66 protein-coding genes and 3 pseudogenes (2 of these 69 only partly in view) are annotated in these 55,895 nt (G+C 49.5%); 42 read left to right on the forward strand and 27 right to left on the reverse strand.

Features of this window, described 5'->3' with window-relative positions:
• From EVJ29_RS09560 to EVJ29_RS09570, 3 genes are all read left to right on the forward strand, one after another.
• Nucleotides 1–541: the 3' portion of an ABC transporter permease subunit gene (locus tag EVJ29_RS09560; protein ID WP_201739007.1), read on the forward strand. It extends 320 nt beyond the left edge of the window; 541 of the gene's 861 nt are visible here — the last part of the coding sequence; the start codon falls outside the window, past its left edge; its stop codon occupies nt 539–541.
• Nucleotides 541–1,599 (forward strand): ABC transporter permease, encoded by a 1,059-nt coding sequence (locus EVJ29_RS09565; RefSeq protein WP_131505023.1) that lies wholly within the window; start codon nt 541–543, stop codon nt 1,597–1,599. Before EVJ29_RS09560 ends, EVJ29_RS09565 begins: the two co-directional genes overlap by 1 nt.
• A gap of 62 nt (nt 1,600–1,661) precedes the next feature.
• Complete coding sequence (locus tag EVJ29_RS09570; RefSeq protein ID WP_131465074.1) at nt 1,662–1,895, forward strand: hypothetical protein; 234 nt, start codon at nt 1,662–1,664, stop codon at nt 1,893–1,895.
• Nucleotides 1,896–1,980: 85 nt separating this feature from the next.
• On the opposite strand, the gene EVJ29_RS09575 is transcribed toward EVJ29_RS09570, so the two are convergent.
• The 4 genes from EVJ29_RS09575 to EVJ29_RS09590 all read right to left on the reverse strand — a co-directional run bounded on the left by EVJ29_RS09575 (nt 1,981) and on the right by EVJ29_RS09590 (nt 3,847).
• Nucleotides 1,981–2,400: a DUF7674 family protein gene (locus tag EVJ29_RS09575; protein ID WP_131489779.1), complete on the reverse strand. Its 420-nt coding sequence runs from the start codon at nt 2,398–2,400 to the stop codon at nt 1,981–1,983.
• Nucleotides 2,401–2,485: 85 nt separating this feature from the next.
• Nucleotides 2,486–2,929, reverse strand: coding sequence for a hypothetical protein (locus EVJ29_RS09580; RefSeq protein ID WP_131489778.1), 444 nt, complete (start codon nt 2,927–2,929; stop codon nt 2,486–2,488).
• Nucleotides 2,930–2,931: 2 nt separating this feature from the next.
• Complete coding sequence (arr, locus tag EVJ29_RS09585) at nt 2,932–3,348, reverse strand: NAD(+)--rifampin ADP-ribosyltransferase (RefSeq protein WP_131505024.1); 417 nt, start codon at nt 3,346–3,348, stop codon at nt 2,932–2,934.
• A 130-nt stretch (nt 3,349–3,478) separates the two neighbouring features.
• Nucleotides 3,479–3,847 carry a GNAT family N-acetyltransferase gene (locus EVJ29_RS09590; protein WP_131489776.1) on the reverse strand — a complete coding sequence of 123 codons (369 nt, stop codon included), beginning with the start codon at nt 3,845–3,847 and terminating at the stop codon, nt 3,479–3,481.
• A gap of 180 nt (nt 3,848–4,027) precedes the next feature.
• On the opposite strand from EVJ29_RS09590, the gene EVJ29_RS09595 reads away from it, so the two are divergent.
• Complete coding sequence (locus EVJ29_RS09595; protein WP_131489775.1) at nt 4,028–4,543, forward strand: short-chain dehydrogenase; 516 nt, start codon at nt 4,028–4,030, stop codon at nt 4,541–4,543.
• Between the two features lie 188 nt (nt 4,544–4,731).
• Here the strand turns inward: EVJ29_RS09595 and EVJ29_RS09600 are convergent, their stop codons facing one another.
• Entirely contained in the window at nt 4,732–5,577 is an 846-nt protein-coding gene (locus EVJ29_RS09600; RefSeq protein ID WP_070327287.1) for a GGDEF domain-containing protein, read from the reverse strand.
• Nucleotides 5,578–5,797: 220 nt separating this feature from the next.
• Nucleotides 5,798–6,535 carry a UMP kinase gene (gene pyrH / locus EVJ29_RS09605; RefSeq protein WP_071397478.1) on the reverse strand — a complete coding sequence of 246 codons (738 nt, stop codon included), beginning with the start codon at nt 6,533–6,535 and terminating at the stop codon, nt 5,798–5,800.
• A 139-nt stretch (nt 6,536–6,674) separates the two neighbouring features.
• On the opposite strand from pyrH, the gene EVJ29_RS09610 reads away from it, so the two are divergent.
• Entirely contained in the window at nt 6,675–7,100 is a 426-nt protein-coding gene (locus tag EVJ29_RS09610; protein WP_131505025.1) for an NUDIX hydrolase, read from the forward strand.
• Between the two features lie 3 nt (nt 7,101–7,103).
• Nucleotides 7,104–8,015, forward strand: a complete 912-nt coding sequence (locus EVJ29_RS09615; protein WP_131505026.1) for an alpha/beta fold hydrolase — start codon at nt 7,104–7,106, stop codon at nt 8,013–8,015.
• A gap of 80 nt (nt 8,016–8,095) precedes the next feature.
• Here the strand turns inward: EVJ29_RS09615 and EVJ29_RS09620 are convergent, their stop codons facing one another.
• The 8 genes from EVJ29_RS09620 to EVJ29_RS09655 all read right to left on the reverse strand — a co-directional run bounded on the left by EVJ29_RS09620 (nt 8,096) and on the right by EVJ29_RS09655 (nt 12,568).
• Nucleotides 8,096–8,290: a hypothetical protein gene (locus tag EVJ29_RS09620; RefSeq protein WP_201739008.1), complete on the reverse strand. Its 195-nt coding sequence runs from the start codon at nt 8,288–8,290 to the stop codon at nt 8,096–8,098.
• A 71-nt stretch (nt 8,291–8,361) separates the two neighbouring features.
• Nucleotides 8,362–9,000, reverse strand: coding sequence for a hypothetical protein (locus tag EVJ29_RS09625; RefSeq protein WP_131505027.1), 639 nt, complete (start codon nt 8,998–9,000; stop codon nt 8,362–8,364).
• Nucleotides 9,001–9,084: 84 nt separating this feature from the next.
• Nucleotides 9,085–10,308 (reverse strand): MFS transporter, encoded by a 1,224-nt coding sequence (locus EVJ29_RS09630; protein ID WP_131505028.1) that lies wholly within the window; start codon nt 10,306–10,308, stop codon nt 9,085–9,087.
• Between the two features lie 115 nt (nt 10,309–10,423).
• On the reverse strand, nt 10,424–10,954 hold the full coding sequence (locus EVJ29_RS09635; protein ID WP_071397482.1) for a hypothetical protein: 531 nt from the start codon (nt 10,952–10,954) through the stop codon (nt 10,424–10,426).
• On the reverse strand, nt 10,951–11,367 hold the full coding sequence (locus tag EVJ29_RS09640; RefSeq protein ID WP_070327285.1) for a group-specific protein: 417 nt from the start codon (nt 11,365–11,367) through the stop codon (nt 10,951–10,953). The genes EVJ29_RS09635 and EVJ29_RS09640 overlap by 4 nt, the downstream gene beginning before the upstream one ends.
• 10 nt (nt 11,368–11,377) lie before the next feature.
• On the reverse strand, nt 11,378–11,656 hold the full coding sequence (locus EVJ29_RS09645; protein WP_071397483.1) for a hypothetical protein: 279 nt from the start codon (nt 11,654–11,656) through the stop codon (nt 11,378–11,380).
• Nucleotides 11,653–12,099 carry a hypothetical protein gene (locus tag EVJ29_RS09650; RefSeq protein ID WP_131489768.1) on the reverse strand — a complete coding sequence of 149 codons (447 nt, stop codon included), beginning with the start codon at nt 12,097–12,099 and terminating at the stop codon, nt 11,653–11,655. The genes EVJ29_RS09645 and EVJ29_RS09650 overlap by 4 nt, the downstream gene beginning before the upstream one ends.
• Before the next feature lie 13 nt (nt 12,100–12,112).
• Nucleotides 12,113–12,568, reverse strand: a complete 456-nt coding sequence (locus tag EVJ29_RS09655) for a helix-turn-helix transcriptional regulator (RefSeq protein ID WP_131505029.1) — start codon at nt 12,566–12,568, stop codon at nt 12,113–12,115.
• Between the two features lie 271 nt (nt 12,569–12,839).
• Here EVJ29_RS09655 and EVJ29_RS09660 point away from each other — a divergent pair, with 271 nt between their 5' ends.
• The 10 genes from EVJ29_RS09660 (at nt 12,840) to EVJ29_RS09705 (ending at nt 19,502) form a co-directional block, all read left to right on the forward strand.
• Nucleotides 12,840–13,127, forward strand: a complete 288-nt coding sequence (locus tag EVJ29_RS09660; RefSeq protein ID WP_131505030.1) for a hypothetical protein — start codon at nt 12,840–12,842, stop codon at nt 13,125–13,127.
• Nucleotides 13,105–13,845, forward strand: coding sequence for a hypothetical protein (locus tag EVJ29_RS09665; RefSeq protein ID WP_146256766.1), 741 nt, complete (start codon nt 13,105–13,107; stop codon nt 13,843–13,845). The genes EVJ29_RS09660 and EVJ29_RS09665 overlap by 23 nt, the downstream gene beginning before the upstream one ends.
• 97 nt (nt 13,846–13,942) lie before the next feature.
• Nucleotides 13,943–14,659: a DUF2750 domain-containing protein gene (locus EVJ29_RS09670; protein WP_131505032.1), complete on the forward strand. Its 717-nt coding sequence runs from the start codon at nt 13,943–13,945 to the stop codon at nt 14,657–14,659.
• Nucleotides 14,660–14,713: 54 nt separating this feature from the next.
• Complete coding sequence (locus EVJ29_RS09675) at nt 14,714–15,247, forward strand: DUF2199 domain-containing protein (RefSeq protein ID WP_131505033.1); 534 nt, start codon at nt 14,714–14,716, stop codon at nt 15,245–15,247.
• Between the two features lie 179 nt (nt 15,248–15,426).
• Complete coding sequence (locus EVJ29_RS09680; protein ID WP_131505034.1) at nt 15,427–16,020, forward strand: hypothetical protein; 594 nt, start codon at nt 15,427–15,429, stop codon at nt 16,018–16,020.
• Nucleotides 16,021–16,045: 25 nt separating this feature from the next.
• A complete protein-coding gene (locus EVJ29_RS09685; protein WP_131489758.1) occupies nt 16,046–16,555 on the forward strand; it encodes a GNAT family N-acetyltransferase in 510 nt (169 codons plus the stop codon).
• Nucleotides 16,556–16,733: 178 nt separating this feature from the next.
• The gene (locus EVJ29_RS09690; protein WP_131505035.1) at nt 16,734–17,528 is read left to right on the forward strand and encodes a hypothetical protein; all 795 of its coding nucleotides are present in this window, start codon (nt 16,734–16,736) and stop codon (nt 17,526–17,528) included.
• A gap of 12 nt (nt 17,529–17,540) precedes the next feature.
• Nucleotides 17,541–18,023: an SRPBCC family protein gene (locus EVJ29_RS09695; RefSeq protein WP_131505036.1), complete on the forward strand. Its 483-nt coding sequence runs from the start codon at nt 17,541–17,543 to the stop codon at nt 18,021–18,023.
• A gap of 2 nt (nt 18,024–18,025) precedes the next feature.
• The gene (locus EVJ29_RS09700) at nt 18,026–18,502 is read left to right on the forward strand and encodes a GNAT family N-acetyltransferase (protein WP_131505037.1); all 477 of its coding nucleotides are present in this window, start codon (nt 18,026–18,028) and stop codon (nt 18,500–18,502) included.
• A gap of 19 nt (nt 18,503–18,521) precedes the next feature.
• Nucleotides 18,522–19,502 carry a Gfo/Idh/MocA family protein gene (locus tag EVJ29_RS09705; RefSeq protein WP_131505038.1) on the forward strand — a complete coding sequence of 327 codons (981 nt, stop codon included), beginning with the start codon at nt 18,522–18,524 and terminating at the stop codon, nt 19,500–19,502.
• A 135-nt stretch (nt 19,503–19,637) separates the two neighbouring features.
• Here EVJ29_RS09705 and EVJ29_RS09710 read toward each other — a convergent pair whose 3' ends face one another.
• Nucleotides 19,638–23,018, reverse strand: coding sequence for a dynamin family protein (locus EVJ29_RS09710; RefSeq protein WP_236633499.1), 3,381 nt, complete (start codon nt 23,016–23,018; stop codon nt 19,638–19,640).
• 16 nt (nt 23,019–23,034) lie between these two features.
• Complete coding sequence (locus EVJ29_RS09715; RefSeq protein ID WP_131443810.1) at nt 23,035–23,655, reverse strand: NAD(P)-dependent oxidoreductase; 621 nt, start codon at nt 23,653–23,655, stop codon at nt 23,035–23,037.
• A gap of 187 nt (nt 23,656–23,842) precedes the next feature.
• Here EVJ29_RS09715 and EVJ29_RS09720 point away from each other — a divergent pair, with 187 nt between their 5' ends.
• On the forward strand, nt 23,843–24,934 hold the full coding sequence (locus tag EVJ29_RS09720; protein WP_131505040.1) for an FUSC family protein: 1,092 nt from the start codon (nt 23,843–23,845) through the stop codon (nt 24,932–24,934).
• Between the two features lie 274 nt (nt 24,935–25,208).
• On the opposite strand, the gene EVJ29_RS09725 is transcribed toward EVJ29_RS09720, so the two are convergent.
• The 3 genes and pseudogenes from EVJ29_RS09725 to EVJ29_RS09735 form a co-directional block, all read right to left on the reverse strand.
• Nucleotides 25,209–26,264 carry a DUF58 domain-containing protein gene (locus EVJ29_RS09725; RefSeq protein WP_131505041.1) on the reverse strand — a complete coding sequence of 352 codons (1,056 nt, stop codon included), beginning with the start codon at nt 26,262–26,264 and terminating at the stop codon, nt 25,209–25,211.
• Nucleotides 26,261–27,186: pseudogene (locus EVJ29_RS09730) on the reverse strand (AAA family ATPase). The gene EVJ29_RS09725 and the pseudogene EVJ29_RS09730 overlap by 4 nt, the downstream one beginning before the upstream one ends.
• On the reverse strand, nt 27,186–27,887 hold the full coding sequence (locus tag EVJ29_RS09735; protein ID WP_161567347.1) for a hypothetical protein: 702 nt from the start codon (nt 27,885–27,887) through the stop codon (nt 27,186–27,188). Before EVJ29_RS09735 ends, EVJ29_RS09730 begins: the two are co-directional and overlap by 1 nt.
• A 392-nt stretch (nt 27,888–28,279) precedes the next feature.
• Between EVJ29_RS09735 and EVJ29_RS09740 the strand changes: the two genes are divergently transcribed.
• The gene (locus EVJ29_RS09740; RefSeq protein WP_071397497.1) at nt 28,280–28,789 is read left to right on the forward strand and encodes a PH domain-containing protein; all 510 of its coding nucleotides are present in this window, start codon (nt 28,280–28,282) and stop codon (nt 28,787–28,789) included.
• Nucleotides 28,786–30,279, forward strand: a complete 1,494-nt coding sequence (locus EVJ29_RS09745) for a PH domain-containing protein (protein ID WP_131505043.1) — start codon at nt 28,786–28,788, stop codon at nt 30,277–30,279. Before EVJ29_RS09740 ends, EVJ29_RS09745 begins: the two co-directional genes overlap by 4 nt.
• Before the next feature lie 118 nt (nt 30,280–30,397).
• On the opposite strand, the gene EVJ29_RS09750 is transcribed toward EVJ29_RS09745, so the two are convergent.
• The 4 genes from EVJ29_RS09750 to EVJ29_RS15615 all read right to left on the reverse strand — a co-directional run bounded on the left by EVJ29_RS09750 (nt 30,398) and on the right by EVJ29_RS15615 (nt 33,267).
• Nucleotides 30,398–31,483, reverse strand: coding sequence for a sensor histidine kinase (locus EVJ29_RS09750; RefSeq protein ID WP_236633500.1), 1,086 nt, complete (start codon nt 31,481–31,483; stop codon nt 30,398–30,400).
• 28 nt (nt 31,484–31,511) lie between these two features.
• Nucleotides 31,512–32,192, reverse strand: a complete 681-nt coding sequence (locus EVJ29_RS09755; RefSeq protein WP_131505045.1) for a response regulator transcription factor — start codon at nt 32,190–32,192, stop codon at nt 31,512–31,514.
• 20 nt (nt 32,193–32,212) lie between these two features.
• On the reverse strand, nt 32,213–32,773 hold the full coding sequence (locus EVJ29_RS09760) for a VanZ family protein (RefSeq protein ID WP_131505046.1): 561 nt from the start codon (nt 32,771–32,773) through the stop codon (nt 32,213–32,215).
• Nucleotides 32,774–33,144: 371 nt separating this feature from the next.
• Nucleotides 33,145–33,267, reverse strand: coding sequence for a hypothetical protein (locus EVJ29_RS15615; RefSeq protein WP_255569860.1), 123 nt, complete (start codon nt 33,265–33,267; stop codon nt 33,145–33,147).
• Nucleotides 33,268–33,550: 283 nt separating this feature from the next.
• On the opposite strand from EVJ29_RS15615, the gene EVJ29_RS09765 reads away from it, so the two are divergent.
• The 16 genes and pseudogenes from EVJ29_RS09765 to EVJ29_RS09835 all read left to right on the forward strand — a co-directional run bounded on the left by EVJ29_RS09765 (nt 33,551) and on the right by EVJ29_RS09835 (nt 44,623).
• Complete coding sequence (locus tag EVJ29_RS09765) at nt 33,551–34,813, forward strand: NCS2 family permease (protein ID WP_016508713.1); 1,263 nt, start codon at nt 33,551–33,553, stop codon at nt 34,811–34,813.
• 229 nt (nt 34,814–35,042) lie between these two features.
• Nucleotides 35,043–35,618 (forward strand): TetR/AcrR family transcriptional regulator, encoded by a 576-nt coding sequence (locus EVJ29_RS09770; RefSeq protein WP_131505047.1) that lies wholly within the window; start codon nt 35,043–35,045, stop codon nt 35,616–35,618.
• 100 nt (nt 35,619–35,718) lie between these two features.
• Nucleotides 35,719–35,952: pseudogene (locus tag EVJ29_RS09775) on the forward strand (alpha/beta fold hydrolase); the annotation flags it as partial.
• Nucleotides 35,953–35,985: 33 nt separating this feature from the next.
• Nucleotides 35,986–36,999, forward strand: coding sequence for an NADP-dependent oxidoreductase (locus EVJ29_RS09780; RefSeq protein WP_131505048.1), 1,014 nt, complete (start codon nt 35,986–35,988; stop codon nt 36,997–36,999).
• A gap of 47 nt (nt 37,000–37,046) precedes the next feature.
• Nucleotides 37,047–37,832 carry an SDR family NAD(P)-dependent oxidoreductase gene (locus EVJ29_RS09785; RefSeq protein WP_131505049.1) on the forward strand — a complete coding sequence of 262 codons (786 nt, stop codon included), beginning with the start codon at nt 37,047–37,049 and terminating at the stop codon, nt 37,830–37,832.
• Nucleotides 37,833–37,934: 102 nt separating this feature from the next.
• Nucleotides 37,935–38,528: an Imm64 family immunity protein gene (locus EVJ29_RS09790; RefSeq protein WP_161567348.1), complete on the forward strand. Its 594-nt coding sequence runs from the start codon at nt 37,935–37,937 to the stop codon at nt 38,526–38,528.
• Between the two features lie 133 nt (nt 38,529–38,661).
• Nucleotides 38,662–39,150, forward strand: coding sequence for a DinB family protein (locus EVJ29_RS09795; protein WP_131465016.1), 489 nt, complete (start codon nt 38,662–38,664; stop codon nt 39,148–39,150).
• Nucleotides 39,147–39,443 (forward strand): DUF3916 domain-containing protein, encoded by a 297-nt coding sequence (locus EVJ29_RS15620; protein WP_161567349.1) that lies wholly within the window; start codon nt 39,147–39,149, stop codon nt 39,441–39,443. The genes EVJ29_RS09795 and EVJ29_RS15620 overlap by 4 nt, the downstream gene beginning before the upstream one ends.
• Nucleotides 39,362–39,637: a DUF3916 domain-containing protein gene (locus EVJ29_RS15625; protein WP_161567350.1), complete on the forward strand. Its 276-nt coding sequence runs from the start codon at nt 39,362–39,364 to the stop codon at nt 39,635–39,637. Before EVJ29_RS15620 ends, EVJ29_RS15625 begins: the two co-directional genes overlap by 82 nt.
• A 257-nt stretch (nt 39,638–39,894) precedes the next feature.
• Nucleotides 39,895–40,866, forward strand: a complete 972-nt coding sequence (locus EVJ29_RS09810; protein WP_131440684.1) for a DUF2268 domain-containing protein — start codon at nt 39,895–39,897, stop codon at nt 40,864–40,866.
• Nucleotides 40,867–41,071: 205 nt separating this feature from the next.
• Complete coding sequence (locus tag EVJ29_RS15565) at nt 41,072–41,254, forward strand: DUF58 domain-containing protein (RefSeq protein ID WP_236633501.1); 183 nt, start codon at nt 41,072–41,074, stop codon at nt 41,252–41,254.
• Nucleotides 41,242–41,580, forward strand: coding sequence for a hypothetical protein (locus EVJ29_RS15570; protein WP_236633502.1), 339 nt, complete (start codon nt 41,242–41,244; stop codon nt 41,578–41,580). Before EVJ29_RS15565 ends, EVJ29_RS15570 begins: the two co-directional genes overlap by 13 nt.
• A gap of 14 nt (nt 41,581–41,594) precedes the next feature.
• The gene (locus tag EVJ29_RS09820) at nt 41,595–42,299 is read left to right on the forward strand and encodes a hypothetical protein (protein WP_131440686.1); all 705 of its coding nucleotides are present in this window, start codon (nt 41,595–41,597) and stop codon (nt 42,297–42,299) included.
• Nucleotides 42,287–43,489 carry a hypothetical protein gene (locus EVJ29_RS09825; RefSeq protein WP_131505053.1) on the forward strand — a complete coding sequence of 401 codons (1,203 nt, stop codon included), beginning with the start codon at nt 42,287–42,289 and terminating at the stop codon, nt 43,487–43,489. Before EVJ29_RS09820 ends, EVJ29_RS09825 begins: the two co-directional genes overlap by 13 nt.
• Nucleotides 43,490–43,550: 61 nt before the next feature.
• Nucleotides 43,551–43,799 (forward strand): annotated as a pseudogene (locus tag EVJ29_RS15575) (CPCC family cysteine-rich protein); the annotation flags it as partial.
• Nucleotides 43,800–44,071: 272 nt separating this feature from the next.
• Nucleotides 44,072–44,623 (forward strand): hypothetical protein, encoded by a 552-nt coding sequence (locus EVJ29_RS09835; protein WP_131505054.1) that lies wholly within the window; start codon nt 44,072–44,074, stop codon nt 44,621–44,623.
• 465 nt (nt 44,624–45,088) lie between these two features.
• Here the strand turns inward: EVJ29_RS09835 and EVJ29_RS09840 are convergent, their stop codons facing one another.
• A complete protein-coding gene (locus EVJ29_RS09840; RefSeq protein ID WP_201739009.1) occupies nt 45,089–45,799 on the reverse strand; it encodes a GntR family transcriptional regulator in 711 nt (236 codons plus the stop codon).
• A 164-nt stretch (nt 45,800–45,963) separates the two neighbouring features.
• On the opposite strand from EVJ29_RS09840, the gene EVJ29_RS09845 reads away from it, so the two are divergent.
• From EVJ29_RS09845 to EVJ29_RS09855, 3 genes are all read left to right on the forward strand, one after another.
• Nucleotides 45,964–47,853 (forward strand): beta-glucoside-specific PTS transporter subunit IIABC, encoded by a 1,890-nt coding sequence (locus EVJ29_RS09845; protein WP_131505056.1) that lies wholly within the window; start codon nt 45,964–45,966, stop codon nt 47,851–47,853.
• 12 nt (nt 47,854–47,865) lie between these two features.
• Nucleotides 47,866–49,320 carry a 6-phospho-beta-glucosidase BglA gene (gene bglA / locus EVJ29_RS09850; protein ID WP_131489741.1) on the forward strand — a complete coding sequence of 485 codons (1,455 nt, stop codon included), beginning with the start codon at nt 47,866–47,868 and terminating at the stop codon, nt 49,318–49,320.
• Nucleotides 49,321–49,742: 422 nt separating this feature from the next.
• A complete protein-coding gene (locus tag EVJ29_RS09855) occupies nt 49,743–50,006 on the forward strand; it encodes an excalibur calcium-binding domain-containing protein (protein ID WP_016508727.1) in 264 nt (87 codons plus the stop codon).
• A gap of 33 nt (nt 50,007–50,039) precedes the next feature.
• Here EVJ29_RS09855 and EVJ29_RS09860 read toward each other — a convergent pair whose 3' ends face one another.
• Nucleotides 50,040–50,912, reverse strand: a complete 873-nt coding sequence (locus tag EVJ29_RS09860) for an alpha/beta fold hydrolase (protein WP_161567351.1) — start codon at nt 50,910–50,912, stop codon at nt 50,040–50,042.
• A 193-nt stretch (nt 50,913–51,105) separates the two neighbouring features.
• Between EVJ29_RS09860 and EVJ29_RS09865 the strand changes: the two genes are divergently transcribed.
• Nucleotides 51,106–51,864, forward strand: a complete 759-nt coding sequence (locus EVJ29_RS09865; RefSeq protein ID WP_131505058.1) for a glucose 1-dehydrogenase — start codon at nt 51,106–51,108, stop codon at nt 51,862–51,864.
• 29 nt (nt 51,865–51,893) lie between these two features.
• Nucleotides 51,894–52,814 carry an NAD(P)-dependent alcohol dehydrogenase gene (locus tag EVJ29_RS09870; protein WP_131505059.1) on the forward strand — a complete coding sequence of 307 codons (921 nt, stop codon included), beginning with the start codon at nt 51,894–51,896 and terminating at the stop codon, nt 52,812–52,814.
• A gap of 85 nt (nt 52,815–52,899) precedes the next feature.
• Here EVJ29_RS09870 and EVJ29_RS09875 read toward each other — a convergent pair whose 3' ends face one another.
• Nucleotides 52,900–53,712, reverse strand: a complete 813-nt coding sequence (locus tag EVJ29_RS09875; RefSeq protein ID WP_161567352.1) for a helix-turn-helix domain-containing protein — start codon at nt 53,710–53,712, stop codon at nt 52,900–52,902.
• A 165-nt stretch (nt 53,713–53,877) separates the two neighbouring features.
• Entirely contained in the window at nt 53,878–54,138 is a 261-nt protein-coding gene (locus EVJ29_RS09880; RefSeq protein ID WP_071397523.1) for a DUF1294 domain-containing protein, read from the reverse strand.
• A 208-nt stretch (nt 54,139–54,346) separates the two neighbouring features.
• Here EVJ29_RS09880 and EVJ29_RS09885 point away from each other — a divergent pair, with 208 nt between their 5' ends.
• Both EVJ29_RS09885 and cls read left to right on the forward strand, forming a co-directional pair.
• Complete coding sequence (locus EVJ29_RS09885; RefSeq protein ID WP_035386025.1) at nt 54,347–55,129, forward strand: LysM peptidoglycan-binding and 3D domain-containing protein; 783 nt, start codon at nt 54,347–54,349, stop codon at nt 55,127–55,129.
• 170 nt (nt 55,130–55,299) lie between these two features.
• A protein-coding gene (cls, locus tag EVJ29_RS09890) for a cardiolipin synthase (protein WP_131505061.1) crosses the window boundary here: on the forward strand, nt 55,300–55,895 show its 5' portion. 871 nt of this gene lie beyond the right edge of the window; 596 of the gene's 1,467 nt are visible here — the first part of the coding sequence; it begins with the start codon at nt 55,300–55,302; the stop codon falls past the right edge of the window.

The raw sequence follows: 55,895 nt of genomic DNA on the forward strand, positions 1-55,895 counted from the left end.
CGTGCGCACGGTGCTCCAACAATCGAGCCAGACGCTCGAGATGATCCCGGATTTATTTTGGCTCATCTTCTCGCAATTCCTCGCCATCACGATTTACAAGAAGACGGGGTTTGATCAGATTGAAGTCGCAGGCGGGTTTGCCGAATACATACGCTTTTTGCCGATTGTGACGTTGACGCTCACCATCCTGTTCTTCTTCCTCAAATGGTTGACGAAACACATCCTTGAGGAGGAAGCGACGCTGTTTCTCGAGCTGGCGCGGGCCAAAGGCGTCCGACCGGCCGCCCTGTTCTGGAGACACTTGCTCCCGAATTTGGTGTATCGCTTCTATCTCTTTTTCCGCTCGAACTTGATCACGGTATTATCAAGTCTTTTAATCATCGAATATTTATTTAACGTACAAGGGATTTTCCGTTTCGTCGTCTATAATCCTGTCATGCCGATCCTACTTGTCATCTTGTTGGTCGTCTATATCCCAATCTTTATATTGGATTTACTGGCGGAATGGCTCATCCCGAACGCTTGGAAAGGAGGTATTTGATGCGTCGTACGCTACTGCGTGACCCGATTTTCATCATAGGGTTCGTGATTTTTGCCAGCTTGCTGTTACTCAGTATCGGCAATACCGTATTCCGCGATGGCCAAGTCGATCAATTCCTGAACCGTTACTCCGACGAAGGTCGATTGATTGGCATCCCGCCACTCGAACCGTCGAAAGATCAATGGCTCGGAACCGACCGGGCCGGGAACGACTTGTTCCAGATGATGATTGAAGGCTTTAAATGGACGGTCGGCATTTGTGCGACCGTCGCACTCGTACGGATGGCGCTCGGCCTATTGGTCGGGATCCCACTCGCATTTCGCGGGGCACGCTTGAACCGAATCTTCAAAATGGTGTTAGATGGATTCTTGATTCTGCCTATCTCGTTGTTGGCCATGATGATGTTATTCCCGTCCTTTTTCTTCGCGGACTCGACGATGGTGCCGCCGTTATTAGACCGCGTAACCCTACAGTTGACGGTGTTCGTGTTGCTCGGTTTGCCTGCCGTCACGCTTTATCTGATAACAGAAGTCCGGCAGTTGCTCAAACAAGAGTTTATGATCGTCACTGAGACGTTAGGAGGCAGCGTCTGGCATCGGACGAGGCGGCACCTGTGGCCGCACCTCGTCCCGACGTTGGTCATTGTCTTCATGCAGCAATTCGTGCAAACACTGATGTTGCTCATTCATCTATCCTTATTCGGTGTCTTTTTCGGGGGAACCGTCTTCCTGTTTGAAGGGGTCAGACCGACACTGTTTGAATGGTCGTCGATGTTCGGTTTCTATTTCACGCAGTTCACGGCAATGACTTGGATGACGAACCATATGTTCCTCGTTCCAGCCCTCGGGCTGTCCATGCTCGTCTTTCTCAGTAACTTGTTGACGAGTCGACTCGAGCGGGCATTCCGATTACGACGTCAAAAATCAGTCGTCACCGATGACACGACGTCTCAAGCCGAGGCGGCAGCAGCAACGCTTGCGGATCCGTTCACGCTCGTTCATGCGAATGCCTCGTTTCAACAGATGAATCAAAAGAAAGCGGATGACATCAAGTACTGATGCCATCCGCTTTCTTAATTAATGTCTGATTATCGTAAGAAAACATAGGGAGGTTGAAGATGATGAGCACGAAATCGCTTACGCTCATTTTTATCTCAGTGTACATACTAATGAGCCTTCCTGCCATGTTAGGGATTGGCTATGTGATTGATTGGATTCCAGAAACAACGCTATTAGAAAAAATAAAGGGACACGTGATTGAAGGTCTTGTGAATAACTATCTTTTCAAAATGGTTGTTTCAGGAGTTGTCAGTGTATACAGCCACTCCCACTTCTATATAGGTTGTGAACGGTGAGGATATACGATTCACAATGAAGTATTGTATTTGATTAAAGAGTAGAAACGATCGAATTCAAAAACGGTCTTCCGCTAGAAAAGATTTATCTTTCGGGACCACCAACAGATTTTGTTTTGCCATCCCAAAAATCATTTAAATGATTCCACCATTTGAGTGATTCTCGGTGCAAATAGGGATGAAAAACACTCGTATCTCTTCCACTGTATAATAATTTATTTTGTAAATCTTCTAATAACCCAATTGTCACAGCTTCCTTAACGTAAGCATCGCCAGTTGTATGCAGCAATTCAATTACATCAAACACAGCTGATAACTCATTCAACTCATTTCGTTTGTACAAGTCAACGACGTGCGTAGCGAAATCAGCAAAATCGATATATAGTAATTGTTCATCTCCAGTCTCGTAATTGTCCTGAATATACGAATCCCATCGTTTTTTATAAGAAGGACATGCTTGGAGAAACAGTTCCATGACTTCGCCTTTAGACACTTCTTCTTTCATTTTCACACCCTCCTTTTTAAGACACAATTAAAACAGACATTGTCGATGCGTCATCACCCTCACAGGTGATTGTCACAATGATTGTTTACTCATCATAATGCGTTTTAAATTGTGCCATCCATTTATCGAGTGTGTCATAGTCTATGTTTCCTGACTTTGCCGTGTGAAAGAAACCGTGGTACCTGAGCGTCGTCTCGCTATTGATGATGAATTCATCGAGCTCGTCCCCGTCCTCATCGTATAATGTGACACGGTACGAGTACCCCATATAGCCGAAGCTAGGTTTTCCTTTTTGAAACGTGATGTCATTCAGATTACGCATGATGGAGTCGATGTCACGCCGCTCGCTTAGTGAGACCTCATAGCCGCTCTGACCGTCAAACACATGGATACGGGACACATCCGACGGGGACGTCGTGATGACCCGCTGCGGGATATACGTCGTCGCGTACAGCAGCCCGAGTACGAGACAAGCGATTGCAAGGCGTTGGCGTTTCGTGTGTGGTTTCTTTAAAGGATTTTCCCACATGTTCAATCGTCAATCACATCTTCTCCAGCTTGCCGCAGTTTCTCAAGCGAGACGAGCATATGCGCGATCACTTCGTCAGGATGTCGCTCCCAAGCACCGAGTTCGGCGACGACTTTGAGCGGGGCGCTCGAGCGGTACGACCGTGTCGGGTTTCCTGAAAAGCGCTTGTCGGTCAGGTTCGGGTCGTTCTCGAAGTCACCGGTCGGTTCGACGAGATAAATGCGCTCACGGGCATCTCCGCTCGCCAGCTCGGCTCCCCATTTGGCGGCATCGAGCGTCGCCGTGAAATAGATATAGTTCGACTGTTTCTCTTGATAGTTCGAATCGCGTCGGGGCTCAAGTACCTCCCCAAGCTTCAGTTCGGCTTTTGTCCCGTGGAAGAACGGGCCCGGATCGGGCGGTTTTGATTCATTCGTCATGAGGCATCTCTCCTTTTGTCATGTATCCAAAGTATAGTGGTTGAAATTAGGAGAAGGTAGTCTGTTTTTGGTTACGGAATCACGATACAATGAGGCTAGGAAGAGCGGATCGCTCTTCCCTTTTCCATATCTACAATTGTTTCCGGAACGAATAGCTGGTGATGGCGTAGCCCATCTTGTCCGTATAAAAGCGGTGCGCATCGGTCCGGGCGAGCCCAGACTCGAGCGCGACACATGTCGCGCCACAATCATGAGCGTACTCGTGAACGAAATGAAGCAACATCTCGCCGTATCCGTTTGAACGATGCGCGGCACTCGTGACGAGGTCATATATGTAGACGTGCTTCCCGAGATACAGGTTGACGCGTACCTCGATGCCGGCTAATGACACGATGTCGTCGTCAGCATATAATGCATGCAACTCATACCCTTGTGGCCGCATTTTGGCGACGAGGTCTCGATACGACGCGAGGGTCAGGTCGGGCCGGAGCTGGTTCATGACAGCGAACGATTGGTCGAGTGCGAACGGCGTCTCGATCGGTTTGATCGAATAGATGGTAGATTGAATTGGAATCAGTCCTCCTTGACTTGAGGTGAGTGCTATCGTTCAGTTCGCTTTTATAATCCACTATTCCTGTTCGAACGTGGAAAACGAAATGAATCGAGAGGAAGGGAAACAATGAAGCATGCGTTGGTTATTGGCGGCAGTGGGATGCTAAGAGAGACGGTCCTTTGGTTAGCTGACGTTGGGTACCACGTGTCGGTGATCGGCAGGGATGAGGCGAAGATGGGGCAATTGATTCCTCGCCGCCCTGACCGCTTGTCGGCCATATATGTGGATTACCATGACAGCGTCCAAATGGCAGATTCGGTGCGACAAGCGATTGCCGAACGAGGGGCGATCGACCTCGTCGTCGCCTGGATTCATTCGGACGCGCCTGACGCCTTGCCATGTGTCTTGAGAGAAGTTAGACATGATGCACAGCTGTTCCACGTCCTCGGAAGTCGAGCCCATCTTGAGGACGTGAAGAGCCGTTTGGTGCTACCGGACAAACTCCGCTACCACCAAGTGCAGCTCGGTCACATTACCGAGCATGGCGCAAGACGTTGGTTGACGCACGAGGAGATTGCCGGTGGCGTGATCATGGCGATTCAGGAGAACAAGTTGTGTCACATTGTAGGAGTTGTAGACTAACAAAACGAGTTATTCGTCATTTGATACAGCTAGGGATGTGGCAATATGGAAATTCTTATTGGTCAACCGAAGCTTGAACAACATCTACAGCAATTCATTCACCTCAAATGAATAGAACGTGCGATTACATATAAAAAACCTTGAATGACCACTTGTACCCAGTGATGATCATTCAAGGTCTTATAGTCTTATACGTCTAGGCTAGTTGCTGATGCTTTAGAGAGGATTTGCTCGACGACCGCATTGCAATTTTCTCGACTCACTTCATAAAACGTGTCCTCATACGTCAATCCAACGTGTTCGCCGCTCTGCAATTCATATTGTTCGAGCAGTGGGCGGATGCGATCATGGACGACTTGTGCAGATTCAGGTGATGTATACGGGAAAATGATAGCGAATGTATCGTGTGCGATCCGATATTTTTGATCGGTTCGTCTTGTCGCCATGTGGAGTTCGTCACTGAAGTAATTCAAAAACCATTCATATTCGGTCCGTCCATAACGTTCCTCGAAATGCGTGAACTCGTGCAGCTGGATAAACGAGACCGCGAAGGAACCACCGTGGCGGATGAGACGGTCTCGTTCTGAGTTGACGTCCATCCGAAACCGTTCGGCGTTGTCGAGCCACGTCTCGGGATCGACGGCAATCAGTTGGCGGGCCCGTTCTTCTAGCTCATGTCGTGACAACTGGACCTTCTTCACGAGTTGATGAATGAGGCCAGACACGATAGACATGGTGAGGAGGAGAGCTGTATAGCTAAGCCCTTTCCAGTTGAAAAACTGAACTTCTCCTTCTTGATAGATAGGAGCGAACCACAAGAAGTAGACAAACAAGAATGCCAGCAAGGCGACAGAAAACGTCAATCCTGCCCGCATCCCAAAGGCGAGAGAGGCAATGACGATGATTGGTAAGATGACTAATCCGATGACTCCGACGTCACTCATCAAGAGTAGCGACACGTATAGGATGGTGCCGATGATGAGGCAAGAGATGAGCCCGAATAGTTTAATTGATTCTTGAGTCCATTGATTCATGATCATTCCTCTTTCTGTGTTCGTGTTGTCCCCAATTTTACATGAAGTATCAAGTATAGACTATACAGTTCGTTTTTGAGTGAACAACAGAAGCAGACAGACGATATTTCGAAATGGAGCGAGTGTGTTATTCGGCAGTTTTTAGACTTGATTGAGACGTTTAGGGCAAACCTGCTTAAACACCCGGTGACGCAAAGCTTGTCCTCGGATGTTTTGTCGTTTATTCCACGAAGACGGTGAGTCCGTCGTGGATTAGCGTACCAATCTTCTCACCCAAGCAGATTCGCTTCATCGCGTCCGTCTCTTTAAAATCGAAGACGTGCACCGGGAGTTGATTGTCTCGAGCAAGTAAGAGCGCCGATTGATCCATCACTTTCAAGTCATGGCGCCACACATCGTTGTAGTGCAGCGACGCATATTGTTTTGCCTCGCTCGTTTGATTCGGGTCTTGGTTGTAGACTCCGGAGATCCCATTCTTGGCGACGAAGATGGCGTCACAATTCATCTCGATTGCGCGTTGCACGGCCGGGTAATCGGTCGACACGAACGGCTGTCCGTTCCCACCTGCAAAAATGAGAACGTAACCTTTCTGCAGATGGTTGAGTGCCTTCAGACGAATATACGGTTCGGCCATACTCGGAATCGGCATGGCCGTCATCACGCGAACTTCACGATTTGTCTTACTTTTTAAGACGCCTCGCAACATCAAACTGTTGATGACGGTCCCGAGTGTACCGATGTTGTCTGCCTCGACACGGTCGATGCCCCATACGTCCGCCTGGTTACCACGAAAGATGTTGCCGCCACCAATCATGAGCGAGACGTTGATGCCGAGATCGACCAACGACAGGACTTCGACCGCAATCTGGTCTAGCTTATGTTGATCGAAATTCGAGTTATCCTCGCCCGCTATTGCGGCTCCGCTTAACTTGATCAAAACATTTTGATAGTTGTTCATCTAGACACTCCCTTTCTGAATCCAAATCTTCAAAATTGTATAGTGTTTTCAATTATTTAGCAATACTTTTCGCTAATGAATGCTGTAAAGTTGATGGAAGGGTACTGAGTGGTGAATACGGTTTTGGGGGAGGGGACAGATGAGAACATGGATCGGGGCTGCGGCGATTTGTTTTGATCATCAAAAAGTGTTGCTCGTGAGAAATAAGGATGTGTTGGGATGGAGCGTTCCTTCCGGCGGCTTGGAGACAGGGGAAACACTCGACGAATGCTGTATCCGAGAGGTAAAAGAAGAAACGGGCTATTCGGTAGACACGGTAAAGAAATTATTGGTGAAAGAAAAAGAAAGTGACGGCTATCAAATTCAAACTCACTATTATCTTGTCGGACTTACAGATACGTTGGCGTCGAGCCAGATTGATCAAGATATTTCAGCTGTGCAGTGGGTGTCGATTGATTCAATGCATACAATCAGTCACCTCTACCAAGAAGATGTTCAAATTATTTTGGATACGTATGAGCGATTTCAAAATAAACTTGAAATCTATAAGTTAAAAGCGAGGTGACTGATGAAGCGATTCGTAAACGTGTTCGGGAAGAAACTTGAAATGATGAAAAAAGGTGAGCACGGGTTTCCGATTGTCATCTTAACTGGGATGGGGTGCGCATTTGACGAATGGCACGAGGTCTCGGAAAAATTGAGTAAGGCGAACCGAGTGATTCTATATCATCGACCAGGAATCGGAAGAAGTGAGCCGAGCGAAGGCAAACGTAACACGGAAGCAACCGTACGAGAACTAAGGGAACTTTTGGACGTCTTACAAATTACTGAGCCCCTCGTTTTATTGGGACATTCATATGGCGGATTGTGTGCGCAGCATTTCGCAAAACGTTATCCAAATGATGTGGCTGCACTTATTCTCATCGATTCCACATCACATGACCTGGACAGACTCGACACGTTAGATTTACCTGTCATGAACGATTTATCTTCAGACGAAGATTGGCTGAAACAATGCCAGGATTATGCGGAACGAACCGAAACCGAATTGACCGAATTGATACAGCCAACGCTAGCACCGAACCAATCAAAGTTGCCAGTGGACGTCCAAGCCGAATTAAAGGGATTTGTCTGTCGACCAAACTTGTACAAAGCGATGCTGGCCGAAGTCGAGAGTTGGTATGACGATGCCCGTCTGATCAAACGATTAGGTAACCTGTCAACTACACCTCTTTACGTGATTGGGCGCGACGCTGACTTCGAGGTAGACAGAGGGAAGGCGGACGGTCTGCCTGAATCAGAGTTAACGCTCTTGGAAGCAACGTGGCATCAACTCATCTGCGAACAAACCATGCTCTCGACAACTAGCAAGTTAGTGATTGCGGAACGGTCATCGCATGCCGTTCATTTAGATTGTCCTGACGTCATTATTGATGTGGTAGAAGAACACATGTATCAAATGACTCAAGCGTTAAAATAAGCCATTGTTGCCGCGACAGCTTAAAGAGAGCCGATTGAGAGTGAAGTCTCAATCGGCTTTTCTATTATTTCGATAAAAGATTAAGATGGTTTCTCCTCATATAAAACAGGCTCATACAGACCTTGTTTCGAACGTTCCAGCACAACGCGAACCGTGACCAAGCCGACAAGCAAGAAAGCGTGCGAGAAGGCGACATACGTCGAACGAATCCCGACATATTCAGCGAGGGGGCCGATGCCGAACGTCAACCCGATGATAAGGATGGATTCGACCACACTGATTACATATGATTTTTTAAAGTGCAAACGGCACATAGTACGTTGATATGATCAAATAAGGCATCAATTTATTTTGTCGTTTTTTGATTATCCCAAAAATCTCCATAGTTCACATCTAAAATAAGTGGCTCGAGCGCATGTAATGATTCTTTAGGATCAAGCCATTCCTCTATAAAATAGTCATAGTAGCGACCTGAGGCTATGGCTGCGCGTGAATTTTTATTTTCATACTCTAAAATAAGGTCCAGATTTTCTTCTAATTCTTCAAATTCATTTAATCCGTCCTCGTTTTTACCAATTCGTTCTTCAAACTCTTCAACAGAAAAACGCTTAACGATCTCCCAGTCTTCTGGCGTTGATCTTGCTTCTTCTGCCTCATAACGCGTAGCATATTGTTGGAACGGACGTTTCGTTTTAAATTCTTTCTTGTATAACCATTCATAAATTGTATACCAATGTTGAGACCATTTAAACAGCTTAAAGACTTGCCATTCTTCGTTTCGTGTTTCTTTTGGATGGCATATGATTTTCTTAACACCATCGCAAAACTCGACTACATAAATTAAATCACCCTGTATTGACTCATCTTCCATGAAATCTGACAAGCAAGTGTTTTTTTGTAATGCGAAAGTGAACAGATTTGCTTGCCCCCCAGTATCGGATTCTCGATAAAAAATTTCTACGCTTTTTATAATACGTATAGTCATTCAAGTTCCTCCAATTAGCATCTAATATATACTTTCTAATCCTTTAATACCTAGAGAATTTAGCAATTAGTATTTCACTAATTTTTATGAGACGTTCTCTTCAATCACCACCGGCTCGTACATTGCTCGTCTCGAGCGCGCTAGCACAACCCGAACCGTGACCAAGCCGACGAGCAAGAAAGCGAGCGAGAAGGCGACGTACGTCGAACGAATCCCGACATATTCAGCGAGTAGACCGATGCCGAACGTCAACCCGATAATCAAGATCGATTCCGCTACATTGATCACTCCGGAGAAACGGCCCATCAGGTCGGTCGGGACGTTGTTCTGATAAAACGATAAGAAGCCAGTGTTCGCGAACGACAGGGCGAACGTGAGGAGGAAGAACCCAATGGCCGCGAGTACGAACGATTCCGAGAAGGCGAAAATGAGATACCCGACGGGAGTCATCGTCGCTCCAAAACCCATTAAGAACGGTAGAGTCATTCGGGCGCTGAACGTCGCATTGATGATAGAGCCGGCGATAATCCCGGCTCCGGCGACACTGACGAGAAAGCCATAACGACTCTCCGAGAAGTCGAGCATTTGCGTCGCGAACGACGCCTCGAGCGAGTCGAGCCCAGACATGAAGATCGTCATGACGCAGAACAGACTGTAGACGAGCGTGACGTAACGCCGCGTCGACGCAAAACGGACGACTGTTTTCCAATCCTCGATAATCATGCGAAGACTGAACACTCCGACTTCATCTTTCGGGGTGAACAACGTCGGCAGGAGGGACAAGATACCGACAGAAATGAGGAGCGCTGCTGCATTCAACTGAATGGCGAGCGTCGGTGTGCCGATCATGAACAGGATTCCGGCGATGGCCGGCCCTAAAATGAAACCTGCCGACTGGACGAAGTTTTTCAAAGCGTTGAACCGTTGGCGGTCGCCGCTCGACACGAGCTTCGTCATATAGACGAGTGAAGCCGATTCAAAGATTGAGTTCGCAACGTTCAACGCGAAGACGAGCACGTAGATGATTGCGAGCGAGTCGATGAAGGCGAGGCTGAACACGACTGCTGCGCGGAGTGTGTCAAGCATTATCATCAAGCGTCGCGTGTCTGCACGGTCAATGACCGTACCTGACCAAAAGTTCGCGCAAAGGGCCGCGAGCGGGACGAGGATGTATAAAACAGACACGGCGAACGGTGACTGCGTCATGTCGAGGACGATCAAATTGAGGGCGATGAAATACACCCAAGCGCCCAAATTCGAGATACCGACGCCGGTCAGTAAGAGTAGCGGATGTTTCCAAGTGTGCATACAAATCGTCCCCGTTCAAATAAGATTTTGAACAGTATGTCACAAAAATGATTGTCATGCTAGAAAAATCAAATATTTTCTTTTTAATGGTTTGTATACTTTTGAATGCGTTGCATTAATTTTGGTTGTTGAGTAATTCGATTTTAAATACGCTCGTCATCCCCGATCGATCTTTCATCAGGATGACTGAGATTAAATCCTCTTCAGACAAGTCAGAGAGTTGGATGATTTTATCCTGTCGATAGATGCTTACGTGCTCTTTCACAATTTCATATCGAATCGTGCCTTGATCAGTTGCGTCATCGAACGACATCTTTTGCACTTCAATGGCATCGTCTTCAACTTCTCGTACCTCAGCATAAAATGTTTCAATGTCAGACGGTGAAAGGACCCAGACATCTTGTTCATACGCTTTGTAGGCGTCGGTGTATCCTGCAACATAACTAATCAAGACACTCACGACTATAGTGACGATGAATAAGACAATCGCAAGTTTATCAGGCGGTGCGATGGCGGCACCTTGGCCTGAATTTGATTGTACAGCGTCAGTTCGACGTCGTTTGTACACTTTGATATAAATGGTGGTAGCAGTTGCGACCAGAACCAAAATGACAAACCCTGTGACTAAATAAATCGGGAACATCATAAACTATCCTGCTTTACATATGACGTTACGTAATGGGCGGCGATACATGAAGGAATGTCCTCGAGCGGTCCCGTCAACTTGATGACGTGGGGGAGATGATAAAACGTGCTCGTCGTCTCGAAGTCATCGAAACGATTTGCTGCGTCATGGATGAACAGTGGTACGTCCGCGCCGAGGGCGATCCCGAGTTCGACGTGGCTGCTCTTGCCCGCCGGTAGCAAGATGACGACAAAATCAGATGTACGAATCGCTTCGTATTCTTTGGCGCCGATGTCTCGCAAGTCCTCGATTGTCGCTGCTCGTTCATTCATGGTCCAATCGTATGTATGGGTGTGGCCTTGTTCGATGAAATGGTCCCGCAATTGCCGGACGTGATTGATGTTATAAAAACCGGACCCGATGTAAAACTTCATAAATAGCCTCCTAAATCGTGTTCATGTTGTATGCGACGACTCGCCATAATAGAAATAGAAACGCGAGAGCATAGGCTGTAAGCAAGCCGATCCCGAAAGTAATGCCTTGTCGTCGCGTCCACTTTCGACTGTGGTATATGTGAAAGCTTAAACCGATGGCCGAAATGATGAGCAAGATGACTGTACCGCCTATCCAGACGAATTCAGCATGCGTCCAGTTCGGAGCGAGTAGAAAGTAGGGAATGGCAATCAGCAGGCTTGAAGATCCGATGAGTTGCGCTCTTGTCATAGCCGTTCGCGTGAAGCCGTGATTGCGACCTCGTGGATGATGAGTAACAGAATCGCGATGAAGAAAGTGATCAATGAGACGTATTCCGCTCCGACGTTCAAAAAGAAGTTGAGGCCGAACAACGGAGACACGAATAGAATGTAGAGCGGATATTGGATTGAAAACAAAGCGTCCAAAAGAAGGATGTCACGCATATATGTCTCGAAGCTGTTCAATGTAAAAACGGTGACACTCGCGAACAGGAGTGCCGTGATATATAGCTTGGCAACCTGGTTTCGTAATAAACAAGTTCCTAGTAGACAGAACAGGAGCGCGACCGAGGCTGCGGCATGCAGGGGACGAATCGTTGCGTCGGGGAAGGTGGCCGACGGGATAATGTTCACTATCAACGCGATGACATAAACGACTGACAACGTCACGATGCATCTTTTATTAGTTTTCACGATCTGACTCCTTTCATACGTCTTGCGCTAGTTTGGCCAACACGAGTGTGGCTTCTTCTACGTCGAACGAGCTGTGCCAGCGGACGTTTTGACGATCTAAAATCCGGTAATGCCCGCTGATCAGGTTTTGTTGCAACACATAATCTCCTTCTGTTGCGGTTTGCTTCCACCATACACGACCACCGAGTGTCTTTGACTTCGGTTCGTACGAGACGTCTTTGGCGATCAGTCTGACGAACTCGACTGGGTCGTCCCCGATTTCGCTCAAAAGAATCTCGCTGTCATTAAACAGGGCGCACAATGTGACGACCGTGCTCCAGTTGGCGATGGTCCGCTCTTTTTCGATTTGAATGAGCGTCTTTTTGGATAAGCCTAAGATGTCAGCCATCTCTTCTTGAGAATATTGTCGTTCCAGACGAACCGTTTTTACTTGTTTCGATACGAGTTGGATGAAATCCGATTTGTTCATCGAGCACCTCTTTGCTTGAAAGCATTAACCCTTTTCTAGGTGTTTTATTTACAATTAGTTACAAGTGTAATTTTACACTAAGCATGAACAGTGTCAATGTGATTTCTCATTTTATGTATATAATTCGGAATCATCCTTGCTATAAAATAGATGAAGTTGGAAAGGGGAATGAGTATGACGAAAGAACAGTTGATTGCGTTGTTACCCGTTTCAGAGACGGAAGTTCAGCTCGTGGATGTAGTGGGAATCACTTTAATTTGGAGGGAATCACGTGGAGCTACGTTTGCCTAAGCGAATAAATCCGTTTTTCTGGTCGATGTTTCCGTTTGTTTTTGGGCTGGTCGGTTATTATCAAATTTTTATCAGTTGGGAGATTCCACAGTTTGGTTTTCGTGAGCTTGAAGACGTCTGGCGATTGGCTTTCATCCTATTCACGAGTTCCTGTGAGGCTGCCTGGATCATTGTCATTTTATGGATTGGGATTCAGTTGCTGAAAAAATGGTTTAAGTCATCCAAACAAAAAGGAGTGAAACGCGATGACGATGAGCGGATCACATAACCGGTTACTTGATGCCGACTTGTGGAGCGGGACACTCATCACGCTGCATCAAGCAGACGACGCTACCATCGTGACGTGGCGAGGCGAAGAAATCAAACTCGCACTCGCATTGACAGATCCGTTCATTCGCGTGATGGATGAAACCACATTTGTGCTTGTCGACTTCACACGCGATGACTTGCGACCAAACGCCTGGGTCGTTCGAGCGGACGGTTCCATCGAGACAAGTTTTCACGCCGGTACGTTTATCGCGTCCATCGTCGTCGATGAGTCTGGTATTTGGGTCGGCTATGGAGATGAGGGAATCTTTGGCGAGGGGATATCGACCGAGGCGCTCGTCTGTTTCTCAAGAAGCGGGTACGTCTTGTTTCGCTATAACCACGACACACGTAAAGCCCCGATTATCGTCGACTGTGAGCACCTCGTCACGACCGAATCAGGTGTCTGGTTCTTCCCGTCGCTCGAACGCGAATTGACACAGATTGACCGTAACGGACGCATCGTCGCCTATCGGACACCAAAGATAATCTGTGATAGCGAGGCGATGACGATTGTCGACGAGATAGCTTATTTCGTGAGGGGCGGCGAACTGTATCGTTGGACGTTCGGTCGTCGGGAGAAGCCGATTCGATGCGGACGAGTGACAGGTGACCTGCGCGGATGTACTGGCGGATTTCTTCAAATCAACGGAACGGATGTAACGTTTCTTCGTGTTTGAAGCGTTAAAAAATCAAAGCAAACCACGAAAAACACATTCCCTCTTTTCACCAAAAAAAGTATACTCATGTTATTGAATGACGAAATGAGGGATTGCAATGCGAATCGAAACCAATTTGCCAGGACTTCCGTTAGAAACAATCGAAGCGGTCGAACGAGAGCTTGGCAGTCGTTTACCGAACGGTCTGCGGGAGGCATGGCTTCATGATAATAAATTTGAGGTCGGGGAATGGTTCTTTTATCCGATCAAAGACGAACGCTTCTTCAATAAAACGTGGGACGACATCATCCGTGCGAACAGACACGAGCGCGGGTTACCGGAACACTTTATCACGGTCGCTGCAAACGGGAGCGGGGACGAGCTCGGCTTTTTGACTTCAGACGTCGAGACGATTTGTATCTGTTGGCATGAGACGGATGAGCTCGAGCGGGTGGCCGATTCAATCGATGCGTTCGTCGAAGTGGTCCGATTGGAGTCGGACGTGATTGAGACGTTCTGTGAACGCGTCCTTGAAAGCGAGACGGTATTCGGGTTGTCGGCAGAAGCGAATGACGGTTGGGCATATGCGCCCTCGGTCACTGAGGCGACAGATGTGTTGTTGTTCTTCTCGACTCGTGAACGCGCACTTGCTTGTAAAGCAGAGGAATGGGACGACTATCAGCTTATCGAGTTGCCACTTGATTTGTTCGTCGCTGCCTGGTTGCCGAATATGGCGGATGACGGGTTGTTATGTGGATTGGATTGGTCTAGTGACTTGAAAGGGATGGAATATGATCCTGAGACGGTTTTAGAAGCCATCGAAGATAAAGAATAATTTTATTTCACATACCGTATCTAAAATTATTTTTAAAAAAGGAGAACGTATAAAATGATGAACCGTTTCAAACAGAAGCGCAAGCATAACACGAAGTGTGCCTGCTCGGTCTGTCAGACGCCAATCGACACACCGCTCGGATACGGCTCACTCATGCCGACCTATATCGAGAATTTCTCAAAGAAAGACATGAAGCGGCGTGTCTTTTTGACCGACGACATTTGCGTCCTAGACGAGGAACATTTCTTTGTGAATGGTTGCCTCGAACTCCCAATTATCGGAGAAGACGACGTCTTCACTTGGAACGTCTGGGTATCGCTTAGCGCTGATAACTTCTTTCGGATGCTTGATGCGTGGGAAGATCCGGCTCGTGTTGGGCTTGAACCGATGTTCGGCTGGTTCTCGACAGACTTGCCCGATTATCCGGATACAATTAATTTGAAGACGAATGTCCATATCCGAGAGGTCGGGATGCGGCCGTTTATCGAATTAGAGCCGACTGATCATCCGCTCGCCGCCGAGCAGCGGGAAGGCATCACACGTGAACGGATTGAAGAACTAGCGCGTATTGTGGAAAGCGACGTGTGAGAGGAGAGCCCAATTTGAATGATTACACGGTAGGGAATATTTTTGAGCTGTACTCAGGAAACGAGGTTCTTTCGGCGGAGCAACAAACGATGATGGATTGCATCAATGCATACGTTGAGGCAAAACAGTTCAAATAGCTCGAGTATTACCTTCAACAGACCCGCGGCATCGAACAGCTGTTGATTGACCACGTGATGATGGACCCGACCGATAAAAGCCGATGGGACTGGCTCATTGGGTATGAGTTAATTGATACAATCGAAGATTTTGCACGGGTGAACAGCTTTGGTCTCACCGCCTATACATATCATCCGAATGATACGTTCTATTATGCGCTCGCCTTATATTGGACGGGATGGAATGACTTTGTCATCACGGATGAGGACGTCGCCTTGGCAGAGTCGCTCATCGAACAAGGACCGGAAGAAGTGAGTGGCTTGTTTTGCATTGCGTTGGCGAAAGAGTTCAGTCATCTGAAGCAGCACTATTATCAACTCGCCATCGAACGCTGTCCTTGGACACCAGAACCTTACTTATGGCTCGGGAAGCGCCACCTTTATTTTAATTCTGCAGAAGGAAAGATGCTCATCCAGCAAGGACTTGACCGAGTGAAGGATACATGGGGATTCGATCAAAAGGGGCGCTGGTTCAATACGGGATCACAATATTTCAATCCCACCACGTGGCGACAAGACACCATCGCTGAGCTACTCGGTCTAAGCATGTCCCATGACGAGTATAAAAAATATGAGCGGATGATCAATAAAAAATAGTCACTTTTAAGAATGGAGCATTGGAATGACCACAATCTCTTTAGCCAAACCATCAGATGTGAATGCAATCGAACAACTGTATCTCGCCTGTAAAGACGATTTGCTCCACAGACAGATTTTCCAATGGGACGACACGTACCCGAACCGCGCCTATTTCGAGGATTGTATCAAAGAAGGCTCTGTCTATATCATGAAAGACGGTGAGCAGTTGCTCGGAGTCGTCGTAATCGATGAATGGCAGTCGCCGGAATGGAGAGAAATCGACTGGCGTCACGATAACCCGCTTGTCATCCATTCCTTGATGGTACATCCTGAGGGGCAAGGCAAAGGTCTCGGAAGAAACGTGCTCGAGTTCTCGGAACGATTGGCTGTCGAGCGAGGCTATGCCAGTATCCGGCTCGACAGCTTCACAGGGAATGAAGCAGCTTGCAACTTTTATAAGCGGCACGGTTACGTCGAATGCGGAAACGTCCATTTTGATTCGAAACCGAAAGGGCATGAACGGTATGTCTGTTTTGAAAAGGAGCTTGTCTAAATCAGGCAATGGTCTGCCGTCACGGTTTGGCTTGAACGAAGTCCAAAATATGTTTCTATGAAAAGGAAATGGGCTACTATACCGATGTAAGAGAACTGAGCCGGAGCAACTCAAAGGGGCTACATACACGAGGGGACGTCGAACAGTCATCAACATGACAAGAAGGGGAGATTCAACGATGTGGGATCAAACAACGAAGTTACTGATGAAAAAGGCAAAGAAACATAAAAAATGGACCGAAGGCGTTTTTGTCAATCCAGTCTATTGGATGGTAAACGGAACGCCATACTACATGGCAGGCTTTACGCGAAACAATCAATCGGTGGCAAGCGCCTACTTTACAATCGAGGATGAGAAAGTAGACGAAGTACTGATTGCGCAGCCAAACCTGTCTTATTTTGCCGATTTAAGCGGCAACCTATCTCAGATGGCGACGGAACGCTTAAACATTCCGATTACTTTTTACACGAAACCGTTAAGCATACCGGTTGTTAATGCGAGTCCACAAGTTCAGCAGGGGAGAGACGCATTTGAAGATTTTTGGGAGGTTCAACAAGCGTATAACCAGGTGCTTCGTGACTATACGGCGTACTATAACGATGACGTATTGATCCGAAAACACATTACGGACACGGATTTGACTAAGATTAAAGAATTCGCCGTGCTAGCAGACATCTATCAACATCAAACGTTGAAGATTTTAACGAGCCAGGGTGAAGCCATTCAAGCGTTCGCGGCGTTTCTTGAAAACACACAAGAGTGGTCAAGCCTGTCTCGAGAAGAAAAGAAATTCATCAAAGGGATTGCGGTCGGCAAAGAAAATATGCAGAAGAACATGGACGCTTTAAACGTGCTCGAAGCCAATGATTTTGACCAAATGGTTAAGTTGAATTATGACCACTTAATTAATAAAAATAAAGCAATCATCGAGGGGCAACGACAGTATATCCGTTATCCGAAAGGGATTTCTTAAGGGGGATTTGAGGTGAAACAACTTGAAGTAGCTACATACCACATGACAATTGACGCACCAATCGACCATGTTTTCTCCTGCCTCGCAGAAGATGAACATATCGTCAAATGGAACGACCATTTGATTGAAAACATTTATGAGGATGGGGACGCGTCACTCGTGACGGGGAAACGGTTCATCTCGGTCCAACAGTTCGAGAAGAAAGAGATTCGGGTCGAATCCGAATTGACGTATGTGAATCGCCCTTATGAGTGTGAAGTGCTGGCGATGACGAATCAGGGAATATCGACGTCTACTTATGTGCTGACCGAGACCCCGAATGGGACGGACGTAATAATTCGCCTCACACTCATCCCATCATCATGGCTGTACTCCTTGTACGTGAAAGGCTTTGCTTGGGCGATTCGGCTCATTTACGACGATCAGTTCAAACAATTTCGGATCTATACGGAAGCGAGCGCACCGAAGCTGCCTTCCGTTCAGGGGGCGGAGTGACAATGATTCGACCTATTATTCCGACGCTGCGTGAGCCGGTGCGTGACGTCTTTATCGCTGAGTGGGGATCACCTCAAATGGTCATCTCGACCGGGACGTATGACTGCGCTACGCTCGACGGTTTCGTCGCGATGGAAGAAGCGACAATCATCGGGCTGATCACGTATGTCATTAGAGAAGAGGAACTTGAAATCATCTCGCTCGATAGCTTACGAGAAAACGGCGGCATCGGGTCGTCACTACTCGATGAAGTGGAGCGCTTGGCCCGGCTTCATCGACTCAAGCGTATGTCGCTCATCACGACGAACGATAACTTACGAGCGCTCGCTTTTTATCAAAAGCGGGGTTGGCGCCTCGCAGGCATCATCCCTGGTGCGGTTGATGCGGCCCGCCTACAAAAACCGTCGATTCCAATGATCGGCGAGCACGGCATCCCGCTCCATGACGAGATCATCCTACGCAAAGCCATCACCAACTAAAGAAACGAGGTACATCCTTATGATTCGATTCGGTATCATCGGTACGAACTTTATCACCCATTCATTTTTAGAAGCCGTCCACGAAGTCGAAGGTGCGACCGTTGCGGCCGTCTATTCACGGACAGCGGAGCGGGCGACCGATTTCGCAAAAGAGTATGGGATCGTCCATACGTTCACATCGCTTGACGATATGGCGACGAGCGACGTCATCGACGCAGTCTATATCGCAAGCCCGAACTCGCTCCATGCCGAGCAGGGCATCTTGTTCATGCGACATGGCAAACACGTCCTCTGCGAGAAACCGTTCGCCTCGAACGTCGACGAGGTCAAATTGATGCTCGAGACGGCGCGCGAGCACGACGTCGTCCTCCTTGAGGCGCTCCGCAACCTATTCATGCCGAACTTCCAAATATTGCGTCAAGCGCTGCCTCGCGTCGGTCCCGTCCGACGTGTCATCTTGAACAAATCGCAATACTCGTCACGCTACGATTTGTATAAGCGCGGGGACAACCCGAATACGTTCAATCCTGCCTTCTCGAACGGTTCGCTCATGGACCTCGGTGTCTATTGCCTCGGTCCCGCCTTGAAACTGTTCGGTCGACCGGACGCCGTGCAAGCGAACGCCGTCAAACTCGAGTCGGGCGTCGACGGGAGTGGTTCGGCCATCTTGTCGTATGACGGCATGGACATTATCGTGCTTCATTCGAAGATTCACGGCACGGACGCACCGTCCGAAATCATCGGGGAAGCGGGGCGTATCGTCATCGACGATATCGCCTCACTCGACCGCTTGACGTTCGTCGGGCGCGACGGGACGACCGAGGAACTCGCCACGGAACAGACGACACACATGAAGTACGAGATTGAAGCGTTCGTGCTTATGATTCTAGCAGGCGAGAGGGAGACCGAGATCCACTCATTTGACGACATGCAGTTGCTTGCTGACGTCATGACCGATATCCGGCGCCGCATCGACGTCCGTTATCCGGCAGATGTATAAAACAAGCCTCGAGCGCGCGCTCGAGGCTTGTTTTATGATTCTTTATTGAGATACAAATGGCGGATAAACAAACCTAGTGCGACCGTCATGATGACGGCCGGGATCAGGCCGACGAGCAATAATGAACCCATGCGTTCAGTCCTTTCTGAGTGCGTCGAGGCGCTGTTTCATGTCATCGAACGACTGCCCGTCCGTCAGTACGCTCAGCTCACCGGCGACGAGGTCGTTCACTTCACGGTTCCAAGCAGTGCTGAGCGTCGTCTCGAGCAATTGTAAGTGCGAAGCGGTCCGTTCGGCTTGAGCGGCACCGACTGCTTCGAGCTGTTCCCGGACGGCGGCTTTTAAGCGTGCGCTCAAGTCGTCGCGCAGCTTCGTCCGACCGTCGGCTTCGAAGAATTGATTCGCGTTCTTATAGTGCTTCAACACGGGACGGAACGGGTCCGCTTCGAACGTGACCGGATCGACGGCGTCGCGGAGCCAGTCGATGTCGATGTCTTCTTCGTATGATAACGTCGGCAAGACGGGGCGCAGTTTGAGCGTCTCACGCTCGATCAACCGTTCTGTCTCTTGCTTCAAGAAGCGCTCGAGCCGATATTGGAACACTTGCAGCTCTTGGTGAATGTCATACGCATACTTGTCGAGCGTGCGTGTCAGGGCGCGCTCGAGACTCGCCTTCGAGCCGTCGACTTCGACCGGATGGAACGTCTCCTTGACGAAGTCCGAGAGCCGGAAGAGGGAGCGCGTCTCGAGGTGGGCGAGCAGTTCGTTCACTTCGCGCGTGAACGGGTCGACGAGCGTCGTGACGCTTAATCGGTTGTCGGACTCACGCAACTGTTCGAGTTGTGTGCGATGTGTTTCTTTAACAGTCGCATCGGCTTCGGCTTCGCGTAAGACGTCTTCGAACGCGGCGACGAGAGCGCTCGTCTCGTCTTTGATGCGGACGGCGTTCGCTTGGCGCAGGTCATGGTCGACGAACTGCTCGAGCTTGGCCGAGAAGCGGTCGAAACCATTGTCTCTGCCTTGGATGGCGTTCCGGCTTGAGATCGGCAGGACGGTCGGATTGCGGACGCCGAGCTTCGTCAACTGGTTCGACACGTAATCGGTCACGGCATCGCGTTCCGCGTCATCGGTCGCCAAATCGGACGCGTTGACGAGGAAGAACATGTCATGGCCGCCCGTCCCTTGGACCCGCCCGAGCTGGATGACGAGCTCGCGGTCGGCCTCGGTGAAGGCGTGGTTGTAGTACGTCACGAACAGGACGGCGTCGGCGTCGCGCATATAGCCGAACTGTACCTCGCTGTGGCGGTTGAACTGGGAGTCGGCGCCCGGCGTGTCGACGAAGATGATGCCGCGCTCGGCCCAAGGGGAGTCGACATATAGCTCGATCTCCTTGACGATGCAACTCTTCTCTTCCTCGGTGACGAACGAGCAGAACGTGTCGTAGTCGACCGACTGCTCACTGCCGAGATAGGACAGGGGAGCGTTCTTGACGGCGTTGACGAACGGGTGGTCGATGCTGAGCGCTTCAAGTGAAGCGCCGTAGCCGTTCAGTTCCGCCTCGAGCTCGTCCCGTGTCTTGAACGTGATCGAGGCGCTCTTATGGGCTTGACCGTTCGGGGGCACGATCTTTGTGATCGAGGCCGTCAACGGGTTCGGCGAAGTCGGGAGCACCGTTTCGCCGAGCAACGCGTTCAGCGTCGACGACTTTCCGGACGAGAACGCACCAAAGATGGCGAGCGTGTAACGCTCGGACTCGGCCCGGGCCAACTTATGACGCAACGACTTCACGCGTGACTTGAATAACGGATGTTTCTCTAATATTTCACATACCGCATATTCATACGAAAAATCAAATGAAAAAGCAACGATATCATTGCCCAAAAGCGAGGTCGACGCAACTTCTTGTTGCTGGTGTTCGACTTGTTTTTTCGGTAACTGGCCGGCATCTACGTAATGGCGGGTCTCGAGGTCGCCCAATCGGTCTTCCGAGATGTCACGTATGGCGTAAGTAGAGAGCAGCGCTTGCTTTTCAGCAAGCCGGCGTTGAAGCGCCAGCGTATCGAGCATGTCATATAAGTCGTCTTGCTCGGCCTTGATTTGGTCGATCCGGTTTTTTCCTTCAGCCTCGAGATACGTCTCGACCGAGGTGACCCACGGGTCGGACACTTTCGTCACCCAAGCGGCGAGGGCAGACTCGATGTCACGGCTGAACTGGAGGACCGTGTCGCCACTGAGTGACGCCCCGGCCTTCACTTGCTCGCTGATGAGCGTCTTTGGTGCGGACGGCAATGTGTCGGGACGAGACAAGATCGCTTCTGGCAGTTTCAAGTCACGGACGATGTCCTCGGCGTATTTGATCAAGTGAGGCCGCAAGTTCGTATCAATCAATCGGTTGAACTCTTTGGCGGCGACATCTTCACGCCGCACACGTTCCTGGCGCGTCTTTTCTTTTGAGAAGAACAGGCCGACTTTGAACTCAGGTGCACAACTCTCCAGATAATCCCGCAACAGTTCACGGAACTCATAGTTCATGATCGGCGCACTGGCGACGATCGGGGACTGGTGTTTAAAGAACTCACGACGGAACGACTGCAGCCACGTCGATTTCTTCTCGAGTCGCTGGAGCCGGGATTGGATCTCCGCCGTCTGCTTCTCGACGACCGGAAGCTGTTCGAGCGCTGTCTCGATTGACCGCACAGACCGGTCGAGCAACGTGTCGACGAGGAGACTTGCTCGCGCCTCACTCTGCTCTCGGGCCGTCTCGATGACGGCTTGGACGTGGGTCCGGAGCCGTTCGACCTCGTTCTCTGGGTGGTCGAGCTCGCGGAGTGAGATGTAGAACATATCGTCCGGATTGATGGCATGACGCATAAACGCCGTCTCGAGCGAGCGTTTGAACGCGTCAAACGGAAGTTCCGTCTCATCGTGCTTGTCGATCTGATTGATGATGATCGAGTAGGGGCGGGCTTCGGCGCTGAACTGTTTCATCAACTGGATGTTCTGTTCCGATTGGACATGATTGTAGTCCATCATGAAGAACAAATGGTCGGCGAGGAAGAGCGAACGTTCCGTCGCTTGGCGGTGACGCTCATCGGTCGAGTCGATACCTGGTGTGTCCATCAAGACGACGTCACTTCCGAACGGGAAGCGCGGTAGCGCGTATTCGACTTCTTTGATCTCTTCGATTTTGCAGTAGTCGCCTAAATGTTCGAGCTCGTCGGTCCCGAGTCGGATCCAGTCCGTGTCATTGATGGCGACCGAGGCACTTGCGTCACCGTTACGGAGCGTGACGATGTTCGCGCTCGTCGGGATCGGGCTCGTCGGTAATACCCCGTCGCCGAGCCAGTTGTTGAGCAGTGTCGATTTACCGGCCGAGAAGTGACCGCAGACGGCGATCCAAATCTCGTCACGCGTCACTTTCCGGAGTGCGGTCCGGGCGAGCCGAGCCGACTCGGTCTCGTCTTGTGTTTCAAATACGTCGGTCAATTGCGCCAGGCGCATGCGTTGTTCGTTCATAATCCCCATCCCCTAATCATGATTCCGTCGTGATCCCGACGCGGTGTCTGATGTATGTTCTGTCTTTCCAGGCGCGAAGCACGAGCTCGGCGACGTCATCCCGTGCGATCGGACCTGAGTTCACCGTGCCTAACACGTCGGCCGTGATGACAATCTCACCGACAGATTCGCCTTCGATCAATTGCGTCGGACAGACGATCGTGTAGTCGAGGTCGGATGCTTCGAACAGCTCATAGGCTCGGGCGTGGTCCTCGGCTGCGGTCGTCATCGACCGTTTCGACTCACGCGTCTCGAAGCGATAGTTGTCCGAGTCGTGTGCCCGTAAAATGCCGGCTGTGCCGACGATCAAGATGCGTTTGAGTCCTGCCTGTTGCATCGCCGCGATGACGAGCGGGGTGAAGCGCGACAAGACGTTTTGTTTGTCGGTGCCGAGTGCTGACATGACGACGTCAGCACGTTGTATCGTTTCAATGACGGCTTCCTGGTCGGTGGCGTCGCCGATGATGACGTCAAGACCGTCCCTCGGTTGAAGCGGTCGTCTCGTTAATAGGCGGACGTGATGTCCGTCCTCCAGTAATCGTTCAAGCATCCGCATCCCCGTGCGGCCGCTTCCTCCAAATAAAGCAATGGTTGACAAGTAAACCCCTCCCCATCAAGATTAAAGAAAATATCCAACGCCATCATACCACGGAAGCGCTCTCGAATCGGGCAAAATGACCTGACTTCGACCGGTTCGAAGGCCAAATGTTTCACCCACGCCGAAGTCGGCTAAAAAAATTGCATGACGTGTACAAAGGGGGAAGACACTCCGGTGTCGAGAACGCATGAGATTTGGAGCTAGAACGATCAAAACCGGGATTTCTGTCGCCCTGGTGTTACTTATTGCCGAAGCGTTTCAATTTGAACAAATCGTCGTCCCGGCACTCGCGGCCTCGCTCGCCTTACTGCCGTCGGTGTATCAGACGGGTGTCCGGCTTTTAGAGGAGATGAAAGGGAACTTGATCGGCGCCTTACTGGCCGTGTTCTCGTTGATGCTGACACCGAACCCGACACCGATCGCGATCGGCGTCGTCATCATCATCGCCATCTCGATCCTGCTCTTCTTGAACCTCGAGTCGACGACGCGGACCGTCATCTTGACGACAATCTTGATCATGGAAGGGGCGAGCCAGTCCGAGCTGTCGATCTGGATGTTCGCCGGCGAACGTTACTTGCTCATCATGATGGGAATCACCGTCGCGCTGCTCGTCAACGCGTTGTTGTTCCCGCCGCGCTATGAACGGAAGCTCGAAGACGAGATCACGACCGTCTTTCAAATGGCGGTCCGAATCGCTCGCTTGTTCTCCGAGACGGAAGGCGGCCGCTCGTCGTTCGAATCGCTCGACGAGACGAAAAAGAAACATCGCGGTTCGAAGACGACGTATGATTACTTCGAAGAAGAGATCAAAGCCAACCGCTGGCTCGAGAAGAAGACGCCGATCTACCGTCGGGCCGTCCTCAAGTCGAAGATGATCGACACGAACAGTGCCGCCATCCACGTGCTCGACAAGTTGTACGACGATTATTTGACGGTCGAACATCTGCCGCCACAACTCGAAGAAGAACTGTTGCGCCATATGCGGCACTTGCTGCGTCGGCATGAGCGTTTGTTCTCGGCGTATGAACTCGAGAACGAACACATCATCGACCGCGAGGAAGACTTGATCCACGAGAACTTCGACTTCGCCAAGCTGATGATCGAGAAGATGCGCGACGAAGAGGAAGAACTCATCTTGACCGTCGTCCCGCTCGTCGCGGCGATGACGAACTGGGTCAAGGCGATGAACGAACTCGAACGCTACCTCATCACCGAGATGAAGAAGCATAGCGACAACTTGAAAGTGGAACCGCGCAAGAAGTGGTTCTTTGAAGACTAAAAACCGCTCTCGTGAACTGAAACAAAAAAGTTAGACACTAAATAATTTGTCAGGCGACTTCGAGAACCTGGGTCCGGTATTCCACCGGGCTCAGTTTTTTTGTCGTTTTTTGATGCGGCGATGATAGTAGGAGTCGACATAACGCTCGATCTCTTGTTTGAAATGAGTCATGTCATAAAGAAAGCGTTAGTGAAGTTACAGATGTACCATAATCAGCTGGTTGAACTGCTTTTTGAATAAAAAAAACGCATCAGCTAACTTGGCTTTTAAAAAGTCAGTTAGTTGATGCGATTTTTATGAGCTGAGCTTGTTTATTTTTTATTTTCGTCACGTAAGGGGAGAAACGGGTTGAACCCATATAGTAATCTTGTTCCGATAGACTAGAGAGTAAGGCAAGGATGTTTTTAAGCTGCTTCGCCCCTTCTTGGATGCTCAAGTGATTGACGTGCCCCTTTTGATCTAATCGGTTCACAAACAGCTCGACCTTCCCGCCGCTTTCAATCAATTCCCGACTGACCAATGCCGTATCCTCTATCAGTTCCTCAAACTTATGATGTAGGCCGATCCCGTTCGAAGCCGACAAGTCGAGGTACACCGTGAACATGTCTTGATTGACTGGCTGGTACAGTTTCGTTTGCAGAGTAGATTTCTTCGCCGTCGCATACCAGTCGATTTGTCTAGACGGTTCATCCTCATAGGGCTTCGAGGAGATTTGTAATAACCGATCTTTAATTGGAGAATATTTAGAGACGCGCTCACCAAGCTTTAGGTGTGACCGGATACGTTGCGCATGAGTACTTGAAATCGATGGATAGACCGTCCAACGTAAAGGGGGAGCCAAATAGAGTGTCAGCGTCCCTAACGATAGAGGCAAGCTAATCGTGATAGAGATTTCAGCTACTTCGATGGGTCCCCTTCGATTACCTGTAAGTTCGAAGACGAAATCAGACGGCAGCTCGTCCAATTCGATGATGGATTCCGTATGCCCCTCTAAGTTCACGACATAATGTCCATCCTTCGGCGTACGTATATATGTTTTCGTGCTCATTTCGTTTAACAGGTGCACGTTCGTCAGGTCGAGGGTGAACTTACACCTGTCGTCTTTGAACAGAATCGAGTCGAACTGTCTCCAGGTGACGTCCATTTGTGAAGTCAATCGTTTCGTGTAACGCTCGATATAAACACTTGCCGCCAAAAAAATAGCGAGAACGAATGAAAGGATCGAGAGGTACGGCACGAACAATAAAATGAGAATCACTGAAAACAAGACGATTTGGATGCGCTTCTCAAGCAAAAAAAATACATTGGTCGAGATGTTCATCGGAGTCACATGCCCATCTCGACCGGGACCGGGACGGTCGCCAAGAGTTCTTCCATGACCATGGCCTTCGAGGACTTGATCTCGCCCTCGAGCGTCAGTGTCAACCGATGAGCGAAAACGTACGGGGCCAAGAACTTGATGTCCTCTGGTGTGACATAGTCACGATTGTGGATATAGGCATAGCTTTGCGCGGCTTTCGAGAGAGCGATCGTCGCACGTGGACTGATGCCCGTCTGAACGTTCTGGTGGCTACGTGACGAGGTCGCGATTGAGACGATATAACGTAACACGTCTTTCGAGATGTGAATTTTCATTGCATCGGCTCGATATTGTAAGAGTTGCTCAAAATCGACATTCGCTAAAATGGTCTTACGGGTCTCGGTGACGGATTCCTCTAGCAATTGAAGTTCGAATTCCTCAGTCGGATACCCTGTATGTAGACACATCATGAAGCGGTCAAGCTGCGCATCAGGCAAAGAGAATGTGCCGGATGATTCAATCGGATTTTGCGTCGCGATGACGAAGAAAGGGGTAGGTAGATGATATGTCTTGCCCCGACCGTCACCTGTCGTTCTTCCATCGCTTCGAGCAACGCGGACTGCGTACGTGGGACCGCCCGGTTGATTTCATCGATGAGCACGATGTTGGAGAAGATCGGGCCTTGCTTATTTTCAAACTCTTGCGTCTTCAGGTTAAAAAAATCCGAACCGATAATGTCAGATGGTAATAAGTCGGCTGTGAACTGGATCCTTGAAAAGTCGCCGTGGAAACTCGTCGCCAATGTCTTTGCCAGCATCGTCTTCCCGGTACCAGGGACATCTTCCAAGAGCACATGTCCGTTCGCCAGCAGCGACGTCACACACAGTTCGACCACTTTCGGGTTGCCCAAATAAACTTGGTTGATTTCATCGATCATCGCACGAATGTTCATCAAGATTTCTCTCCTTTATGGTGTTGTATGTACTGTCTGACAGATACTTTGAAGTCATGAAGTGAGCGCTCGTCGATCACGTCCAGTTCTCCATATCGTACATCGGCATAAGGTTTCACAGATTGTTCGAATCGAATGCGTGCAAACCACTCTGAGACGGTCTCGTGCGGTTTGCGTTTTTGAGCGTCGCTCAAGGCGTCATTCAACGCCACGAGTAGTTTTCCAAGCTCGGTGTCAGAGGCATAGAAAACGGTTGGTGTGGTGGTGGACACTGTGTCCATGTTGGCTCGAGAAGATAATGGTCTCTCGTCATCTGAGGACAGAGTCGCTTTGCGGCGCCGCTTATCCCACCAATCCCGTACTCGCTTGTAGTACTTGAGAAATAAAATGATCAAGAAAGCTATAACGGCCCATTTCAGGACGTCTGAAGCAGTATTTTGATTCTCACCGGTAATTTTTTTCTCAAAGCGTTCTTTCGACAAAAGGTTATGCCATTTCGGTATATCATTAGTGTCCTCAAGATTCTCTGTTTTTTCCTTAAAGGTTGCCGGCTCACCGTCAATATACCTTGGCTTCCCAGACATGTCTTGTTGGGTGGGACGATCTACAATCATTCCATATAGGAAAGTGCCCCCGATCTTAACTAAAGCGACGATGATCAAGGTCGATATGATGAAATAATACATTCTTCTTTTCTGCATAAACCCTCCTTCATTTTATTCTTCGAAAAGGTAAAAGCATAAATCAATCTTTCAAACGAGTTCAGTAGAGTAAGTTAATTTATACTTAAATATTCCATTATAAAAAAATAATGTCAATAATTGAATTTAAATACATTTAGAGGCTGTTAACCACCAACTTTTTAATTCGTCGTATAATAAAGAAATCTTAAGCGATGCGGAGAGAAGCGAATGCAGACTCATTTACAGCATATGATGAAGTTCTGGAACATCCGCGTCAGGTCCGACGAGTCAGACCTCGATTGGGACAGGTTGAACAGTTTCACAGTATCAAGGTGAAACTTTTTTCAAATAAACGACGTATACTAAAAGAGAGACGGACAACGCGTCCGAACGGATAGGGGGAAACACCAATGTCAGACATAGAAACAGTACCAGCATCACTCAGCGGAAAACTACCGATCGAAGCACGGACCGTGTTCCGGTTGTCTAGCGCCATCTTTTACTTGATCGGGCTCGTCATCACCGGCGGTCTCGTCGTCGCCTCGCTCTATTTTGACTGGCCGACGTGGCTTCAATACACGATGTACGCCTTGCTCGCCATCGATCTTATCTATAGCGCGATCGACATCATCGTGTTCCAAAAGTGGAAACAAGAACGCTTCACGTATGACGTAAAACCGCTCGAGATACGATTGCATCATGGCATCATCACGACACACGACGTGTTGATCCCGATGACGAAAGTGCAATACGTCCACGCCCAGCAAGGGCCGTTGCTCCGGAAATATGGTCTGCAGACGATCACGATTGGCACCGCGGCCGGGTCGCATGAGATCTATGCGATCGAAGAGTCGTTCGCGAAGACGCTCCGTGAACAAATCGCGGTCTACGCCCGGATTGAAGAGGAGGATGTCGTATGACGGAAGCGACGCTCACTTGGCATCGTCTACCGACTCGCGTTTTACTGTTACGTGTATTAGAGGTCATCAAGTCATTTATCATCCCGCTCGTACTGCTATTTGTGATCAATAACGATTGGAGCACGACGTTCGGCATCATCTTGCGCGTCGGGATCTTGCTTTTTCTCTTACTAGACGTGATTCAAAAATTCTTCGGCTGGCGTAATTTCCGCTACGCCTTGGACGACAAGACGATGTATATCATCGATGGGAATTGGATCAAAAAAGAGAAGTCGCTCCCGCTCTATAAAATTCAAAGCGTCCATTCGAACAGCCCGTTTCTTTACCGTCTGCTCAGTGTCGTCGAGTTGACGTTCGATACGAACGCGAACAGTGATGACGCCTCGTTCAAATTGGCCGGGGTGCTCCCACAGGAAGCGCAACGGTTAGAGGACATCCTCGACCAATCGCGGCAACGCAAGACCGAGACCGAACCGACACTCGAAGGCGAAGCAATCGAAGCCGTGACGGAAAAACCGGCCGGCGTCATGCTCTATGCCTTGTCGACACGCGAGATCATCATCGCATCACTGACATCGCTGTCGGTATTCGCCATCTTCCCGGTCGCTTCGACAGTCGTGTCCTCAATCGATGACTTCATCAACCTTGATGGAACGTTCAATCAAATCGAGGACTGGGTCGTCCATGCCTCGTTCATCGCGCTAGGATTATCTGTCCTGACGATTCTGATCATGTCTTTAATCATCGGGACTGTCATCAACTTCATGAAGTATGGAAACTTCCACCTCGAACGAAGAGGTGACCGGGTCCGCGTCGAGAAAGGACTTTTGAACCGTTCAGCGAAAGAAATCCCGTATGAGAAGATTCAAGCGATCCGCATCAAAGAAACGTTCATCCGGCGCTGGTTCAATATCGTCGGTGTCGAGCTCGTCGCAGCGGGCACGATGGACGAGTTAAAAGATGAGTCGTCGACGATTCTTCCGTTCGTAAAACGGAACAAGGCGATGGCCGTGCTGAACGAACACTTCAATCAGTTCACATGGGCCGATACGCTCCATCGTCTGCCGACACGTTCGCTTTGGATCAAGTTGATGCGCATCAGTTGGTTCGGTCTCATCATCAGTGGCGTCGTCCTTTATTTCTTCCGCGATTACGCCTGGTGGCTCGTCTTGTTGTGGGCCATCATCATTAGCGGCCGCGTGTTGAACTACATGACGACCCGCTATGCTCGGAACGATGACTTCATCGAGCTTCGGACAGGTGCGTTCAACGTCCGTTCGTTTTTAACTGATAAACCTCGGATCGAACGGGTAGAAGTGACGCAGACGCCGCTCCAACGCCGCTTTGGATTATGTAACGTCCAATTGTCGACGCGCGGCGGTCTCTTATCCGTCGAGTCGATTGAGGACATCCCGCGCCAAGAGGCGGACGCCATGCTCGCCTGGTTCTCACGCTATACAGTAGAGGCAGACATGAAAACATCGGTTTAACCTCAACTCAGACAAACTAAAAAGACGAACCAAGTCGCAATAGGCGATGTGGTTCGTCTTTTTAGTTCGAACAGCTAATAAAAAAGTATGGCGCGTCTGAGCGCTTGCGCGATGTTTTTCATAAAGAGGACTGTGTGGGGGCTTTGGGAAGCACGATCGTAAACGTCGTTTCCCCCGGTTGACTGCTCACATGAATTTCGCCCTCATGCAAATCGACGATAGACTTGGAGATGGCGAGACCTAGACCTGATCCGCCGGTGTAGTGGGCTCGTGACTTTTCGACTCGAAAAAATCGTTCGAACACGAAGGGGAGATCACGGGAGGGGATCGCCTCCTCCCCATAATTCGTCATTTTGATGAAGACCGCTCTATCCGTATCTTCAACGAACGTATCGATATACGTTCCGTCACGCCCATAACGCATCGCATTCTCGAGTATATTCTCGAACACGCGCACGAGCTTCAACGCATCGCCTTCAACGATGGGCCGTTCGGCTGAAGAACTGAATCTTGCTTCCATCTCAACTTCTAAGAGACGTAATCGGGACTGCGTGATGAGCTGATTGAGCAATTCATCGAGATGGACCTCGCTTTTTTGTCGGACGATGCGGTCGTTTTGTAGAAACGTATAGTCAAAGATATCGTTAATCAAACCTTTCAGATTGCTCGCGTTCTCATGGATCACTTGGATGTAATGACGCAATTCGACCTCGTCCCGGTAACGGTCACTATGAATCAAGTCAAGGTAGCCGGTGATGGACGTGAGCGGGGAACGTAAATCGTGCGCGACGTTCGTCACGAGTTCGTGCTTCAATCGATTTGCCTGAATCAATTCATACTCTGCTTTTGCCGCACTATTCGAGATGCTGCGGACGGTTGCCATCAACCGGTCTAGCTCTGGCGGGACATCTTGTTCAACCGCATCACAGTTGGCGTGGAGTTCTTCCACAAGTGATGTCATCCGCTCAATATGAAACTGTAAATAACGTTTATGCTCATACTGATAGATCAAGACGAAACAAACGGCGACCATTAAACTATAAAACAGGAATAACACACCTTCACGGAAATAGGAAAGGACGATGACAAGACTTTCCACAAATCGTGAAGACTCCTCAAAGTACCAGACGGCAGGCAGTAAGAGAACGCCGCTCAGTGTGGCGACCCCAAAAGTAATCAACACATATAGCAGACGTTTCCACATGGGGATGAACGTTATGACGCGCCATATATTATGTCTCAATTTTATATCCCACTCCCCACACCGTATGAATGATGACTTCATGTGGCACAACGGAATGTAATTTCTCACGGATGTTACTGATGTGAACCATCACGGTCTGGTTCGTCCCGACGCCGTGCTCTTGCCAGACAGTCTCAAAAATCTCTTCTGAACTATATACCCGGCCTTTATGTGTCGCCAGTAAATATAAAATCTCAAATTCACGTGCCGTCAATCGAATCATCTGCTCTTGCATCGTGACGGTGTGGCTGGCTCGATCAATGAGAAAAGGTCCTGCTAATACGCTTGAGGACTCACTGGGTCGATTGTAATTGGAACGGCGTAGTAATGCTTTAATACGAGCCATCAACTCGAGCGGGTTGAACGGTTTGATGATGTAGTCATCTACACCCGTCGTCAATCCCAATATTTTATCCATATCACCAACTTTGGCACTGACCATGAGGATCGGGATCTGACTCGTCTGGCGCACCCGCTTACAAAACTCAAGCCCATCCATCCGAGGCATCATCCAATCTAAAATAATTATGTCAAACGGTTCTTGGTTAAATAAAGCAAGCGCCATCTCCCCGTCGGTAGCCATCGTCGTGTGATACCCGTCATTCTTTAGATACACATCAATCAGTTCTGCGATTTGGACATCGTCATCCACTAACAAGATTTTTGTCATGCCTAAAACTCCCTTGCGAATTAAAGTTGGAAATTCTGATACAAACGTCGGAACGGAGCGTATTGGACGACGAAGCGAACGAGTAGAAAGCCTAAGAGTGCGCCAAGCGCATTCGCCAATAAATCATTCACATCCGTGCTTCGTCCACTGCCTAGTGTCGTACGCACCAATAATTGTGTCAGTTCAAGGATCAGACTAAACTGAAACCCTCGTTTAAGTATTTCTTGTGTCGTGATCGCCGGTTTCAAAAATGGAAGAAAACAGCCGAATGGGAGGAACATCACGATATTCAGCAAAAATGAATGCAAGTCGATGGTCAAAACCGGAATGAAATTAATCGTTCTCCACCATGGGACTTGGTTCGCGTATTTTCCTAAATTGACGTCAATCGGGAAAAAGACGAAGTGAAGGACACCTAATAAGTATATCCCGAATGATAGAAGCAAAATCGTTTGTGCGACTTTTACATTCTTTTTACGAAACGACCAGACGAGTAACGTGATCAATCCGAGAATCGCGAGCGGGATGAGGACGACCTTTGATTCGATTGTGAACATAATTGAATAATCTTGATTATACATGGTTGTAAACCTCCTAAGAATTTGAACTGCCTTTATCGTAGATGACAGTTCTAAAGATTTCTTAAAGGAGTTATAAATGAAATCTAAAAAAAGGCAAAGCGTCTCGCCTTACCCCAAGGTTTATTGAACAATGGACCAGGAAATGAACTCGGATTGCTATCGGGTGACCCAGTGGTTGTTCGTCACGTCAAATTCATCGTTTTCGTGTTTCTAATACTGAAAACCGGGAACAGATATGGTATGATGCAAGTAGAAAGAGACCGGTGCTCGATACACCGGCCTCTGGCTCACAGGCTACCACTTTAAGAGTGGCCCAGCCGCCACAATGGTTAGTGAATCAGAAAGTGACCCATCTCATTGCGCCGAGGGGGTCATTTTTTTGTGCGTTCAGACGTTGCACGATCGGATGTTTGGTGGATTACCAAGTGAACGATAATCGGAGCGAGGATCGGAATGATGACGTAGTCACCGACCCAGGTCCATAGTTGTTCCATCCGCACCACCGCCTTCCTCCATTGCGGAATTGGCGGCTGACCCCACTATTGCTGTGTTAACCTGCCTCTTCATTATAGCAGATTCCCGCTAAAATAGATGCTAAAAACAGGAACGTTTGTTCTTATTTAATAAAATGAACCTTTAGATGGAGTCGTCTCAACACTGGGTCCAAAGGTGGAATTGAACTACGATAGTGTTGCATGTCTGAAGTCAGACAGGATATAATGAGTCTCGTGTGTAACCACATGGGTGGGTGAGGGTGCCAACAAAGGATTGATTCCTATGGCAAAACAAACAGAATGGAAAACAGAAACATACGGGGGCGTGCTGAACTTTCTGGCGACAGCATACATCCCGGCCGTACATGCGGCAATCTTGACACAAGCCGGACTCCCGTTCGAGGGAGCGCTCGTCGGAGCGATTTTGACAAGCATCATCGGGACGTTCATCGCGGGACTGTTCAACTTACCGTTGTTGCTCCTACCTGGTATGGGCATCAACGCGTTGTTCACGTACACGCTCGTCCTGCAGATGGGACTGAGCTGGCAGAGTGCGCTCGCCGTCTCGCTCGTCTCGGGGGCGCTTGTCGTCCTCATGACGGTGACGAAAGTGGCGAGGAAACTCGCGAACGCGTTCCCGCCGATTATTCATGACGGACTGACGGTCGGACTCGGCCTGTTCCTCATCTTGATCGGGCTCGAAGCGGCAGGGATCGTCTCGGGCGGTGGTGGGGCACTGCTCCACATCGGAGACCTTGGGGAGCGACCGGTGCAGGTCGCGTTCCTGACGCTATTCGTCGCGATTCTTTTGTTCTTGAAGATGGGACCGAGCAGCTTCCTCTGGACGATCGCGTTCGGTGTCGGTTTGAGCGCTGTCACGGGCACGCTCGACTGGACAGGTGAGTTCGCGCTCACACCGTTCTTCGAGTCGTTCGGGACCGTGTTCGGCAACGTGTCGTTCGCGCAATCGACATCACCGATCTTCCTGATCGCGGTCGGCGTGTTGACGCTCGTCTTGTTGATCGAGAACATCAGCCTGATCCAGAATCAGACGCGGGCGATCGGCAAGGACGATCAAGCCCCGAAAGGTTTGATCGCCCAAGGGTTGTCGACGATGGCCGGGGCCATGTTTGGCTCGAGCCCGACCGTCTCGACGGTCGAGGTCGCGGCCGGCATCTCGGTCGGCGCACGCGGCGGCATCTCGTCGTTCGTGACATCAGGTCTTTACGTCGTCTCGCTGTTGTTGTTGCCGCTGTTCGCGATCATTCCGGTGACGGCGATCGCACCGGTCTTGATCATCATCGGTATGATGATGTTCCAGAACGTGAAGCATCTGCCACTCGACAATTGGGAGCAGGCCTTCCCGGCGATCCTCGTCATTATCATGATCCCGTTCACGTACTCCATCGTCGATGGCATCGGGCTCGGCTTCATCGCCTACACGATGATCGTCTTGTTCAAGAAGGGCTATCGCTCGCTCAGTCCGGTCGTCGGTGTCTTGACCGTATTGTTCTTGGTTTTCTTTTCTTTACCAGTCTGGCTGTAAACATGCTGAACGGGACCGTTCAGCATGTGCTCTCCAATCGACAGTAGAAACTTGTTCCTAACGATTGGAGAGATAATCACGAGAAGAGGAGCGTCGTCCCGGGAGGATGATGCTCCTCTTCTTTCGTGTAATCAACTTCATTCTTTACTAATCGTTCTAGAAAGGATATAGTGAGGGTGTAGTTAGAACGTTCATTCTAAAACTGTGTGGTGACCGAAGGAGGATCGAGATGGCTAGAAGTAAAGAGTTTGACGAAACGATTGTATTAAAGAAAGCGATGGAATTGTTTTGGGAACAAGGGTATGAGAAAACATCGATGCAAGACTTGGTCGACCACATGGGCATTCATCGACGAAGCATTTACGACACGTTCGGTGACAAACGCTCGTTGTTCTTAGCATCGCTCGGCGAGTATGAAAAATTCATCACGCATGAGATGGAGACGATTATTCGTCAACATGAATCCGTGAAGTCAGCCATCGGGGACGTATTTCGATTCATTCTGAGGTCTTCTGAAACCTATCCAAAAGGGTGCCTATCCGTCAATGCAGCCGTCGAATTGTCGCTCTTGGACCAAGAGGTAGACCGGATGGCGACGACGATGTTCCATCGGACCGAGGACATGTTCCAAGAGTTGATTCAACAAGGAAAAATCAGTGGCGAGCTGTCAACCGACATCGATTCGGAACAGATGGCGCGTTTCTTGCACAACAACTTGATCGGTCTTCGTGTCTTGATCAAAACGAACTACACGCAAAAAGAATTAGAAAGCATCATCGCGCTGGCACTCAGCGTGTTGGACTGACTTTCTTTTTTTACCTGTTTTAGAACGTTCATTCTAAAAAACGTCAACAGGTTTTTATCATACTTAGGGTGCACAGTTACAAGCCGTTGCGAAATGGGCGCAACAAAAGCCGGACGAAGACTATGCATGGCTACATGCGATCGAACAACCGGTCCTTGTGACGAATGGGATTAAAGATGTCATGGTGCCGACTGAGAACAGTTACATTTTGGCCGAAAAAATACCGAACGCACAATTGATCGTCTATCCGGATTCTGGACACGGTCATCTGTTCCAGTTCCCCGAACGATTTGCCGCACACGTCAACCTATTCCTCGATTCAGATGCGATTTGATCATCTGTCGAGACAAACAAAGGAGAGTCAATCATGAACAAAATGATGAAAGCAGCTCAAATCAGTCGATATTCGAAAGTAATCGAAGCGCAAGTGAACGAGGTACGTGTTCCGGACATCGGGGACAATGATGTGTTGATCATGGTAAAGGCCGCCGCCATCAATCCACTCGAGATGTTGATCATGATCGGTAGCGTAAAACTGATTCAAGATTATGCTTTCCCGCTGACAATCGGGAACGAACTGGCGGGTGTCGTCGAACAGGTCGGGAAACATGTGACCGGTTATTCCGTCGGGGATGACGTCTACACGCGTCTGCCGATTGAAAAAATCGGGGCCATCGCTGAATATGTAGCAGTCGATGCATCTGCCATCGCAAGGATGCCCAAAAACTTATCTTACGAAGAGGCAGCAGCTGTCGCTTTAACGGGACTCACAGCCTACCAAGGACTACATGAAGAGTTAAACGTCCAGTCCGGACAATCTGTGTTCATTCCGGGGGGATCGGGTAGTTTCGGTCAAATGGCCGTTCCGCTCGCGAAGTCGTTAGGTCTGACAGTGATCGTCAGTGGAAATGCGGAGTCACGCGAACGGACGCTGAAGCTCGGTGCCGATCAATATTTGGATTATACGACGCAAAACTATGAGGACGTCTTGAAAAACGTGGATTATGTCATCGATACGTTAGGGCCGACAGAATTCAAGAAAGAGCTGAGCATCCTCAAACGAGGCGGACGACTCCTGTCTTTGCGGACAGGACCGAATAAACGTTTCGCAAAAGACCGACAGCTCCCGTTCTGGAAACAAACGTTATTTTCGATGGCGGGTGCGAAATATGACCGGATGGCCAAAAAACATGACGTCGAATACCGCTTCATCTTCGTACGTGCGAATGGGTCACAACTCAAAGAAATCACGAGCGTCGTGGAGGCGAACCAAGTCGTTCCTGCCCTTCATCCGAAACGATTTACGATTGATGAAGTGAACGAAGCACTACAGTTAGTTGCGACGGGTCGGCCGAAAGGAAAGGTCATCATTACGTTCTGAAGTATGTGAGACTACTGCTTGTAGCAGAAAAAGAGGGAGAGACTGCCATGAAAAAAACGGTTCTCATCACAGGCGTGTCAGGTGGGATCGGCAAAGAATTGGCCGATCGCTTTGCCCGGGATGGACATGAGATGGTACTCGTGTCACGGAATGAAGCGAAACTGTTAGAAATCGCTAAAGATTATCGGATCAATCATGGTGTCGGCGTCACCGTCATCGCCAAAGACATCGCGTCACCTGGAGTGCCAGAAGCGATTTACAAGGAGCTCCAGGAGAAGGGGATCCACGTGGACTACTTGGTCAACAATGCCGGGTTCGGTCTGTACGGGACGTTCTTAGAGACAGACATGAACCAAGAGGTGAATATGATTGACGTCAACATCAAGGCGTTGACGGTGATGACCAAATTGTTTTTACCCGGTATGGTTGAACGGAATCAAGGGGGCGTCATGAATGTATCTTCCATGGTCGGTTTTTTCCCGGGACCGTTGATGTCGGTGTACCACGCGACGAAGTCATACGTGTTGTCGTTCTCAGAAGCGCTCGAAAATGAAGTGAGCGGGACGAACGTGACGGTGACCGCTTTATGTCCAGGGTTAACATCGACCGGTTTCGTCGACCGCTCCGGGATGCAGGCGTCAAAACTGTTTCAAACGGGCACGATCATGGAAGCAGGACGGGTCGCGGATATCGGGTATCGTGGCTTTATGAACGGAAAGACCTTGATTATCCCAGGGAGACGGAATCGGCTCGTTGCCTTCCTGCCCCGACTGCTTTCGCGTAAGCGAATCACTCGCATGATGCGAACGATGCAGGATGGATCGAAGCAGTGAATGAATAGGGCGTCATTAGCATAAACATCTGAGGCTCAAACATAGCGCGGTACCGTTCCTAACGGTGCCGTTTTTTGTATGATTGAAAAAGGAGGTGTTCGAATGGATCAAGCAGGCGGATTCATTTCCATCGGGATGGCTTATCCGAACCATTATCCGTTACCTAAACTTGCTCAAAATGTATGTGAGGAACTGTTAAGTAGCGGTGGAGAAATCATAAACGTGACATTCAGTCAGGATGAAGCGGGGAACGATTGGACGACAACGACAGATACCGACTTTGCTCGGATCGGGCATTACGGATCTATCCATTTACGAAGTAACTATTTTGGAGGCGTGGATATGGTGATGACCGTGTCCCTTCAAGTGATGGACACTTATGTCGGGATTCTCATCGATTTGAACTGGGGGGATGTCGTTTCACATCCTGCATCGAGATCCGCGTTCACACAGCAAATCGAACGACTGCTCGTCGACGTGTATCGTCATGTGCCATTCTCCTACGCGATTGCTGGGCACGAACTTGAACTGGATTGGGCCCCTGGGGTATTTCCGACGTCAGCGGACTGGCTAAATGCGTTTTCCCTTTCTATTGTCCCGACGCCAGAAGGCTTAACGGTCACTTACGGTTCGATTTCAATCGACGGGATAACTCCACAATTCAAAAAGAAAGTGTCCATCTCGCTAGATGTATAAGTCATCATTGTGAGAATCAATCGCTTCCGTCAAGCGTTCCTTGATTGACCAAGGATAGAAAAATATGACCGGAACAGAAGTAATCGAACATGATACAATTTCCTTACCTTATGAATTGAGGAGGGACAGATTCATGACTAATCGTTCAAACGTCATCGACGAATTTGCATCCTATACAGATTGGCTAAACACGCTAGAGAGATTGGATGAATCGATGTGGGAAAAGCCAATTGCGACCGACAAATGGTCAATCAAAGCAGTCGTCCTTCACATCGCCCATTGGGACAACCATCTGTTGAACGTCATCATCCCAGCCGTGAAGAACGGAGAAGGGATGATCTTCCCTGAGTTCGACTCGTTTAACGCGCGGGCGACCCAAAAAGCGAAACGTCTCTCGGGAGAAAACGTTCTCCAATTAGCCAAAACGAGTCGGAGTTCACTCATAGAAGTGCTGCGGTCATTGCGTCAAGAGACGCTGACTTCGCACACGACGGCGAACGGGGTGACCCATTGCCCGCATCAGGGTGTTCCGTATACGCTTACTTATATCGTCACCGAGTTCATCGGACATGACCGGCATCACCAGCAGCAAGTCGACGCCATATTGGGAAGAACATCTTGAAGAGACGAGCGAAAGTGCGCGGTATCAGACGAAGATTGAAACGATTGCACACGTATATCGACGAACAGACCTATTCGTTCCCGACGACGTTCCATGACGGGTATTGGCACAACAAAATCCCAATTGATCAATCGTTCTTACTGTCGGTGCAGGAGAACAGCCGGATTCAATATGCGGTCATCGAGGCGATGATGGAGGGGCCTCCCGTCTCGTGCGTCTCCGAGAAGAGGAGCGGTACCGGGTCGTCGTCTTACTCGATTTGCCGACGCTTTGGCAGTCCGAACTTCTCGTGATTGAAAGTGACGTACGACTGAAGGCGTTTATGGAACGTGACTCGCCAGAACAGACATGGACGCGGTTACCTAACGATCACGTATTCCTGCAACGGCTCGACCTGTCAGCGGATGTCGAGGTGCATCGGTTCCACGAGCGGATTCAAGATGAGGATGATATTTATACAGGAGAAGTCTGGTTGCTCGTTCAATGAACGGGCAATTTTTTTGTATGACGAATAATAGGAAGTTAAGCACAACGTCTCAACGTAAACCCAAAAACAACAGTGATATTTACAAGTTGATTAAAATGTCGAAAGGTAATTTGATAGAAAATATGGTACAATTTAACATGTAAAAGGAAGATGACTCATAATCTTTACTACACAGTCTTTCGAAGAGAAAAAACATCATCATGATAAAAGCTCACGATAAATGCTTGATGGTTTAAAAAGAGACGGAGGTCGTTCAGTTGAAAAGATTCACACTTCTTCTACTTTGTATTCCTTTGATTCTGTTATCGGCATGCATTGGTGACAAAGAAAATGTCGAAGCTATAAAAGAGAACGTTAACGTGCAGCCTAAGACTATAAAAATAAGCGACGATAGTGAATTAAAAATCGTGCCACTTTACACACAGTATCAAAAGTATTTGGAGGCATCTCTAGAGACGAATGATTCAGAACAGAAAAAGAAATTTTTTAGAGAATTTGTTCTCGATTACATAGGGAAGATTGGAGAAGAGGAGAAGTTCGGAACAGCGGATTTGAAAGGCAACTTTTTGATGAAATCGACATCCTATGAGCAACAACTCCTAAATCGAATCGATGTGCTGATGAGCAAACATGGTGAGATTGAAGAAACGATTATAAAAACTTACATCGCTTCCCATCAGGCACTTCCTAAAAAGAAAAGTACGATTTTTCTCGTACCAATCAATTCAGAATTTGCATTTATCGGTGAGTCACTGGGTGGGATTAGTGGAAATGCATATAAAGATACTTTTGTCTTTTATCTGAATGAAGACTTCGATAAAGATATCCTTGCTTATGCGACTGCACATGAATATCATCACTTGATTCTTCGCGACACACCAAACTTTATGGTTAGTTCGGTTTTAAATTCTGTCATATTAGAAGGGAAAGCAGATGCTTTTGCAGATCGAATTGTCAAAGGCGTCTCACCTCCTTGGCATGAACCAATGGATGAGAAGACGAAGGAGCATGTAGCCAACCTTGTTAATGATTATGAAACAACATTTAACGATTTTGTTATCGGTAATGAGCAAAAGAATCTTCCTCGCTGGAGTAACTATATTTTAGGAAAAGATATTCTCAACCATTACTTAGAATCAAATCCAAAGCTTTCGATTCAAGATTGGACATTCAAAGAAGATCATGAAATCTTAGAGGGCTACAAATATCAAGAGATTCTTCAGCAATGACGAAACAAGTCACATGATTTTCCAGTATCGCAGTCGTGATACCCGGTCCCCAATCAGTTCGCTCTATTGATTGGGGGCTTTTGTTTAAAGGAAGGATTACTGAGCTGTGATTATGAAGGGTGATGTTTGACGAAAATCAGCGCGTGCATTCCCTACAACTTCGTGACGAAGCGACCTATCTACTTCCGATTCACGCCTGGTAAGGATGGGGGATCGACTCGTCAAACATTCACCGCTCCACGACCCGTTGATGATCCAAAGCTCAAAACAATATGAGCAAGAGCCGGTGAAACAAATTGACTGGGTCGCTACAGCCAAGACAGGGAAGCTACAGGCGAAAGTATATGAGCGCGAAAACCTCGATACGTTCACATTATGCTTGACTTGAGCGGTCCGCTCGGGAATGGTCTCCACGCCCGTTACGAAGAGTTGATTCAACAGGCCGCTTATCTGGTATCCTATTTGGTGAAGGAAGAGTGTAAAGTCGAGCTGTTCATCAATCGCCTAGATGCTGATAATAAAGTCGATCACCTTCGGATGAGTGACGGTCGTAAGCAGTTGCGCCTCGCACTCGTGCGCCTGGCGTGGATTCACGAGTCGAATCGATTCGTCGCCTCAAAACGGTTTGGCCGAATCATCGAGCGCCAAAAACATCCACATGCGGAACTGATTCGGATTGATGCGTCATTCCTAAAACAAATGTCTGTCGGTTGAAAGGAGAAAGAAACATGTTCCGCCTGATCACAACATTCGCTTTAGCCGGGGTCTTCACGCTCGGTGCTACGTCGGCAGCTGCGGCGCCGACAGAACGATCCGCGGAGCGTTTCGCTGAAGAACATTTCGAGTCAATCGTCCTCGACCATATCGAAGGAGACGACCCGAGTAACTATCACTTGACGGAAAGTCGCACCGTCTCGTTCGGTCCGCTCCATGAAGTATTGATTGCCGCGCAATCCTGTTATTCGTTGGACGAAATGTGTACGTTCGTCTCGAGCAAGGAGTACGTATCAGCCGTCCTACAAGATGGGGAGCCGAGAAACGTCATCGGTACGTGGGAGCAAGAACCGGGCATTTTCGCCTTCTCCACGTTCGGGTATGGCGACGAGTTGGCCATTGCCTTAGCTGATGTGTCCGGCTCACTCGTCCATTCTGCTCAAGAGAATGCCTGGTTTGACTTAAACGGGGAGACGTTGACCGCCATGACGACCGATGCGAAACGGTTCATCAGCGGAGACACGATCACGCTCGAGATGTATCAGAAACTCTTGGTCGAAACACATTCAAACGATCAAGGTTCTGTGGAGGATGCCCTTACTGGTGGTTCAGGTGACGTTCAGACGATAGAGCCGAAATCTTTTCGGATGATTGGACTCGCGTTGTTGACGGGACTCCCGCTCGGTTATCTTTTTTACCGGAGGCGATGGAAAAGATGAATGTGAAACGTCCGTGGTTACGTGAAGTTGACGCGACCACGGCTTTATTTGTGCGTCGACACGCAGTGGACACGGATAAATTTGAACAAAAGACGGAAAGATTATCACGTTCGAACGATGGTACGTTATGGAAAATCGACCGTTATCAATTCGACCAAGTCTATGATCAAAGGCTTGATGAGGTGTATCGCTCGATTCGTCGACAAGATGCTGACATCTTTTCATTTCATTCGGATGACATACAGATCGATAAGGGTTTTACCGATGTAACGATACTACGTTACCTCATCTTGCATCCGTTCACGCGAGACGTCTATGTCGATGCCGCATCATCTGGGGTCGTTGAGACGGTGTATGTCTGGATGCATCCGATTGAGGTGTGTAAACAGAGAGACCGAATCACTCGTGTGACGCTAGACGTCTCGGACATCGCGACATGTTTTACGGACTACGAGAAAGAGCCGGACTTGAAACTTTGTCGAATCCTCTATCATCAGACAGAGATGCTGATTTTACCGAGCCATGCATTCAAAGAGGGAGAAGCAAATCGCCTAATTTACCGACATCTCGCCGACGCAGAGTTCCCGTTACGCGTGGAGCGGAAAACAAAGGTACTGTTGCCGAAGAGACATCGTTTCTCGTTTGAACGCTTAGAAGAGGATTCTGTCACATCCGGAATCGTTCATAATCATGAGACGATCGCCCCATGGCTGACACTTTCCCGTGACGAACATCGCCAAGACGTCGTCACGTTCTCAAATGAAACGGATTGGCTGTTGAGCTATTACCGTGAGGGACTGACACTCCAAGGGACGACAATCGAATCCGTTGAGTCGATTGACACAGCGGATTATGAGACGTTCTTTCACCACGTGACAAAGGGTATGTTTCCAATCGAGTTGACGTTCTGTCTCGGAGGAACGTTCGGCCCGAGGGAGAAAGTGTATCGATTGACGCTTCATGATGACGACTGGAAGAAGTTGATTGAAGACAAGCTGCTGCCCCAGCTCGGCAATCTGAAAGCAAGCGGGTTTTGGCAGTCCCTCTCATCCCCTACATCTGTACAGACACTTGAAACGTTCATGGGAGAGTATCATCCTCATATCTTCGGAAACTTCGCACTGGCGCATGATGCGGACGATGTGTATCACTTTCTCGATCATGTGAACGGTTCAATCAAGCGGTTTTGAAGTAGTAAGCAGTGCTTTTACATTGCTTGTTGCATATTTTTTACGAAATGGAGCTGTACAAATGAAAACATATACGTGTCTCTGTTGTGGTTACAAAACGCTGGAGGAAAAGCCGCCCGGAACGTTTTTGATTTGTCCGAACTGCTTTTGGGAGGATGATGGCGTAGGCCCCGACGATTGGGGAGGGGCAAACGGTGTTTCTTTACGAACGGCGCAGCGAAATGTGATTCGTTTCGGGGTTTCCGAGGAACAGTTGGTCGGCGATCGTCCATCGAGAGAATATGAAAAGGACGCGGCATGGAAACCCGTCTGGGAAGCGAATCCGTCGATGTCACCCTCCTTATTAATCGATGGTGTAGTCTTGCATCGAAAAAAGAATAAGCCTATTGATATCAACCGGTTCAATGAACAGTTTGAAAAAATGTTGAAACAAAATGGATGGACGTTTGGCGGAGAATTTGTTCAGTCTGAAGAATAAGAGACTGTTTCGAAAACTACACAACGCATCAAGCCATAAGGTTATACCTCGCTGATCTTGTTTGGCATTTAGAGTAAGAGAACATACAGAAATCAGGTGAAGTAATGTATCGATATAGAATAACCAAATACAATCCCGCTTTTCGAGACGAGCCCTATGGATATGAAAAGGATGAATGGACAGCCATTTCTGATATCGGAAAGTCGTTTGAAGGCATCACGCTTCACTTTGAAGAGTACATGAGAGTTGAAGATGCCTATGTGACCTCGGTCAAGTGGATCATGAAGCATTGCAATGTGACTTCCCTAAGAGTGTCTTATATTGAGAAGCGAGGTCGACTTTCACGTCATGAAATTCAACGGCCTGACCTTTCGGAAATCGTTTATACTGCAAAAACGAGAGATTTGTATAAACGGGTAAAGAAAGGAACTGTGCTGACTGGGTGGAGAATCGAACATATGATTCGCTTGATGTTGCGAGAAGAGCTTTATGCGCAACTCGTTGGGAATGAATCGCATCATAAAGATGAACCGTTTAAAGTGTTTATCGGATACGATTATTTGATGGGGATTCATACGAATATAGATCTTCAGCACCTGAAAGAACAGCTCTTGAATATCGGAATGTATCTCGAAAATCCGTCTGGGGAGAGTTGACTTGAACATACTTAGAGAATTCAAATCAATCGATAGTGAAGTTTGGCGAGTGCAACTCGACGAGAGTGACGCATTCCTCATCATCAAAGATGAGAGAAGGAGGAGTGATCTCACCGATTATCCGTGGTTTTCTGAACATGAGGCTTCTATTTTTGAATCAAAAGAAAACGTGATTCATGTCAGTTATCTCGTCACCCCGGACGTCCGATTGAGTCCGGAACACTTGGCTGAAGTGTATGTAGTTGTCGAACAGCTATTGCATCACATCGCCCAGGCCTCATGTGATATCGTATTCAGCCCATACAGTTTCCCTACCAAAACGGAGATACATACTCATATAAATGAGACGTGTAAGATTGATTCGTATTCAGTCGATGCGTATCGAGACCTGACTCAAGTACAGTCCAAATAGATTACGGTTATACAAAAACACCGCCCTTACGCCAATGCGTAGGAGCGGTGTTTTCACATATAAGGTCCGTTCGCCTGAACGACGAACTGAGAGTGTTCGTAATGGTAGGTGATGCGTGAGTAGTCGAACGGTTTCCCGTTCGATAGATGAAAAATCGTCTCGATGCGGAGCGTCGGATCATCCGTCCGCAAGTCCAGATATCCTGCTTCCGTCTCATTCAATCGTCCGACCTGCATGTACATGTCCGAGAATCCAATCGTGACACCGAGCGCGCCCTGGACGTAATCGAAAATCGAGTCGGCAACGATCTCCCGGTTCAAATACGGCACAATCGCCTTCACGTAATACGATTCTTCGTAACAGAACACCTTGCCGTCGACATAGCGGACGCGTTCGACGCGATAGACGTCATCCGTCACGTCAATCCCGAGATTCATTGCGATTGTCTCGTCAGGTTTCGTCACCGATACGTCGAGCACATCCGATGTCAGGACGCGGCCCCCGAGGTTGCTCTTGAACCCTTGCGTCGAGAACAGGCTCATGTAGCCCGGGCGGTTATGACGCCGGACGAAGATGCCGCTCCCGCGAAGTTGGAAGACCACCCCACGCCGTTCGAGCAGTTCGAGCGCTTTCGTCACCGTGCTCTTACTGACGGCATATTGGCTCATCAACTGTTCGAGCACGGGAAGTTTATCGCCTTGTTTCAAATCATGTTGATTGATGTACTGTTCGATCTCTGCTGCAATCTGTTGGTATTTTAGCACGTTCATCCCTCATCTACTTGAAAATGTTGCCTTCATTATACCACACACATGTTTGCTAAAAGTTCACAAACTTTTTTATTGTATCGCTATTGATTAATTGTACCGGTACAATTATAGTAAGAGTGTACAAAATGTAAGCGTTATGAAAAAAGGAGGGTATTCACTTGAGTAAAGTTCGGGATTATTCAAAACTCGCCAAGGACATCTTGGAGGCTGTCGGCGGGGAAGACAACATCATCAACGCAGCCCGGTGTGCGACACGGCTTCGTCTCGTCTTGAAGCGGTCAAACCCGCAGGCGAAAGAGCGTGTCATGGCGATGCCAGGCGTCATCACGGTCGTCGAGACGGGCGGACAGTTCCAAGTCGTTATCGGACAGCACGTCGGAGAAGTGTTCGAGGAGTTCACGCAGCTCGTAAAAATCGAAGGCACTGAAACGGAGGCGGACCAAAAAGGAACGATACTCAACCGGATCATCGCGACGATGTCCGCGGTGTTCGCGCCGTTCATCTATATTTTAGCGGCAGCCGGGATTTTGCAAGGAGTACTCATTTTAACGACATTGTTGTTCGAAGGTTTCGCCGAGACGGGAACGTACGAAGTGTTCAGCTTCATCTCATGGGCACCGTTCACGTTCTTACCAATCTTTATCGCCATCACGGCATCAAAACACTTCAAGACGAACACGTTCATTTCCGTCGCGGCAAGTGCGGCCTTGGTCAGTCCGACATGGGCCGAGATGGCGGCACGCATCACGTCAGGGGAGACGATCAGCTTCCTTGGGATTGCCTTGTCCGGTACGACGTACACGTCATCGGTCTTGCCACCGCTCTTCCTCGTCTGGATCTTGTCTTACGTCGAGCGGTTCTTGAACCGGCATATGAATGAGGTCATTCGTCCTCTATTTGTGCCGTTCTTCAGTTTGGTGCTCATGGTGCCGCTCACGATCCTCGTCATCGGACCAATCACGACGATGGGTGCGGTCGGGATCGCCAACGGCTATAACTTCCTAGCTGAAAACGCGCCGTTGCTCGCTGGCGCCATCATCGGTGGACTCTGGCAAGTCGTCGTCATCTTCGGGGTCCATTGGGGCGTGACGCCGATGGTGCTCGCAAACTTCGACCTATACGGCCGTGACTCGTTCCAAGCGTATCAGACGATCGCCGTCATCGCCCAAGTCGGCGCCGTCCTCGGTGTCATCTTGAAAGCGAAGAGCCAAGAAATCAAAAAAGTCGGAGTCTCGGCAGGAATCACCGGTCTGTTCGGGATCACCGAGCCTGCGATCTACGGGGTGACGCTACGCTTCAAGAAACCATTCATCTTCGGATGTATCTCGGGTGCGGTCGGTGCCATCGTCGCAAGTTTCTTCACCCCATACTACTTTGCCTACGCCGGACTCCCGGGCCCACTCACTCTTGTGAACGGAATCAGTGAAGACGTGCCGACATCGATTTGGGGACTGTTGATCGGGACGGCGATTGCCATCATCCTCCCGGTCATCTTGATTCAAATCTTCGGCTTCGGGGAAGACACTGCCAAACAGGCAAATGAAGAATTGGCGACGCCAGCGACAGCGGAAGCGAGCGCGACGGTCGTCCAAGAAGAAACGATTACGTCACCGCTATCAGGGAAAGTCATCGCCTTGAGTGATGTCCCGGACGACGTGTTCGGCTCTGGGGCAATGGGGAAAGGTTACGCCGTAGAACCAAACGGGAATAACATTGTGGCGCCATTCGATGGGACGGTCGTCATGGTTGCACCGACAAAACATGCGATTGGACTGCGTTCGAACTCAGGGATCGAGCTCTTGATTCACGTCGGGCTCGACACAGTGACACTTGACGGGAAACCGTTCACTGTCCACGTCAAAGATGGGGACAGCTTCAAAGCGGGCGATGTATTGATGACGTTCGATCGCGACATGATCGCCGCCCATAACTTATCAAGTATCACACCAGTCATCGTGACGAACAGCTCGACTTACGCCGATGTACTCGTTCAACCAAGCGATGAGACAGACACAACGAAGCCGATGCTCACGATTGTTCATCAATAAGGAGGAATAAACATGAAGACATTACCGAAAGATTTTCTATGGGGTGGCGCCCTCGCCGCCCATCAATTTGAAGGCGGCTGGGACGCCGACGGCAAAGGCCCGAGCGTCGTCGACGTCTTGACAGCAGGCGCCCATGGCGTCGCACGCCGGATCACGGACAAGGTCGAGCCGGACGAGTTTTATCCGAACCATGAGGCAATCGACTTCTACCACCGCTATAAAGAAGACGTCGCCTTGTTCGCCGAGATGGGTTTGAAGTGTCTCCGGACGTCGATCGGCTGGAGCCGCATCTTCCCGAACGGTGACGACGCCGAACCGAACGAGGCCGGGCTCAAGTTCTACGACGACTTATTCGATGAGCTGTTGAAGCACGGCATCGAGCCGATCATCACGTTGTCACACTTCGAGATGCCGCTCCACCTCGCCCGTGAGTACGGCGGGTTCCGCAACCGGAAAGTCGTCGACCATTTCGTACGCTTCGCCGAGGCCTGTTTCGACCGTTACAAAGACAAGGTCAAATATTGGATGACGTTCAACGAGATCAATAACAAGATGGACGTCAACAACCCGCTCTTCCTCTGGACGAACTCAGGCGTCATCGTCGAGGAAGGCGAGAACGCCCGTGAGGTCATGTATCAGACGGGGCACCATGAGTTGATCGCGAGTGCGCTCGCCGTCGCCAAAGGGAAAGCGATCAACCCGGACTTCGAGATCGGAGCGATGGTATCGCACGTGCCGATCTATCCGTATTCGTCGAACCCGGACGACGTCATGCTCGCCGAGGAGATGATGCGCCAGCGCTACTTCTTCCCGGACGTGCAAGTACGCGGGTTCTATCCGCGCTACGCTTTGAACGAGTTCGAGCGTGAAGGCTACAACATCCCGTTCCTGGACGGGGACGACGACATCTTGAAGAACGGGACTGTCGACTACCTCGGTTTCAGCTACTACATGTCGACGACCGTGAAGAGCGACGTCGTCGCCGACAACAGCGGCGACATCGTCAACGGCGGTCTGCCGAACGGTGTCGAGAACCCATATATCAAGTCGAGCGACTGGGGTTGGGCGATCGATCCGGTCGGTCTTCGCTACGTGCTGAACCGGTTGTACGACCGCTATCAGATCCCGCTCTTTATCGTCGAGAACGGTTTTGGCGCCGTCGATGAGATCATCGACGGAAAGATTCACGACGCGGCCCGCATCGATTACTTGAAGGCCCACATCGAGCAGCTGAAACAAGCGGTCGTTTATGACGGAGTCGACTTGATCGGCTACACGCCGTGGGGCATCATCGACATCGTCTCGTTCACGACGGGCGAGATGAAGAAGCGGTATGGCATGATTTACGTCGACCGTGACAATGAAGGCAATGGCTCGATGGAGCGGATGAAGAAAGACTCGTTCGATTGGTATAAGCACGTCATCGAGACGAACGGGGAAGCGTTGGAATACGAAGCGACAAAATAATTTTCCATGAATAAACCCACCTCTTTCAAAAAAAAGAGGTGGGTTTATTCCTTCTACAGATGTTGCGGCAATAGGAATTTGCAAAAGTCACTGATTATAGCCGAAGAATAACGTAAATGTGATGAGCATGACGGATGAAATCATGAGAACCACAGCGAGTGAGCTGGCGAACAGCAAAAAAAGTTTTGAGAAGTTGATCCGTTTCTTCCAAACCCCTATTAGGAATGCAAGATTCAGTACCAAGAAAAATGTGAGCACGAGCAGAGGTACCGCGCGCTCTTGCATTAAAATAAACAAATCCATAATAAAACACGTTCCTTTCTGTCTTTATCATATTTGCAAAAGAGGTATATTGCTCGTAATCAACCGTATAATGATGAAAACTGCTAGACGTATCGTCTGCTAATTTGGAGGAAATAAGAATGAAGAAACTGCTTCGTGCAACTGTGGCCTGTCTCGCTTTGTTTACGCTGAGCCTCGCTCCTGCGAATCCGGCTGATGCCGCTGCCAAAAAGTTTAAAAACTGTACCGAGCTCAACAAAACCTACAAGGGTGGTGTCGCGAAAAACAAGACCATCAAAAACAAAGGCGGCAAGACGCAGTATAAGCCGCTCGTCAACGCGGCACTCTACCAAGCAAACATTGGGAAAGACCGTGATAGAGACGGAATCGCCTGTGAACGTTAAGAGATTTGGGGACTACTCCCCGAATCTCTTTTTTCATTGAGGATATCGATGCACAATGTTTCCCGCTTGATCCAGTAAAAACTGACGCACCCGCTCGAGCGGGAACTCCGGACTCCAATGAACGAAGTGACCTCCCGGAACGGACTGATAGGTGACTGGAGGTCGATCTTGCTGAAGACTCGCAACGGCAGACTTCGTCAATTCAGCTTCTTTCGTGTCCACTCCGATAAAGTCAGCGTAGACGAGAAGCGTCGGTACGCGGAGCATCCTCATGAGTCGGCTCATGTCCAAGTTATAGTAGCCGAACAGTAAGTTCATTCCACCGGGACCTAGTTTGGCAGGAGCATCCAAGGCCCGGCGTACTTCGTCCCGCTCAGGCAAACCCGTCTGCGTGCAGAACGCTTTGAACTGTTCCTCTGAAATCGGTTCTGCCGCTTTGTCCGTTATGAATTTCGCCTCGATTTTCCGGACGGCTGCCGGCCCAAGTATGCGGTAGATCACGTTCAAGAGCGGTACGACGAGTCCAAACGCGCCATATTCTTGCAGTGGGACACGCGGGAACGGCTTATGTCCGGCGTCGAGCAAGATGAGCCGTTCCAGCTTTTCAGGATAATGGGCGGCAAACGCGAGGGCGACCGCGCCCCCGAGCGAGTGACCGCTCACATGGACAAGGCCGAGTCCTGCTTCCACGATATAGCCGTTCACCCAATCCGCTAATTCCAAAGAAGTGACTCTCCCTTTGAGTCCTTCGCTGCGACCGAACCCTGGCAGATCGAGCAGATGGACCTCGAAGTCGTCGGCAAGCGCCTCGGCGAGCGTCAGTCCCTCGTTTCCTGAGAATCCCCCAGCCGGTAGGAACAACAGCGGAGACCCGCTACCGATCACTTCAGTATCATATCGTCCCAAGTCATCAATCCTTCCTCAAATCCCAATATATGTATTCCTTTCATTGTAAAGGAGATATCGTACGAAAAGAAGAACATTCTTCCATAACAGCATGCAGGTCACTTAAAATTCGGGTATAGACTACTGACACGTGTTCAGTCCGCACTTGTCGTTTTGCTGTGTCGTCTTCTACTTAACCAAGGAGGAATGCTGTGTGAAACTATCAGGCAAGACAGCGCTCGTGACCGGTGCCGGTTCTGGAATGGGGCGGGCCATCGCCAAGCTATACGCCGCGGAAGGTGCTCGCATCGTCGCCGTCGATATGAACGGGGATACGGTCGAGGCGGTCGCAAGTGAGATCAAGTCGTCCGGCGGGGAAGCGGTCGGTATCGCCGCGAACGTGACGAAGCAAGCGGACATCGACAACATGGTCGCGACGGCGACGGGGCAGTTCGGCTCACTCGATATTTTAGTGAACAACGCCGGCATCATGGACAACTTCATGACGGTCGGTGAAGTGACCGACGACGTGTGGGACCGTGTCATCGCGGTCAACTTGACCGGTCCGATGAAGATCGCCCGGGCCGCCATCAACGTGATGGAGACGCAAGATTCGGGCGGGGTCATCATCAACATCGCCTCGGTCGGCGGCTTGTTCGGGACACGAGGCGGGGCCGCGTACGTCGCATCAAAACATGCGCTCATCGGTCTCACGAAAAACATCGCCGCGACGTATGGCACGTTCGGCAAGATTCGGGCCAACGCCATCGCACCAGGCGGGGTCAATACGAACATCGGGGCGACGATCACGGCGCCGAGCGAGCTCGGGATGCGTGCCATTCAAGCGGCAGGAGAAGCACCGATTGGCGAACCGGACCAAATCGCAAGCGCCGCGCTGTTCCTCGCTTCAAGTGACTCAAGCTTCGTCAACGGGGACGTCTTGAAAGCAGACGGTGGTTGGACCGCCCGCTAAAAGACAAGCGACTTGTGAGGAGGTACACGATGAGAGCAGTGATTTGTACCGCATATGGCCCGCCGGAAGTGTTACAGCTTCAGGAAATTAAAAAGCCTGTGCCGAAAGCAACCGAACTGCTGATTAGAGTACACGCATCAGCCGTTCAATCCGGGGACCGCCGGCTTCGTGCGTTAGATATACCGGCAGCAGGTAAGTTGCCGATGCGTGTCGTCGTCGGCTTTAAAGCGCCGAGACAGCCTGTCTTAGGTGTCGTCCTAGCAGGTGAAGTGGTCGAGACGGGCCGACGTGTGCAACACTTCAAGGTGGGAGATCGTGTCTATGCGCTGACCGGGATGCGATTTGGCGGCTATGCCGAATATGCATGCATCAACGAGACGAAGTGTGTCGCGCTCATGCCTCACCACGCAAGCTTTGCAGAAGCAGCCAGTCTTCCGTTTGGTGGAACGACAGCCCTTCATTTTTTGCGTAAAGTGAACATCGAACAGGCGAAGTCCGTATTGATTTACGGAGCTTCCGGGGCAGTCGGCTCCATCGCGGTACAGATTGCCAAACATTTCGGTGCTCACGTGACAGCTGTCTGTCGGGAACGAAACTTCGAATTGGTCAAAAACCTTGGCGCAGACGTCGTCATCGATTATACAAAAGAGGGCTATGACAGCGAACTGACAACGTACGACGCTGTGTTTGACGCGGCAGGAAAAATCGATAAACGGATGGCTCGTAAACATGTCGGGGAAACAGGTCGATTCAGTTCGGTTGCCGGACAGGGAGTAGCGAGTGAACGAAAAGAGGACCTGAGCCTGTTGAATCAGATGTTTGAAGCCGGAGACCTGAAGGCCGTCATCGATTCGATCTATCCGATGGAGGAAATCGTCGCAGCGCACCGCTATGTGGACGCCGGCCAGAAAGTTGGAAATGTCATCGTATCGGTCGTGCATGAGGAATGACATCGTCTCTCGTCCATCGAGAACGCAAAAAGAAGGAGTCTAGCCATCGAAACTCGGCGGCCAGACTCCTCTTTTCATTTCCTCTTCACTTGGTCTTCTTGCTCTTGCGGTAGACGAGCGGGGTGACCTTATGTACTTTCTTGAACGTCTGGACGAAGTGACTGACGCTCGTGTAGCCGAAGTGACTCGCTAGTGCGGCGACCGACTCCGTCGTCTCCTGTAACTGATGCGCCGCCGCTTCCATGCGGACGTCACACACATAGGCGAGCGGGCTCGTGGCGGTCCACTTCGTGAAATAGCGGCAACATTCCGCCCGGCTCAAGCCACCGGCCTCGGCAATCTGTTCGAGCGTCACACGCTCCGTCACATGTTCATGGATATAGGCGAGCATCGCCTTCATCCGGTCTTGACCGACCAATCGCGGTTGCTCGTTTGTCTGTTGAATCCAGTAACGCCAGACGACCGCCATCTGGAGCGTGGCATCTAAGAGGGCGAACGATGAGTCGCCGTGTAAACTTCGGGATACCTTGTCGATCGTATCTAACACGGCCTTCTCCGCGCGCTCGGTCGGCGTGAGGAGTTTTAGGGGCAACGTCGCCCCCGTCATGAACGGCGTGACGAACCTTTCGGCAAGCAACGGTGCGAACAAGTCGTATGGATCGACACGGACGTCGACGAACCGAGTCGCTTCTTCGGACGAAACGACTTGATACAGTTGCCCCGGCGCCAACAGCAGGCCCGACCCAGTGCGGAGACTATGACGGTCCCCGTTGACCATCAAGTCGACGCGACCTGCCCTCACTATAAAGGCGTGGAAGTGATCGGTCACGTGGATCATAGCTGTCATGACCGCGCCTGTTGTCGATTCCACGCTCTGAAGTGAACTTTGTTCCAACATCTTCATCCCACCTCAATATTTGAACATTTGTTTCGGGATTACACCGGGCTGACAGTCTTGAACCAGATGAATTCATGATTAATCCGACATTTATATCTCTATTGTCACGAGACGTCTTATCACGTTCCTTCTATATAATGCAGCAGAAAAGATAGCCAGCTCCACTCAGAAGATGAAAAGTGACGTGATCCCGGCGTGAACGAGAATCGCGACCGGGACCCCGATCCGAAACTTCGGCTTCAACGTCTTGTGACGGAAGAGGCGCATCGCGACATAAGCCCCAAACGCTCCCCCGATCCAGACGAGAATGAGCAACGTTTGTTCCGAAATACGCCAAGCCCCGGATTTTGCACGTCGTTTATCGAGGAAAAATGACATAAACGCTAGTAAATTAGTCACAATGTAATACAGCAGTAATAGTTCCAAAGACTAAAACCTCCTTTCTCACCTTATCAGTATAGCTGAAAACGGCTCAACAAAGCCATTTTTATCTAGATTGTAAGAATTCAGACTCCTCTCATCTCCCTGAAAGCTTCTGTAACTGAACTGATATCACTCTCATATCAGCCTGTAACGGCAGTGAAATATAGAGGTGTTACAGTAAGGGAGCGTTAGAAAAGGGAGGAATATTCTTATGAAAAAACCACTATTGACACTAACGGCACTCGCTGGCCTTAGTTTAGGAGTCGCTGCTCCAGCTTCGGCAGCATCAACACACACGGTTCAGTCTGGAGATACTTTGTACCGTATCGCCGTGAACAACGGTGTATCTGTGAACGACATCAAACAAGCAAATAGCTTAAACTCGAATATGATTTATCCTAACCAAGTGTTGAAGCTCGCGAAGTCGGAAGCAAAAGCGACAGCTTCTTCAAACACTTACACAGTTAAATCAGGCGACACGTTGTATCGGATCGCGACAAACAACGGTGTCTCTGTCAATCAATTGATGACATGGAACGGTCTTAAATCAGATCTCATTTTCCCTGGTCAACAATTCGCTGTGAAAGGTGCCAAAGCAGCATCGGTTGCGAACAGTGCACCAGCAGCTAAACCAAAAGCATCAACGTCTGCACCGGTGACAAAACAGTCTACGTCTACAACGCAAACTCAAGCTCCGGCTTCGGGTAAGACGATGACAGTTGAAGCAACGGCGTACACGCCATATTGTGCAGGTTGCTCTGGTATCACGGCAACAGGTATCGACGTTCGTTCGAACCCGAACCAAAAAGTCATCGCGGTTGACCCTTCAGTCATCCCGCTCGGCTCTAAAGTATGGGTTGAAGGCTACGGCGAAGCAATCGCTGGAGACACTGGCGGCGCAATCAAAGGGAACAAAATTGACCTCTTGATGCCGACACAACAGCAAGCGCTCAACTTCGGTCGTAAATCAATCACAATCAAAGTCTTAAACTAATCGATCGACCCCAAAAACACCGCAGGCGCGGTGTTTTTTTGCGTTCTATTCGCTCAAACCTGCAAGCTCGTATACCTTTCTCCTTCGAAATCAGGCAAACTAGATATATCAGGTCTTGTCTGGTCAGAAAAACCGGGTATGTACCAAATCGTAAAAGGGGGGAGAACCTGATGCTCACGACAGAAATCATCATCAGCGTGTTCGGCATCCTGCTCGTCATCTTGAACATGACGTTCGCCATCACGATCATCTTCTTTGAACGGCGCGACATCGGCTCGACATGGGCCTGGCTGCTCGTCCTCTTCTTTTTGCCGCTCATCGGCTTCTTCATTTATATCTTCTTCGGTCGTTTGATCAAGTCGAACAACTTCTATCAAGTCGATGAAGAGCGGCGTAGTGAGTATGCGTTGCACGTTCAACAACAGCTCGATGAGTTGGATGGGAACCAGCTGATCTTCAAGCAAGACCCGCTGTTAGCAAAATACCGGCGTCTCGCCCGGTTGAACCTGTCGTCGACGAACGCGCTCGTCACGTATCATAACGACATCCAAGTCATCCATGACGGGAAACAGAAGTTCGCGGCCTTGTTCGACGATATCGAGGCGGCCAAACAAGAAATCAATATCCAATACTACATCATCCAGAACGATTCGCTCGGCCAGGCGTTGATTGCGGCGCTGACCAAACGGGCCCAAGGCGGTGTCCGGGTCCGGTTGCTCTATGACGCCGTCGGCTCGAGAGGGCTGAGACGTAAACATTTCAAAGA

The sequence above is a fragment of the Exiguobacterium sp. SH4S7 genome, from assembly GCF_004336795.1.
GTDB lineage: Bacteria > Bacillota > Bacilli > Exiguobacteriales > Exiguobacteriaceae > Exiguobacterium > Exiguobacterium aurantiacum_A.

Bases quoted from the DNA above. Each gene is read 5' to 3' on its own strand.
- EVJ29_RS09885 (WP_035386025.1), top strand. From the start codon at position 54,347: ATGAAAAAACCACTATTGACACTAACGGCACTCGCTGGCCTTAGTTTA.
- EVJ29_RS09595 (WP_131489775.1), top strand. From the start codon at position 4,028: ATGAAGCATGCGTTGGTTATTGGCGGCAGTGGGATGCTAAGAGAGACG.
- EVJ29_RS09835 (WP_131505054.1), top strand. From the start codon at position 44,072: ATGTATCGATATAGAATAACCAAATACAATCCCGCTTTTCGAGACGAG.
- EVJ29_RS09635 (WP_071397482.1), bottom strand. From the start codon at position 10,954: ATGATGTTCCCGATTTATTTAGTCACAGGGTTTGTCATTTTGGTTCTG.
- EVJ29_RS09615 (WP_131505026.1), top strand. From the start codon at position 7,104: ATGAAGCGATTCGTAAACGTGTTCGGGAAGAAACTTGAAATGATGAAA.
- EVJ29_RS09645 (WP_071397483.1), bottom strand. From the start codon at position 11,656: ATGACAAGAGCGCAACTCATCGGATCTTCAAGCCTGCTGATTGCCATT.
- EVJ29_RS09575 (WP_131489779.1), bottom strand. From the start codon at position 2,400: ATGAAAGAAGAAGTGTCTAAAGGCGAAGTCATGGAACTGTTTCTCCAA.
- EVJ29_RS09710 (WP_236633499.1), bottom strand. From the start codon at position 23,018: ATGAACGAACAACGCATGCGCCTGGCGCAATTGACCGACGTATTTGAA.
- EVJ29_RS09590 (WP_131489776.1), bottom strand. From the start codon at position 3,847: ATGAACCAGCTCCGGCCCGACCTGACCCTCGCGTCGTATCGAGACCTC.
- EVJ29_RS09610 (WP_131505025.1), top strand. From the start codon at position 6,675: ATGAGAACATGGATCGGGGCTGCGGCGATTTGTTTTGATCATCAAAAA.
- EVJ29_RS09760 (WP_131505046.1), bottom strand. From the start codon at position 32,773: ATGTATAATCAAGATTATTCAATTATGTTCACAATCGAATCAAAGGTC.
- EVJ29_RS09580 (WP_131489778.1), bottom strand. From the start codon at position 2,929: ATGTGGGAAAATCCTTTAAAGAAACCACACACGAAACGCCAACGCCTT.
- EVJ29_RS09735 (WP_161567347.1), bottom strand. From the start codon at position 27,887: ATGCAGAAAAGAAGAATGTATTATTTCATCATATCGACCTTGATCATC.
- EVJ29_RS09720 (WP_131505040.1), top strand. From the start codon at position 23,843: ATGAGATTTGGAGCTAGAACGATCAAAACCGGGATTTCTGTCGCCCTG.
- EVJ29_RS09600 (WP_070327287.1), bottom strand. From the start codon at position 5,577: ATGAATCAATGGACTCAAGAATCAATTAAACTATTCGGGCTCATCTCT.
- EVJ29_RS15565 (WP_236633501.1), top strand. From the start codon at position 41,072: ATGGGGGATCGACTCGTCAAACATTCACCGCTCCACGACCCGTTGATG.
- EVJ29_RS09750 (WP_236633500.1), bottom strand. From the start codon at position 31,483: ATGTGGAAACGTCTGCTATATGTGTTGATTACTTTTGGGGTCGCCACA.
- EVJ29_RS09640 (WP_070327285.1), bottom strand. From the start codon at position 11,367: ATGAAGTTTTACATCGGGTCCGGTTTTTATAACATCAATCACGTCCGG.
- EVJ29_RS09570 (WP_131465074.1), top strand. From the start codon at position 1,662: ATGAGCACGAAATCGCTTACGCTCATTTTTATCTCAGTGTACATACTA.
- EVJ29_RS09765 (WP_016508713.1), top strand. From the start codon at position 33,551: ATGGCAAAACAAACAGAATGGAAAACAGAAACATACGGGGGCGTGCTG.
- EVJ29_RS09655 (WP_131505029.1), bottom strand. From the start codon at position 12,568: ATGAACAAATCGGATTTCATCCAACTCGTATCGAAACAAGTAAAAACG.
- EVJ29_RS09690 (WP_131505035.1), top strand. From the start codon at position 16,734: ATGTGGGATCAAACAACGAAGTTACTGATGAAAAAGGCAAAGAAACAT.
- EVJ29_RS09665 (WP_146256766.1), top strand. From the start codon at position 13,105: ATGACGATGAGCGGATCACATAACCGGTTACTTGATGCCGACTTGTGG.
- pyrH (WP_071397478.1), bottom strand. From the start codon at position 6,535: ATGAACAACTATCAAAATGTTTTGATCAAGTTAAGCGGAGCCGCAATA.
- EVJ29_RS15570 (WP_236633502.1), top strand. From the start codon at position 41,242: ATGCTTGACTTGAGCGGTCCGCTCGGGAATGGTCTCCACGCCCGTTAC.
- EVJ29_RS09785 (WP_131505049.1), top strand. From the start codon at position 37,047: ATGAAAAAAACGGTTCTCATCACAGGCGTGTCAGGTGGGATCGGCAAA.
- EVJ29_RS09740 (WP_071397497.1), top strand. From the start codon at position 28,280: ATGTCAGACATAGAAACAGTACCAGCATCACTCAGCGGAAAACTACCG.
- EVJ29_RS09770 (WP_131505047.1), top strand. From the start codon at position 35,043: ATGGCTAGAAGTAAAGAGTTTGACGAAACGATTGTATTAAAGAAAGCG.
- EVJ29_RS09675 (WP_131505033.1), top strand. From the start codon at position 14,714: ATGATGAACCGTTTCAAACAGAAGCGCAAGCATAACACGAAGTGTGCC.
- EVJ29_RS15615 (WP_255569860.1), bottom strand. From the start codon at position 33,267: ATGGAACAACTATGGACCTGGGTCGGTGACTACGTCATCATTCCGATC.
- EVJ29_RS09825 (WP_131505053.1), top strand. From the start codon at position 42,287: ATGGAAAAGATGAATGTGAAACGTCCGTGGTTACGTGAAGTTGACGCG.
- EVJ29_RS09875 (WP_161567352.1), bottom strand. From the start codon at position 53,712: ATGTTGGAACAAAGTTCACTTCAGAGCGTGGAATCGACAACAGGCGCG.
- bglA (WP_131489741.1), top strand. From the start codon at position 47,866: ATGAAGACATTACCGAAAGATTTTCTATGGGGTGGCGCCCTCGCCGCC.
- EVJ29_RS09780 (WP_131505048.1), top strand. From the start codon at position 35,986: ATGAACAAAATGATGAAAGCAGCTCAAATCAGTCGATATTCGAAAGTA.
- EVJ29_RS09670 (WP_131505032.1), top strand. From the start codon at position 13,943: ATGCGAATCGAAACCAATTTGCCAGGACTTCCGTTAGAAACAATCGAA.
- EVJ29_RS09795 (WP_131465016.1), top strand. From the start codon at position 38,662: ATGACTAATCGTTCAAACGTCATCGACGAATTTGCATCCTATACAGAT.
- EVJ29_RS09565 (WP_131505023.1), top strand. From the start codon at position 541: ATGCGTCGTACGCTACTGCGTGACCCGATTTTCATCATAGGGTTCGTG.
- EVJ29_RS09755 (WP_131505045.1), bottom strand. From the start codon at position 32,192: ATGACAAAAATCTTGTTAGTGGATGACGATGTCCAAATCGCAGAACTG.
- arr (WP_131505024.1), bottom strand. From the start codon at position 3,348: ATGACGAATGAATCAAAACCGCCCGATCCGGGCCCGTTCTTCCACGGG.
- EVJ29_RS09820 (WP_131440686.1), top strand. From the start codon at position 41,595: ATGTTCCGCCTGATCACAACATTCGCTTTAGCCGGGGTCTTCACGCTC.
- EVJ29_RS09870 (WP_131505059.1), top strand. From the start codon at position 51,894: ATGAGAGCAGTGATTTGTACCGCATATGGCCCGCCGGAAGTGTTACAG.
- EVJ29_RS09700 (WP_131505037.1), top strand. From the start codon at position 18,026: ATGATTCGACCTATTATTCCGACGCTGCGTGAGCCGGTGCGTGACGTC.
- EVJ29_RS09705 (WP_131505038.1), top strand. From the start codon at position 18,522: ATGATTCGATTCGGTATCATCGGTACGAACTTTATCACCCATTCATTT.
- EVJ29_RS09685 (WP_131489758.1), top strand. From the start codon at position 16,046: ATGACCACAATCTCTTTAGCCAAACCATCAGATGTGAATGCAATCGAA.
- EVJ29_RS09625 (WP_131505027.1), bottom strand. From the start codon at position 9,000: ATGACTATACGTATTATAAAAAGCGTAGAAATTTTTTATCGAGAATCC.
- EVJ29_RS09630 (WP_131505028.1), bottom strand. From the start codon at position 10,308: ATGCACACTTGGAAACATCCGCTACTCTTACTGACCGGCGTCGGTATC.
- EVJ29_RS09790 (WP_161567348.1), top strand. From the start codon at position 37,935: ATGGATCAAGCAGGCGGATTCATTTCCATCGGGATGGCTTATCCGAAC.
- EVJ29_RS09855 (WP_016508727.1), top strand. From the start codon at position 49,743: ATGAAGAAACTGCTTCGTGCAACTGTGGCCTGTCTCGCTTTGTTTACG.
- EVJ29_RS09745 (WP_131505043.1), top strand. From the start codon at position 28,786: ATGACGGAAGCGACGCTCACTTGGCATCGTCTACCGACTCGCGTTTTA.